Origin of the sequence: Cohnella luojiensis, from assembly GCF_004564235.1 — a bacterium.
Lineage (GTDB): Bacteria > Bacillota > Bacilli > Paenibacillales > Paenibacillaceae > Cohnella > Cohnella luojiensis.
Genome location: NZ_SOMN01000017.1, coordinates 1 through 57377, shown reverse-complemented (window position 1 = coordinate 57377; position 57377 = coordinate 1). Strand labels below are relative to the sequence as shown.

At 52.2% G+C, this 57377-nt stretch carries 62 protein-coding genes and 1 riboswitch (1 of these 63 running past the window's edge); of the genes, 50 read left to right on the top strand and 12 right to left on the bottom strand.

The annotated features are described in order from the left end of the window. From mglC to E2980_RS12895, 4 genes are all read left to right on the top strand, one after another. Positions 1-375, top strand: partial view of a galactose/methyl galactoside ABC transporter permease MglC gene (gene mglC / locus E2980_RS12910; protein WP_135152587.1) — the 3' portion only. The gene continues 639 nt to the left of window position 1, outside the view; the window shows 375 of its 1014 coding nt (coding positions 640-1014); the start codon falls outside the window, past its left edge; it ends in the stop codon at positions 373-375. Between the two features lie 123 nt (positions 376-498). Continuing rightward, complete coding sequence (locus E2980_RS12905) at positions 499-2181, top strand: methyl-accepting chemotaxis protein (RefSeq protein ID WP_167747110.1); 1683 nt, start codon at positions 499-501, stop codon at positions 2179-2181. Positions 2182-2249: 68 nt separating this feature from the next. Beyond that, positions 2250-4751, top strand: a complete 2502-nt coding sequence (gene hrpB, locus E2980_RS12900) for an ATP-dependent helicase HrpB (protein ID WP_240703018.1) — start codon at positions 2250-2252, stop codon at positions 4749-4751. A 60-nt stretch (positions 4752-4811) separates the two neighbouring features. Further along, a complete protein-coding gene (locus E2980_RS12895) occupies positions 4812-5483 on the top strand; it encodes a tetratricopeptide repeat protein (protein WP_135152585.1) in 672 nt (223 codons plus the stop codon). 69 nt (positions 5484-5552) lie between these two features. On the opposite strand, the gene E2980_RS12890 is transcribed toward E2980_RS12895, so the two are convergent. Next, on the bottom strand, positions 5553-5876 hold the full coding sequence (locus E2980_RS12890) for a hypothetical protein (protein WP_135152584.1): 324 nt from the start codon (positions 5874-5876) through the stop codon (positions 5553-5555). Between the two features lie 386 nt (positions 5877-6262). On the opposite strand from E2980_RS12890, the gene E2980_RS12885 reads away from it, so the two are divergent. Beyond that, positions 6263-7456 carry an RluA family pseudouridine synthase gene (locus E2980_RS12885; protein ID WP_135152583.1) on the top strand — a complete coding sequence of 398 codons (1194 nt, stop codon included), beginning with the start codon at positions 6263-6265 and terminating at the stop codon, positions 7454-7456. A 430-nt stretch (positions 7457-7886) separates the two neighbouring features. Beyond that, positions 7887-8999, top strand: coding sequence for a sn-glycerol-1-phosphate dehydrogenase (locus E2980_RS12880; RefSeq protein ID WP_135152582.1), 1113 nt, complete (start codon positions 7887-7889; stop codon positions 8997-8999). Between the two features lie 28 nt (positions 9000-9027). On the opposite strand, the gene E2980_RS12875 is transcribed toward E2980_RS12880, so the two are convergent. The 3 genes from E2980_RS12875 to E2980_RS12865 are packed head-to-tail and all read right to left on the bottom strand — an operon-like array spanning position 9028 to position 12480. Next, positions 9028-10269 carry a hypothetical protein gene (locus E2980_RS12875; RefSeq protein WP_135152581.1) on the bottom strand — a complete coding sequence of 414 codons (1242 nt, stop codon included), beginning with the start codon at positions 10267-10269 and terminating at the stop codon, positions 9028-9030. Then, a complete protein-coding gene (locus E2980_RS12870; protein WP_135152580.1) occupies positions 10259-11440 on the bottom strand; it encodes a glycosyltransferase family 4 protein in 1182 nt (393 codons plus the stop codon). The genes E2980_RS12875 and E2980_RS12870 overlap by 11 nt, the downstream gene beginning before the upstream one ends. Continuing rightward, on the bottom strand, positions 11437-12480 hold the full coding sequence (locus E2980_RS12865; protein ID WP_135152579.1) for a nucleotidyltransferase family protein: 1044 nt from the start codon (positions 12478-12480) through the stop codon (positions 11437-11439). The genes E2980_RS12870 and E2980_RS12865 overlap by 4 nt, the downstream gene beginning before the upstream one ends. A gap of 393 nt (positions 12481-12873) precedes the next feature. Between E2980_RS12865 and E2980_RS12860 the strand changes: the two genes are divergently transcribed. The 5 genes from E2980_RS12860 (at position 12874) to E2980_RS12840 (ending at position 14903) form a co-directional block, all read left to right on the top strand. Continuing rightward, positions 12874-13353: a DUF948 domain-containing protein gene (locus tag E2980_RS12860; RefSeq protein ID WP_167747109.1), complete on the top strand. Its 480-nt coding sequence runs from the start codon at positions 12874-12876 to the stop codon at positions 13351-13353. Between the two features lies 1 nt (position 13354). Next, on the top strand, positions 13355-13864 hold the full coding sequence (locus E2980_RS12855) for a hypothetical protein (RefSeq protein ID WP_135152577.1): 510 nt from the start codon (positions 13355-13357) through the stop codon (positions 13862-13864). 75 nt (positions 13865-13939) lie between these two features. Next, complete coding sequence (locus tag E2980_RS12850) at positions 13940-14263, top strand: YflT domain-containing protein (protein ID WP_135152576.1); 324 nt, start codon at positions 13940-13942, stop codon at positions 14261-14263. A 122-nt stretch (positions 14264-14385) separates the two neighbouring features. Continuing rightward, positions 14386-14583 (top strand): response regulator, encoded by a 198-nt coding sequence (locus E2980_RS24460; RefSeq protein WP_205699970.1) that lies wholly within the window; start codon positions 14386-14388, stop codon positions 14581-14583. Positions 14584-14747: 164 nt separating this feature from the next. Continuing rightward, positions 14748-14903, top strand: coding sequence for a hypothetical protein (locus E2980_RS12840; RefSeq protein ID WP_167747108.1), 156 nt, complete (start codon positions 14748-14750; stop codon positions 14901-14903). A 510-nt stretch (positions 14904-15413) separates the two neighbouring features. On the opposite strand, the gene E2980_RS12835 is transcribed toward E2980_RS12840, so the two are convergent. Both E2980_RS12835 and E2980_RS12830 read right to left on the bottom strand, forming a co-directional pair. Then, complete coding sequence (locus E2980_RS12835) at positions 15414-15908, bottom strand: hypothetical protein (RefSeq protein WP_135152574.1); 495 nt, start codon at positions 15906-15908, stop codon at positions 15414-15416. A 109-nt stretch (positions 15909-16017) separates the two neighbouring features. Next, positions 16018-16350, bottom strand: coding sequence for a YtxH domain-containing protein (locus E2980_RS12830; protein WP_167747107.1), 333 nt, complete (start codon positions 16348-16350; stop codon positions 16018-16020). Positions 16351-16467: 117 nt separating this feature from the next. Here E2980_RS12830 and E2980_RS12825 point away from each other — a divergent pair, with 117 nt between their 5' ends. The 3 genes from E2980_RS12825 to E2980_RS12815 are packed head-to-tail and all read left to right on the top strand — an operon-like array spanning position 16468 to position 20351. After that, on the top strand, positions 16468-18294 hold the full coding sequence (locus E2980_RS12825) for a glycosyltransferase family 39 protein (RefSeq protein ID WP_135152572.1): 1827 nt from the start codon (positions 16468-16470) through the stop codon (positions 18292-18294). A 15-nt stretch (positions 18295-18309) separates the two neighbouring features. After that, complete coding sequence (locus E2980_RS12820) at positions 18310-19314, top strand: glycosyltransferase family 2 protein (RefSeq protein WP_205699969.1); 1005 nt, start codon at positions 18310-18312, stop codon at positions 19312-19314. A gap of 20 nt (positions 19315-19334) precedes the next feature. After that, positions 19335-20351 carry an asparaginase gene (locus E2980_RS12815; protein WP_135152571.1) on the top strand — a complete coding sequence of 339 codons (1017 nt, stop codon included), beginning with the start codon at positions 19335-19337 and terminating at the stop codon, positions 20349-20351. Here the strand turns inward: E2980_RS12815 and E2980_RS12810 are convergent, their stop codons facing one another. Further along, positions 20352-21215, bottom strand: coding sequence for an AraC family transcriptional regulator (locus E2980_RS12810; protein ID WP_135152634.1), 864 nt, complete (start codon positions 21213-21215; stop codon positions 20352-20354). Between the two features lie 191 nt (positions 21216-21406). On the opposite strand from E2980_RS12810, the gene E2980_RS12805 reads away from it, so the two are divergent. Genes E2980_RS12805 through E2980_RS12790 form a run of 4 tightly spaced genes read left to right on the top strand, consistent with a single transcriptional unit; the run spans position 21407 to position 26162 of the window. Next, complete coding sequence (locus tag E2980_RS12805; protein ID WP_135152570.1) at positions 21407-22588, top strand: galactokinase; 1182 nt, start codon at positions 21407-21409, stop codon at positions 22586-22588. Between the two features lie 3 nt (positions 22589-22591). Beyond that, the gene (gene galE / locus E2980_RS12800) at positions 22592-23578 is read left to right on the top strand and encodes a UDP-glucose 4-epimerase GalE (RefSeq protein ID WP_135152569.1); all 987 of its coding nucleotides are present in this window, start codon (positions 22592-22594) and stop codon (positions 23576-23578) included. Positions 23579-23593: 15 nt separating this feature from the next. Next, positions 23594-25186 (top strand): UDP-glucose--hexose-1-phosphate uridylyltransferase, encoded by a 1593-nt coding sequence (locus tag E2980_RS12795; RefSeq protein ID WP_135152568.1) that lies wholly within the window; start codon positions 23594-23596, stop codon positions 25184-25186. A 43-nt stretch (positions 25187-25229) separates the two neighbouring features. After that, entirely contained in the window at positions 25230-26162 is a 933-nt protein-coding gene (locus tag E2980_RS12790) for a hypothetical protein (RefSeq protein WP_135152567.1), read from the top strand. Positions 26163-26387: 225 nt separating this feature from the next. Here E2980_RS12790 and E2980_RS12785 read toward each other — a convergent pair whose 3' ends face one another. Then, positions 26388-26609, bottom strand: a complete 222-nt coding sequence (locus E2980_RS12785; protein ID WP_135152566.1) for a DUF1128 domain-containing protein — start codon at positions 26607-26609, stop codon at positions 26388-26390. Positions 26610-26786: 177 nt separating this feature from the next. Here E2980_RS12785 and E2980_RS24935 point away from each other — a divergent pair, with 177 nt between their 5' ends. The 9 genes from E2980_RS24935 to E2980_RS12745 all read left to right on the top strand — a co-directional run bounded on the left by E2980_RS24935 (position 26787) and on the right by E2980_RS12745 (position 35551). Further along, positions 26787-27086 carry a DUF1256 domain-containing protein gene (locus E2980_RS24935; protein WP_276322275.1) on the top strand — a complete coding sequence of 100 codons (300 nt, stop codon included), beginning with the start codon at positions 26787-26789 and terminating at the stop codon, positions 27084-27086. A 19-nt stretch (positions 27087-27105) separates the two neighbouring features. Then, positions 27106-27312 carry a DUF1256 domain-containing protein gene (locus tag E2980_RS24930; protein ID WP_276322274.1) on the top strand — a complete coding sequence of 69 codons (207 nt, stop codon included), beginning with the start codon at positions 27106-27108 and terminating at the stop codon, positions 27310-27312. Between the two features lie 10 nt (positions 27313-27322). Beyond that, the gene (locus tag E2980_RS12775) at positions 27323-28135 is read left to right on the top strand and encodes an alpha/beta fold hydrolase (RefSeq protein WP_240703017.1); all 813 of its coding nucleotides are present in this window, start codon (positions 27323-27325) and stop codon (positions 28133-28135) included. Continuing rightward, complete coding sequence (locus E2980_RS12770; protein ID WP_135152565.1) at positions 28128-28790, top strand: DUF6483 family protein; 663 nt, start codon at positions 28128-28130, stop codon at positions 28788-28790. The genes E2980_RS12775 and E2980_RS12770 overlap by 8 nt, the downstream gene beginning before the upstream one ends. Further along, complete coding sequence (locus E2980_RS12765; protein WP_135152564.1) at positions 28787-29956, top strand: class I SAM-dependent methyltransferase; 1170 nt, start codon at positions 28787-28789, stop codon at positions 29954-29956. Before E2980_RS12770 ends, E2980_RS12765 begins: the two co-directional genes overlap by 4 nt. A gap of 172 nt (positions 29957-30128) precedes the next feature. Further along, entirely contained in the window at positions 30129-31784 is a 1656-nt protein-coding gene (locus tag E2980_RS12760) for a histidine kinase N-terminal 7TM domain-containing diguanylate cyclase (protein ID WP_240703016.1), read from the top strand. Between the two features lie 55 nt (positions 31785-31839). Beyond that, a riboswitch (cyclic di-GMP riboswitch) is annotated at positions 31840-31927 on the top strand. 83 nt (positions 31928-32010) lie between these two features. Further along, positions 32011-32736 carry a PilZ domain-containing protein gene (locus tag E2980_RS12755; protein WP_135152562.1) on the top strand — a complete coding sequence of 242 codons (726 nt, stop codon included), beginning with the start codon at positions 32011-32013 and terminating at the stop codon, positions 32734-32736. Positions 32737-32812: 76 nt separating this feature from the next. Further along, positions 32813-35065, top strand: coding sequence for an O-antigen ligase family protein (locus E2980_RS12750; RefSeq protein ID WP_167747106.1), 2253 nt, complete (start codon positions 32813-32815; stop codon positions 35063-35065). A gap of 126 nt (positions 35066-35191) precedes the next feature. Next, complete coding sequence (locus tag E2980_RS12745) at positions 35192-35551, top strand: hypothetical protein (protein ID WP_135152560.1); 360 nt, start codon at positions 35192-35194, stop codon at positions 35549-35551. Positions 35552-35630: 79 nt separating this feature from the next. Here the strand turns inward: E2980_RS12745 and E2980_RS12740 are convergent, their stop codons facing one another. Both E2980_RS12740 and E2980_RS12735 read right to left on the bottom strand, forming a co-directional pair. Next, complete coding sequence (locus tag E2980_RS12740) at positions 35631-35942, bottom strand: dehydrogenase (RefSeq protein ID WP_135152559.1); 312 nt, start codon at positions 35940-35942, stop codon at positions 35631-35633. Positions 35943-36005: 63 nt separating this feature from the next. Beyond that, the gene (locus tag E2980_RS12735; RefSeq protein ID WP_135152558.1) at positions 36006-36455 is read right to left on the bottom strand and encodes a cupredoxin domain-containing protein; all 450 of its coding nucleotides are present in this window, start codon (positions 36453-36455) and stop codon (positions 36006-36008) included. Positions 36456-36620: 165 nt separating this feature from the next. Between E2980_RS12735 and uptA the strand changes: the two genes are divergently transcribed. The 14 genes from uptA to E2980_RS12675 all read left to right on the top strand — a co-directional run bounded on the left by uptA (position 36621) and on the right by E2980_RS12675 (position 46520). Further along, complete coding sequence (gene uptA / locus E2980_RS12730; protein WP_135152557.1) at positions 36621-37232, top strand: undecaprenyl phosphate transporter UptA; 612 nt, start codon at positions 36621-36623, stop codon at positions 37230-37232. 38 nt (positions 37233-37270) lie between these two features. Further along, positions 37271-37837, top strand: a complete 567-nt coding sequence (locus tag E2980_RS12725; protein WP_135152556.1) for a thioredoxin family protein — start codon at positions 37271-37273, stop codon at positions 37835-37837. 12 nt (positions 37838-37849) lie between these two features. Beyond that, on the top strand, positions 37850-38476 hold the full coding sequence (locus E2980_RS12720; RefSeq protein WP_135152555.1) for an MBL fold metallo-hydrolase: 627 nt from the start codon (positions 37850-37852) through the stop codon (positions 38474-38476). A 175-nt stretch (positions 38477-38651) separates the two neighbouring features. After that, positions 38652-39359 (top strand): SAF domain-containing protein, encoded by a 708-nt coding sequence (locus tag E2980_RS12715; RefSeq protein WP_135152554.1) that lies wholly within the window; start codon positions 38652-38654, stop codon positions 39357-39359. After that, positions 39359-40195 carry a CpaE/TadZ family protein gene (locus tag E2980_RS12710; RefSeq protein ID WP_135152553.1) on the top strand — a complete coding sequence of 279 codons (837 nt, stop codon included), beginning with the start codon at positions 39359-39361 and terminating at the stop codon, positions 40193-40195. The genes E2980_RS12715 and E2980_RS12710 overlap by 1 nt, the downstream gene beginning before the upstream one ends. Next, a complete protein-coding gene (locus E2980_RS12705; RefSeq protein WP_135152552.1) occupies positions 40192-41559 on the top strand; it encodes an ATPase, T2SS/T4P/T4SS family in 1368 nt (455 codons plus the stop codon). The genes E2980_RS12710 and E2980_RS12705 overlap by 4 nt, the downstream gene beginning before the upstream one ends. A gap of 227 nt (positions 41560-41786) precedes the next feature. Further along, positions 41787-42476: a type II secretion system F family protein gene (locus E2980_RS12700; protein ID WP_240703015.1), complete on the top strand. Its 690-nt coding sequence runs from the start codon at positions 41787-41789 to the stop codon at positions 42474-42476. A gap of 25 nt (positions 42477-42501) precedes the next feature. Beyond that, positions 42502-43395 carry a hypothetical protein gene (locus E2980_RS12695; protein ID WP_135152550.1) on the top strand — a complete coding sequence of 298 codons (894 nt, stop codon included), beginning with the start codon at positions 42502-42504 and terminating at the stop codon, positions 43393-43395. A gap of 15 nt (positions 43396-43410) precedes the next feature. Next, the gene (locus E2980_RS24230) at positions 43411-43560 is read left to right on the top strand and encodes a hypothetical protein (RefSeq protein WP_167747105.1); all 150 of its coding nucleotides are present in this window, start codon (positions 43411-43413) and stop codon (positions 43558-43560) included. Positions 43561-43583: 23 nt separating this feature from the next. Beyond that, positions 43584-43730, top strand: coding sequence for a hypothetical protein (locus E2980_RS24225; protein ID WP_167747104.1), 147 nt, complete (start codon positions 43584-43586; stop codon positions 43728-43730). After that, a complete protein-coding gene (locus tag E2980_RS12690; protein ID WP_135152549.1) occupies positions 43727-44152 on the top strand; it encodes a hypothetical protein in 426 nt (141 codons plus the stop codon). Before E2980_RS24225 ends, E2980_RS12690 begins: the two co-directional genes overlap by 4 nt. Before the next feature lie 22 nt (positions 44153-44174). Further along, a complete protein-coding gene (locus tag E2980_RS12685; RefSeq protein WP_135152548.1) occupies positions 44175-44657 on the top strand; it encodes a hypothetical protein in 483 nt (160 codons plus the stop codon). 168 nt (positions 44658-44825) lie between these two features. Then, positions 44826-46040, top strand: a complete 1215-nt coding sequence (locus E2980_RS12680) for a M24 family metallopeptidase (protein ID WP_135152547.1) — start codon at positions 44826-44828, stop codon at positions 46038-46040. A gap of 96 nt (positions 46041-46136) precedes the next feature. Then, a complete protein-coding gene (locus tag E2980_RS12675) occupies positions 46137-46520 on the top strand; it encodes an ATPase (protein ID WP_135152546.1) in 384 nt (127 codons plus the stop codon). Positions 46521-46669: 149 nt separating this feature from the next. Here E2980_RS12675 and E2980_RS12670 read toward each other — a convergent pair whose 3' ends face one another. Beyond that, a complete protein-coding gene (locus E2980_RS12670) occupies positions 46670-47746 on the bottom strand; it encodes an EAL domain-containing protein (RefSeq protein ID WP_135152545.1) in 1077 nt (358 codons plus the stop codon). A gap of 143 nt (positions 47747-47889) precedes the next feature. On the opposite strand from E2980_RS12670, the gene gatC reads away from it, so the two are divergent. The 8 genes from gatC (at position 47890) to E2980_RS12630 (ending at position 55610) form a co-directional block, all read left to right on the top strand. Further along, complete coding sequence (gatC, locus tag E2980_RS12665) at positions 47890-48177, top strand: Asp-tRNA(Asn)/Glu-tRNA(Gln) amidotransferase subunit GatC (protein ID WP_135152544.1); 288 nt, start codon at positions 47890-47892, stop codon at positions 48175-48177. 19 nt (positions 48178-48196) lie between these two features. Next, complete coding sequence (gene gatA / locus E2980_RS12660; protein ID WP_135152543.1) at positions 48197-49657, top strand: Asp-tRNA(Asn)/Glu-tRNA(Gln) amidotransferase subunit GatA; 1461 nt, start codon at positions 48197-48199, stop codon at positions 49655-49657. Positions 49658-49669: 12 nt separating this feature from the next. Beyond that, complete coding sequence (gatB, locus tag E2980_RS12655; protein ID WP_135152542.1) at positions 49670-51103, top strand: Asp-tRNA(Asn)/Glu-tRNA(Gln) amidotransferase subunit GatB; 1434 nt, start codon at positions 49670-49672, stop codon at positions 51101-51103. 77 nt (positions 51104-51180) lie between these two features. After that, complete coding sequence (locus tag E2980_RS12650) at positions 51181-51651, top strand: GNAT family N-acetyltransferase (protein ID WP_167747103.1); 471 nt, start codon at positions 51181-51183, stop codon at positions 51649-51651. Between the two features lie 109 nt (positions 51652-51760). Further along, on the top strand, positions 51761-52465 hold the full coding sequence (locus tag E2980_RS12645) for an MgtC/SapB family protein (RefSeq protein ID WP_135152540.1): 705 nt from the start codon (positions 51761-51763) through the stop codon (positions 52463-52465). Between the two features lie 29 nt (positions 52466-52494). Continuing rightward, complete coding sequence (locus E2980_RS12640; RefSeq protein ID WP_135152539.1) at positions 52495-53163, top strand: hypothetical protein; 669 nt, start codon at positions 52495-52497, stop codon at positions 53161-53163. 114 nt (positions 53164-53277) lie between these two features. After that, a complete protein-coding gene (locus E2980_RS12635; protein ID WP_135152538.1) occupies positions 53278-53709 on the top strand; it encodes a Fur family transcriptional regulator in 432 nt (143 codons plus the stop codon). Positions 53710-53870: 161 nt separating this feature from the next. Continuing rightward, entirely contained in the window at positions 53871-55610 is a 1740-nt protein-coding gene (locus E2980_RS12630) for a glycosyl hydrolase family 18 protein (protein ID WP_240703014.1), read from the top strand. A gap of 67 nt (positions 55611-55677) precedes the next feature. Here the strand turns inward: E2980_RS12630 and E2980_RS12625 are convergent, their stop codons facing one another. Next, positions 55678-56046, bottom strand: a complete 369-nt coding sequence (locus E2980_RS12625; RefSeq protein WP_135152537.1) for a DUF2614 family zinc ribbon-containing protein — start codon at positions 56044-56046, stop codon at positions 55678-55680. A gap of 173 nt (positions 56047-56219) precedes the next feature. On the opposite strand from E2980_RS12625, the gene E2980_RS12620 reads away from it, so the two are divergent. Next, a complete protein-coding gene (locus E2980_RS12620) occupies positions 56220-57098 on the top strand; it encodes a nucleotidyltransferase-like protein (protein WP_135152631.1) in 879 nt (292 codons plus the stop codon). Positions 57099-57377: the final 279 nt, after the last annotated feature.

Genomic DNA, 57377 nt, shown 5'->3' with positions numbered 1-57377 from the left:
ATCGGCGGCAACGTTCAAGCGGCGCACGTCTCGGGAATCAACGTCGGTCGCAATCTCCTGTGGATTTACAGCATCGCGGGAGCTTTATACGGACTTGCCGGCGTGCTGGAAGCGGCCAAATCCGGCGGAGCATCCAACGGTTACGGCAACATGTACGAGCTCGACGCCATCGCGGCTTGCGTGGTCGGAGGCGTATCGACGACCGGGGGCATCGGAACCGTGCCAGGCGTTATGGCCGGCGTTATGATCTTCGGCGTCATCAACTACGGCTTGACGTTTATCGGAGTTAATCCGAACTGGCAATTGATTATCAAGGGCTTGATCATCGTTGCTGCCGTAGCTTTCGATGTTCGTAAATATTTAGCGAAGAAATAAGTCGCATGATAAGGGAAAAAGGCTGTCGATCGAGACCTTCCATAGGGGAGAAACTTTCGTCGACAGTCTTTTTTCATGCGTGAGATTGTAGACGCTTTCATCTTGTGGGGAGGTCAAATAAATATGAGTAGAAAATTAATCGGGGCTTTCGTGGCGATATCGCTCATCGTCGCATTAACAAGCATGTTGTCCTATCTATTCATCCAACGTATTCATCAATCCTCGGAAAGGTTATTGAATCATCAAGCCGAAGTTCTGACGAGCGTTGCCCGAATACATAGTCTAACAGAAAGTCAGAAAGGCTTGTTGTTCCGCTATTTAGTAAAGCCGGACAAGGCGTTGGAGCAAGAGCTTGGTATGGTGAACCGGCAGTTGGAGGAGGAAATTGTCAGGTTGTCGGCTTCGACTTTGGAAAACGGCGTGGGCATAGAGGCCCAAAGCTTGCAAGAATCTAATCAGACGTTCGCCCGGTTGGTAGCCAAGGTTACGGATTACGTTCATCAAGGTAAGCCGGAATTGGCAAGCTCCGAAGCAGAAATGTGGGCTGTTCCGACGACAGACACGATGAGCCAAGCAGCCATCAGCATACAGGAAAGCGAACAAAAATGGATGGGCGAAGCTAAAGTCGCTAACCAGGATCGGGTATACGCGACGATCATGATCTTAGCGGGAGCAAGTTTGCTAGCGCTTTTGCTGGCGGTCATCATTGGCTGGCTGCTGTCGCGCATGATCGTTAGACCGATGAAAAGTTTGGTGGCAGCCGCAAGTCGGATTGCTTCCGGTGATCTGACGGGGGATCGAATCCAGGTGCGCAATCGCGACGAGCTGGGTAAATTGGCCGATGCCTTCAATGAGATGAAGGAAAATCTGCATGGGCTCATCCGACAAGCAGGCTCCAATGCGGGTCAAGTGGCGAACGCGGCGGAAGGCTTGCGCAATCATAGCGAGAAGCTGGGAGGCTTATCCGAGGGAATCGCCGAGGTCATTCAGCAGATTGCTTCAGGCTCGGAAATGCAGTTGCTGAACGTTCATCAAGGAGTATCGGAAATGGAAAATATGCTCGTTTCGACGGCGGGAATCGAGAATGCGACCGGAATTGTCAGCGATCGTTCGATGCTTGCTCTTGAAGCCGCAACCGCGGGCAAGCATTCGATCGGACAAGCGATGCGGCAGATGGAAACGATCCGCGGGCAGATGGACGGACTGGCTTCCGCGGTACAACGGTTGGCCGGGCGGACGGCTCATATCAATCGTACCGCCAACGTGATTTCTACGATCGCGAGGCAAACGAACATGCTGGCGCTTAACGCGTCCATCGAGGCATCCCGAGCTGGCATTCAGGGGAAAGGGTTTGCGGTGGTTGCGGAAGAGGTTCGCAAATTATCCGGACAAACCGCCCAAGCCGCGGGAGAAGTCGGTTCGATCACGGATAACATTCGCGATGAGATGGACGAGGTTGCGGCTTCGACGGATTCAGGGTACCGGGAAGTATCGATCGGCATCGAGATCGTTCGGCAAGCAGACGAAGCTTTCGCCAGAATCGAAGGCGCGGTAGCTGAGGTGGCGCTTCAAGTCAAGGAAACGATCCGGCGTTCCGCGGATATGGCCGAACGGTCTAGCGCGGCATCGCAGGCGATGGAAGGCATTCGCGAGGTTACGGAGCAAACGGCGGCCGGAGCCCGCGGCGTCACGAATAGTACGGAGGAGCAATTCGCGTCGATGGAAGAAATTATTGCTTCGGCGGCGCTTCTAAGCAAGGAGGCCGAGGAGCTCCAAAGCCGAATCGCCAGATTCAAGGTGGAATAGTCGGTTTCATACCGTCGCGGAAAATGGTAAGCTGTTCTCAAAGCGACGTGATGAAGGAGACTTTTGGCGTGATAACAAAGGCTAATCTACCTATAGATTCGGTAATTCCCGAGTTGCGGCAATCGCTCGCCGACAATCGCAATGCGGTTCTGATTGCGGCGCCGGGTGCCGGCAAAACCACTCGCGTGCCGCTGGCATTGCTAACAGAACCGTGGCTTGCCGATAGGAAGATCATCATGCTGGAGCCGCGGAGGCTTGCCGCTCGCAGCTCGGCTAAATATATGGCGGATAAGCTTGGCGAACAGGTAGGGGAAACGGTTGGCTACCGGGTGAAAATGGATACGAGGGTAAGCTCCCGCACCCGGATCGAGGTCGTAACGGAAGGCGTACTCACGAGAATGCTGCAGGCCGATCCCGCTCTTGAAGGGGTCGGTCTTGTTATCTTCGACGAGTTCCATGAGAGGAGCCTGCAGGCGGACTTGGGTTTGGCGCTATGCTTGCAATCACAAGCTTTGTTGCGCGATGACTTGAAGTTGCTCGTCATGAGCGCCACGTTGGAGGCTGAACCTGTTGCGGGCATGCTTGGCGGAGCTCCCATCGTCAGAAGCGAGGGACGCAGCTATCCCGTGGAGACGATATATCGCCCAAAGATGGCTAGCGTTCCTATGGAAGAAACGGTAGCCCAAGCAATTGCGGATGCTCTGCGTTCGCATCAGGGAGACGTACTCGTCTTTCTTCCTGGAGTCGGAGAAATTCGGTCCGTGGAAGCGAAGCTGAGAGGAAAGCTGCCGGAGGCCTCAATGGTTCGGATCGTTCACCTTCATGGGAGTCTAACGGCGGATGCTCAAGATCAAGCGTTAGCGCCATTGCCTCCGGAGCAGCGAAAGGTCGTGCTGGCGACCTCCGTGGCGGAGACGAGTTTAACCGTGGAGGGCATTACGGTCGTCGTCGACAGCGGCTTAATGCGTACGTCCCGATTCTCGCCGCGTACGGGGATGTCCCGACTGGAGACCTTGACGGTATCCGCCGCCTCGGCGGACCAGAGGCGGGGGCGCGCCGGACGGCTCATGCCGGGAACATGTTACCGTTTATGGAGCCGCGAGGAGCAGCAAGCCTTGTCTCCGCGCAGCTCGCCCGAGATCTTGGAAGCGGATTTGGCTCCGCTTCTATTGGAGCTATCCGTCTGGGGGGTGCAGGATGCCGATGAGCTGGAATGGCTGGACTCGCCTCCTGCGCCGGCGTTGCAGCAAGCACGGGATTTGCTTATTCAGTTAGGCGCGTTGGATAAGAGCGGACGAACGGTTACGCCGCATGGCAAGCTGATGGCGGAGTTCGGCAAACATCCGCGAATGGCCCATATGCTGCTTCGGGCAATGCCGCTCGGCCTTGGCGATATGGGTTGCGAGCTTGCCGTAATCTTGGGTGAACGGGATTTTATCCGCTATGAGGGAAGAGCTGCGAATGTGGACATTCGACTTAGGTTGGAGGCTCTTCGGGGCAGGGGAGCATACGCGGTGGAAGAAGGAACGAGGCGAAGATTGACGGAAGAGGTCAAGCGGCTGCGACGGGAACTGGATATTGGCTTCGCTTCGGCTTCCGAATCGTCTGTTGACGATATTGGACTGTTGCTCGCTTTCGCGTATCCGGACCGAATCGGCAATCGCAGGGACAATGGCAAATACCTGCTTAGCGGAGGCAGGGGCGCAGAGTTCGCCTTCGGGCAGGCGCTTGCCCACGAGCCATGGATCGTCGTGGCGGATGTAGACGATAAGGGATCTGACAGCCGGATTCGCGCGGCCGCCCCAGTCGACTTCGAGCAATTGGAAGCTAACCTGCAAGATGAATTGCATACGGAAACGCAAATCTACTGGGATACCGTTTCGAAGTCCGTTCGCGGTCGCGCCCGCAAGAAGCTGGGGGCGTTGCCAGTCGAGGAAACGCCACTGAGCCGTCCGCCTGCGGATCAGGTGTTACAAGCTCTGCTTGAGGGGATTCGCTTGGAAGGATTGGAGCTGCTGCCGTGGACGAAAGCGGCGCGTCAGTTGCAAGAGCGGACCGTGTTTATCCGTCACCACGATTCCTCGTGGCCGGATTTGACGGACGATGCACTTATTGGTTCTATAGAGCAATGGTTGGCGGGTTATTTAGAAGGGATGAAGAGCCGTTCCGATCTTCAGAGGTTGAACCTCAAGGATTTACTGGAGTCGATGTTATCCTGGGAGCAAAGACGGGAACTGGAGAACAGCGCGCCGACCCATTGGACGGTTCCAAGCGGTTCCCGGGTTCCGATAGATTACGGCGACATCGATGCGCCAACCGTATCCGTCCGCTTGCAGGAGCTGTTCGGCTTGCCGGAAACTCCCCGCATCGCGGGAGGCAGGGTGCCGCTGACGTTGAATCTGTTGTCCCCGGCCCAGCGACCCGTGCAGGTGACGCGGGACTTGGCCAGCTTCTGGAGCAACGCCTACTTCGAGGTAAGGAAGGATTTGAAGGGGCGTTATCCCAAGCACTACTGGCCGGACAATCCGCTGGAAGCCGAGGCGACCCGACGCGTCAGGCCATCGAAATAATGACGAGAATACGGTGCGGCTTGGACACCAAATAAGTGAGAATGGAGGGCTTAGTATCTGATGAGTAAAATATTGCTGTTCATCGGTTTAACTTGGTTGTTCGGAAGTCCGTTCATAGCGATCCTGGTGTTGCTTATCATTATCTATGTTTTGGAACGACGGTTTATTGGGTTATCGCCGAGTTTAGTACGTCCGTTCCGCAGGCGTAATTCCATCGCGAAGTGGAAGCGCCAGCTCCATCTAAGTCCTCATGACGTCTCGGCTAAATCCGAACTCGCGCGATTATTAATCGAGAGCAAGAAGTATCATCAAGCTCGAGAAATCCTTCTCGGAATCGAGAATCAGATGGATCATTCCGCAGAGTACTGGAGCGACAGGGGGACTTGCACCCTTGCATTGGGAAATTCGGAGGATGGGGAGCGGGAGATGCGGCTCGCGCTGTCCATAAGCCCTAGGGTTAAGTACGGTCAGCCGTATTTGCGTCTCGCCGAATCGTTCTCGAAATCGGATCCGGTTAAAGCCATCTCTTATCTGCAGGAATTCAAGACCGTTAATTCTTCCTCCTGCGAAGCATATTACCGGCTAGGCTCGGTATATGAGAGCCTGGGACAACCGGAGGAAGCGGCTAACGCGTACCGTGAATGCCGTCAACTATTCCGTTCATTGCCGCGTTATATGAAACGTCATGAGCGCAAGTGGGCTCTCCGCAGCTTTTTCCGCAATCGCGGCTAACGGCAAGGGGCTTTCCCGTAACGGTCTTCTCAGACCTGGCGGGAAAGCCCCTTCGATCAACCGGATAAATTAGTCAGCGACCGACTCCGACTCCTCGTCGGAAGATTCGGATTCATGCGCGGCAACTTCGGCTTCGGCAGGCTCATCCGCTTCGGCTTCGGCAGTAACTTCAGCTTCTTCCGCTTCGACAGCTTCTTCTGCCTCGGCAATAACTTCTTCGGAAGCTTCTTCGGCGGCTTCTTCCTCATCCGCGCTTGCTTCTACCGCGTCAACCTCTTCCGCGACAATCTCAACTTCTTCCGCCGCGATTTCTACTTCTTCAGCAACTGCTTCAACTTCTGAATCCGCTTCCAATCCTTCAACCACAACTACTTCTTCGGCGTTCAAGTCCATCTCGATAAAACCTCCCGGGGTCATGTTTAAGGGGGACAATCCCCTAATATCAACGTTATATCTAAAGTAAGAATGTGGCAACGGTGTTATTTTGTTGTAAAATGGCTTGTTTAAACGAAAGCGGGAGCAGTCGAGTTTATCCGTCTAATAACGGCAGATGTTCCTATGATAGTCGAAAGGGAAAAGTGGCGGATTTTCAGGCCGGAATGCCGTCGTTTGGTTGCTCTGCCATATTTAATCATTTTTCGGAACACGAATATAATAAACCCCTCATTTCTCGTCCGAGGCTTCCTAAGGGTTGACTTTGAATAGGCGTTCCCGTATATTGGTCGGCAAAGCCATGCATATAGCTGCAGGGCGCGGAATGGAATCGGAGGAAATACGGCATGAGTGGAGCAGGACGAAATCGGCAGCGCGGCGGTCCGAAACAAGCTGGCGGGAACGAAAGAAACGGGCGCAGGGATAGAGGCGGCTCGGGAACGTTAAGGAGTTCAGGTTCAGGCGCGGGAACGGGCGCGCCTAAAAAATACAACGATCGCAAACCGCAAGGAGAGCGTCCGGCTAGCAGGGAGCGGGCGGAAGATATCAAGAAGCCGAACGAGCGTGGAACGGCACCTAAACGGAGCGGCAGCAGCGGTGCTCCCGCGAGTCGCGTTGGAAGCAATAGAGTAAGCGGCGGTGGAGGACATCATCCTTTATTGCCCATGGGGCGCATAAAGGGAGAATGGATGGATATCCGGTTGCCTGACCAGCTAACGGGAGCGCCGATGTCCGTTATTAGCAGACATTTGCCCTTACCTCCCAAGCTCGTTACCAAGCTATTGCAAACGCGCGGATGTGTGTTGCACGGTCCTAGCCTTCGGCTGCACTTGTTCCCAAGGGAGACACGGGATTTTCCGTCCGATTGGATGGAGCTTAATATTTTGTACGAAGACGAGTTTACGCTAATCGTAAACAAGCCTGCCGGCATCGAGGTGCACCCGAGCGAAAAGGGCCAGCGCAAGACGCTTGCTCACGCGGTAGCCGCTTATTATGAGATGTCGGGCCAGGACGTGCGGATTCGCCACGTTCATCGGATAGATAAGGATACGACAGGTCCGGTCCTCTACGCCAAGAATGAATTCGCGCACTATCAATACGACAAGGCGATGCGGGAGAAAACGATCGAGCGCATTTACGTGGCATTAGCGGAAGGATACGTGGAAGGCAATAAAGGCCGAATCGACAAACCGATCGGCCAGGATCGCCATCACTCCACCCGCCGCCGGGTGAGCGATACGGGCGATCCGGCGGTGACTCACTACGAGGTAATGGAACGATTGTCGGACCATACTCTCGTACGGTTGCGTTTGGAGACGGGACGCACGCATCAGATCAGGGTGCATATGTCCTCGATTAATCACCCTCTTGCCGGGGACGGGCTATATGGGGGCAAACGGGGAGTCATCTCCAGGCAAGCTCTGCACGGGGAGCGTCTCATCTGGAGCCACCCATGGACAGGAGATAAGCAGCAAGTGAGCGCGCCATTGCCTGACGATCTCATTCAAGCGCTGAACAAACTGCGACGAAAACAGGACTAGCTGTTGAAAATAAGACCGCCAGGCGGCGCTATTCCGCTCCGTGGAGCGGATTTTGGGCAAATAAGACCGCCAGACGGCGCTATTTCGCTCCGCGGAGCGAGTTTTGGGTAAATAAGACCGCCCCGCGCCGCTATTCCGCTCCGAGGAGCGAGTTTTGGGCAAATAAGACTGCCAGGCGGTGCTATTCCGCTTCGAGGAGCGAGTTTTGGGCAAATAAGACCGCCAGGCGGTGCTATTCCGCTCCGTGGAGCGGATTTTTGGCAAATAAGACCGTCAGGCGGTGCTATTCCGCTCCGCGGAGCGAGTTTTGGGCAAATAAGACCGCCACACGGCGCTATTCCGCTCCACGGAGCGAGTTTTGGGCAAATAAGACCGCCAGGCGGCGCTATTCCGCTCCGCGGAGCGAGTTGCTTACAGAGGGGGAAACAAAATGTCAATTATTGAACCCGTTCTCATCGAAGCCGGAGCCATCCGGCAAGTAGCTCCTTATTTGCTGAGAAATAGGCTCCAAAGGATATCCATCGCAGCGGATTCCAACACTTTCGAAGTCGTCGGGCGAGTGCTTGGTCAGCTTATCGAAAATGCGGGCATGAACGTCTGTATCACTCTTATCAATCCGGACAAGCAGGGCGACGTGATTGCCGACGAGGCATCAGTCGTTCAACTAGAGCTAGATCTTAAACAAAGCTCCGCTGAAATCGTACTTGCGGTCGGCTCGGGAACGCTGCATGACATTGCCCGTTTCTCGGCATATGCAGTGGGCATTCCGTTCGTGTCGGTTCCGACTGCGCCGTCGGTGGACGGTTTTAATTCTATAGGCGCCCCGTTGATTATTCGCGGAGAGAAGAAGACGATCGCGGCAATCGGTCCTTCCGCTATATTCGCGGATTTGGATTTATTAACGAAAGCGCCGGACGGCATGATCGCAGCCGGCTTCGGAGACATGCTGGGCAAATATACGTCTTTGTTCGACTGGAAGTTCGGCAGCCTTGCGGGCGGCGAGCCATACTCGGAGGCAGTGGCGGAGCAAACCCGCCACGCCCTGCAACTTTGCGTGGACAATTGCGAAGAAATCGAGAAGCGAAGCCCGAAGGGAATCGAAATATTGACGCGCGCGCTTATCGAATCGGGATTCGCGATGCTGAAGTTCGGCCAGTCTCATCCAGCCTCGGGAGCCGAGCATCATCTGTCCCACTATTGGGAAATGGAATTCATGAGGCTCGGCCGAAGACAAATCTTGCATGGTGCCAAGGTAGGGGTAGCCTGCGCTGAAATTTCACGATTGTACCACGGCTTGGCAATCGATTCTCCCGAGCTGTTTCCCGAGGAGCATCGTCAAACGTTGCTGGAGGAAATCGATCGGATACCCGGTGAGCATGCGATTAAGCAGTTACTCTTGAAGGTCGGCGGACCGACATCGCCTGAACAACTTGGCGTAAGCGGCGATCTGTTATCTCTAAGCATGCGGGAAGCCCATCATATTCGATCTAATAGACATACCCTTCTGAAAAAATACAATGAAAAAAAAGCTGCTCCGAAGTAAATTCACTTTGGGACAGCTTTTTTTTTCATCATTCCCGACGGCACAACGCTTCGGTCATCAAGTAGGAGATCGTTGCTTCCGCTCCGCAGTTAATGTTGGGACCGTGCTTCGTAAGACCGTCGCAACAGCTGCCGTCCTCCGGATCGACCATCGCCACGTTCAGATCGTTGGCGCCGTAATACCATTCCCGACATTGGTCTCTTACCGAGCGATAATGCGATTTACTCCCGATACTAAATCCTGAGCGGTCTAACAAGGCATGCTGAACGTAAGCCCCCTTTTCCGTCCGAGAGTGGGAGTCCGAAGTCGCTTTACCCTGAGCGCTGCCTACCAAACGCGAGCTCTGATCCTTTTCGGCTAGTCCGGTAGTCAATACAGCCTCTTCCAAAGCAAGCGCAAGCTTGAACATCTCGAGCGGTTGCTGGTCCCACATGCTTATATTATCGGAATCAGAGGTGCACCAGCCCTCGTTACCGATCGGTCTCAGATGTCCGTCTTCGGTGGTCATGACTTCGAGTAGAAAAGACAAGCTATCTAAACCCGTTTGCAAGGTTTCCGGACGCTCCGTATATCGATAGGTTCTGAGCATGGCCCAAGGCAATACTCCGTTGCTATAAGTCATCGCCGGCTCGAACCAGCGCCAGTTATCATCGGAGAAATGGCGGAAAGCTCCGTTTAACAATTGTTCCAGCCTGATGAGATGATGGTTAAGCTCGTTTTCGATATTCGAGGGTAACTCAATCGTCCCATTCCTCGAAGCCTCGAGCAAGTGGGCGCAAGCTGCCATCGCGAACGCTTGACCCCTAAGGGAATCGATTCTGACAAGCGTAGGAAGCGCCCGCTCTATGATGATTCTCGCGGTTTCTCCCTTGTGGCCATCGAGGCGGATCCATGCGTCGGCACAGGACCATATCGACCGGCCTTGGCAATCGTGCGAGATTTCTTCTGGCTCGAGCGTTCGGTCATAAGCGAAATTATTTAACCACCAGCCGTCATCGTCTTGCGACCAAAGCATGAATGCCAAATAAATATCGGCCAGACGATTAAGCTCGGCACGATCTTCGGGTCCTACGGCTTTATCGTCATGGAAGGAAAGCCATTCCGTGACCGTCCATAACGCTCGCGCATTATCGTCGGTCGTATATCCCTCGCGTCGGCGAGGGATTCTTCCAAGCGCGTGCTCTAATAATCCCGTGTCATCCGTCAGGCGGCGCAGATGGGCGAAGGAGGGTCTCGCCTCCGGACGGATAAACGCGTCATTAGCCGACATCGGCAATCTTATCTCTCTGCTTCAAGATGACTTGTTGAAACAACCGCAAGTGTTGCGCCCCCACATGCGGCCAATGCATACTTCGCCCGATATCCGATATGACGCGTTCCCATTCGGTCAACATCCCCGGATACGTAAACAATTCAATCAATTTTGAGCTCCACGCCTTCACATCGCCGAACGGAAGCAACATCTCTTCATGCCCCTGAACCAAATCCTTGGCATACACATAGGGGGTGGATAGAATCGGTCTGCCTAACCCTGCCGCATAGGCAAGAGTACCGCTAGTGATCTGACTCATCCCGGGATAAGGCGTGACATATAAATCGCACGCGGAGATTAGGGAGACCAATTGCTCTTCCGGCACGTAAACATTCATCCATTGTACGTGATGCTTCAGTCCGAGCTCCATGATCAGCTCCATGAGTTCTTCGCGGTAAGCTTCTCCTTCATGCTTGCGCACTTCGGGATGAGTCTGGCCCGCTATGACGTAGAGCAATTCCGGAACTGCCTGAACGGCGGTTGCTAACGAACGAAGGATCAGCTCGATTCCCTTGCTGCGTCCAAGCAATCCGAATGTGAATAACACCTTGCGGTTCTCCCATTTGGCTGCCCTGCGAACGTTTACTCGGTCCGCACGGTTGGGCACCGGAGTCCCATGCGGAATGAATGTTATTTTCTCGAACGGCACCTCGAAGTTATCGTGCAAATATCCGATTCCCTTGCGGTTCATGACGAGATTATGATCGCTCCAACGCGCGATTTCCTTCTGCACGTCGGCATAGGGAGCAACGGGATGCTCGAAAACGGTATGAAAGGTCGTAATGACCGGTTTTTTCACGCGCCGCAAAAAATCGATGATATGAGAGCCGGCCTCGCCGCCGAATATTCCGAATTCATGCTGAAGGGATACGACATCCACCGAGCTTTGATTGATCGCATCGGCTACTTTCTTGTAATCTTCCGGATCTTGCTTAATGAGCGGCAACATCCAGGGCTCCGGGTAGTCGCTACGCTCATCCGGGTTGCACATGGTGATAACGGGATCGATCGACCGATTGCCTTTAGCGTGGGTGATCGCCTCGCGCAAATGGTGGGTATAAGTAGCAAGTCCGCATTTCTTAGGAACATAAGTACTTACGTAAGCGATCTGAGGAAGACGGTTGTTCATCTGCGTTGCACCTCCAGAGTACGATTGCAAACAGCTTCGTGCAAAATATGGGGACCGACCTGCATGCCGGAGCCGAATATACATTCGTTCAGCTGTGCGCCGCCGCGAATTTTACAACGATCCCACAGTATGGAATTGGATAAACGAACCTGGTTGCCAATTCGGCTTCCTTTGCCCACTACCGCATAAGGACCGATAATCGCGCGATCTCCGATCGTGACGTCATCTCCGATCATGACGGGAGGAACGAATAATACTCCTTGACCGACGCGTACGTTTTCTCCGAGCCAGATGCCTTTGTCCTCCATGTCCTTGCCATCGATTTTGACCGGGAAACGGCGATCGAGCAAGTCCCAATGAAGCTGGCGATAACGCTCCTTGGTCCCCATATCCATCCAATATCCTCCGATGGGATGGCCGTATACGCCTCTGCCGTTCTCGATCAGAAGCGGGAACGTCTCCTTCTCGATCGATACGGATCTGCCGGCAGGCACGAAGTCCAGCGCGCTCCGTTCCATAATGTATATGCCGGCATTGATTCGATTTGACGGTGCCTCTTCTTTTTTCGGTTTCTCGATAAAACGGGTTATTCGGCCGTTGCCGGTTTGCTCGACGACTCCGTAGTGGGAAGGATCGTCCACTTCCGTCAAGCAAATCGTAACGGCCCCGCCGTGGTTCTCATGGAATTTCATGGCGGACTTGAGATCGACCTGGTGAATGATATCCGCGTTCACGACGATAAATCGGTCGTTCAGTAGATGTTCTGCGTTCTTGATCGCGCCGGCCGTCCCGAGTAATTCCTTCTCGACGGCGTAATCAATTCTGACTCCGTATTTGGAACCATCGCCTAGATGGCTTTCGATCAGCTCGCGGTAATGTTTGACGGCAATGACGAATTCGTTTACGCCTTGTTCGTTGTAATGCATAAGCAGGTGTTCTAACCAAGGGCGATTACCCACCAGGGCCATCGGCTTCGGAAGATGTTCCGTCAAGGGGCGAAGCCTGGTTCCTAAACCTCCGGCAAGAAATAATGCTTTCATGATAGGATCAACCTCCGTTTAATTGATGTGTTCCCCCGCAGGGTTAACTGACTACCATTAAACGCAACTGGACAAGTTTCAATCACCTCCGTGAAAAAAAACGACGCCTCCCAAATCGCGAAAGCGTAGGGAAGCGTCTGTATCGGTTAGAGGTTCTTTTTCAAGGATGTAGGCAGCATCGTAATGTTTCGTTCAATAGTTGAGCTTTACCCCGGTAGTCATTTGAAGAGGAGATAGAGGACTTATGCTAAAGCCTACTTTACCTGAAAAAGGAATATCCTGCAACCATTATCCAGATGACTTGTCCTAGTGTTCAGCTGGAATTGTTTCACAGTACTTATGCCATGGGTAACGAAAGGATATAACGATACATTAGAGGTGGGAGGGCTGCACTTGGAAAACAACGATGTAATGACGTGGAGCATAGCGATTGCGATGGTGGCTTTTGTCGTACTGTGCGGGTTTCTGATCTCTCTATTAAAGACCGCGCAACGATCGCTTGTCACCGCGCAATCCGCCATGCAGGAAGTGAAGGAAACCGTCGAAGGACTGCAAGGGGAAGTTAAGAAATTAGCGGAAAGCGTCAATGCGGTCACGGATGATATTAGAGGAAAGCTGCAATCCACGGACCCCTTGTTCGATGCCGTACAGGATGTAGGCATACTGTTAAGCGAAGTAACGGGCACGGCAAGGGAGGCCGCCAATAGCTTCACCCACTCGATTCGGAAACAAGCGGCTTCCATTGAAGGAAAAAACATCGCGCCATCCTGGTTGCAATGGGCCGCTTTAGGCTCTCGAGTTGTAATGGGCATGCAGAAAGGCTGGAAGCAACAACGAGAGCAATCCCACTCTTACGAGAAAGGAGGGATCTAAGATGTTGATACCATGGCTCGTCTTGCTTTCCTCTATCGTGAATGGGGGAGCTCCTCCTGCTGCTGCTTCAGCGGCAGCTGCCCCCGCCCCTGCGGCTACTTCTAGCGCTGTCAATCCGGAGCCTATCCATAAGCAATGGCAGCTCGAAGGAATTGGGTTAGGCGATCAGGCTTTCGAGGTGAAGGGGACATGGGGCAGCCCAAGCAAGATTGATTCTGACGAGTGGCGGAATGAATGCGAGATTTGGAGTTATGCGGATGGGAAAAATGTCGGGATGTGCGACGGAGCGGTTTCCTTCGTGCAGATTACGGCTGCCGCGAAGAAGGCAAATTTGAATGGCCATGATATTGCGATGGTCAATCGAAGCTTAAGACATGCGCTTGGAAAAACGGAATTCGCGGCGGATGACGGCTGGGGTGTCGTAAAAGGGGCGGAAGCGCTCAAAGTATTTGTCGATGATAGAGGGAAATTGGTTTCGTTGGATCTTTTCTCGGATCCATGCAACCTATAGGCAGTTTTTCTGTTTCATCAAAGAGGGAAGAGTTTAATAAGAAGCATACAAAAGCAATAGAGGAGGAGTTAAACAATGAAAGCATATGCTAAACTTGTAAATAACGGACTGGAAGCATACGACGTGGTGAACAATCTTCATCGCCAAGGATTTACGGAAAAGGAAATCTACGTGCTAGCTCATGAAAGAGATCAGACAGATCGATTGGCGGAAGTCGCGGATACGAATAAGGTCGGAATTTCGGAGGAAGGCATGTTCGAAACGGTAGCCAACTTATTTCGTAATCGCGGGGACGTCCTTCGCAGCAAGATCGAATCCATGGGATTTGATTCCTATGAGGCGAGCATGTACGAGGCGGAATTAGACGATGGTAAAGTTTTGGTCATGGCTCGTCATTAAGCTCGGGAGCAAATGGGAATAAGGAATGAGGACGGAAGTCCGTTGCTCATTCCTTATTCGCGTTTGTTGTTTGGGCTCATCCCCTTTCACGATATACGATTCGCCGAGGAGACAAGATTAAGATGACCGTATTGATCGTGGATGATAATGCCATGAACGTCATGGTAATTCAAGAAATGCTGAAAAGGGCTGGTTACGATGATTTTCGCATCGCGTATTCCGCCGAAGAAAGACCGTTTCATCATCGCCCGGAGAGTGTAATAATCCTTACCGGAAGTCGTATTTCTTCCGGTAAAGGAGTTGAAGATGATGACGGTTAAATATCGGATTCCTTGCTCGGAAAGCGATATCTTCGTATTGGAGAAGGGAGACGGGTTTCATCTTACGATCGGCTCCCGCGTTAACCCTCTCAGCTTCGGCAACAAGCTTGCCCGAGTTCGTATCGCTAGGCAGGGCCATCGACGCGGCAGAGAAGTTCTGCCGGATGTACATGTTGGTCAAGGAGTATGGCTACCATCTCGAAAGCTCCAATTTTCAGAAGGACGGAATGCAATCGATCCCGGTTCCCGAACTACTGAACAACGATCTAAGCGTCGAATCGATGAGAGAGCTGCTGGACAGAAATGCACTGCAGGTTTGAAGCATAAAATATAAAAAACGGCCGATGTCCACTAGAGGGTAACGTTTTTTTTTGTTATGGGAAAGTATTAGCGACGGAGACCTACGTCAACTGGCCGAATAACGGCACGGCGTGCCCGAAAATGGGAGAAACCTGCATACCGACAGCCGTTAGGCGCTTCGATTTGACAGGTTTCGTTCATATCAGCGGCAGGAATTGCCGTTACGATTAGAGTTGGGTGTACCAACGGGTCGCGTAGCGGCAGGAATTGCCGTTACGATTGGAGTTGGGTGCACCAACGGGTCGCGTAGCGGCAGGAATTGCCGTTACGATTGGAGTTGGGTGCACCAACGGGTCGCGTAGCGGCAGGAATTGCCGTTACGATTGAAGTTGGGTGCACCAACGGGTCGCGTAGCGGCAGGAGCAGGAATTGCGGATATAGTTGATGTAACTGTAAATGCATTGCAGATTGAGTTACCCAAACCGAAAGGGGATGCACCTTCGGCGCAACCCCTGCTAGAAGCAGAACGTCTAATATTGTATCGGGTCGTTCACTAACCCTACCTCTTGAAGCTGCTGCTCGGTTTTAATCCGGTCCATATCCCGGCCGAGCCGCTTCATGTCAGCGAAATCCTGCACCATAGAGCCGTTCTTGGCGGTTTCGACGGATCTTGAAGGAATGGGCGCCGACGGCCTGCGATCCCCGCGATCCGGAGAGTACATCTGCGATTCGGCATTGCTAATGCGGGTGCGGAGAGCATACCATTTGTCCAGGGCGGCTGCTTGGATTTCATCGGGCACTTCGCTATCGGAAATACCATCGAAGAACGCGGTTTCGCCATCCAGAGTAAGAGTGCCGTCCAATTCCTCGTAGGGAATTTGGTAAACGTACACACCATCCGAAGCGTCCAATTCCGTTCTGAAAGTCGATTGATGGACGAAATCGCGAATGAACCCCGCTTGGGATAGAGCTTCCTTGATCCTAAGTGCGGGGCCGGTTATTAACATCAGCTGTTTGGATTTCACGTTCATTCTCCTTTCATAATCAACATAAGCCGGCCTCCGGCGACTTGGAGCGAACTGGCAAGCGAAGGCCGGAGCGGCATGTTGTTCTTACGGAAAAGAGGAATGTAGGTTAGTTGAATTTCTGTTCCGGTTTGGCGGCATCTTTGGATTCGGATTTGACTTCGTCTTTCCAAGACTGCACTTCTTCCTTGGCCGTGGATATCGCGGAACGCGTTTTATCCATCACGCCTGAAGCGTGTTGTCCTGCTTGTCTGGCTAGCTCCTGAGTTTTGACGCCGGCATCAGTCAGTATTTGTTTCGCGCGATCCTGCGCGGACGCGTAACGGTCGCGAATGTCTCCGCGCAGTTCGCGTCCCGATTTCGGCGCTAGCAGCAATGCTGCCGTTGCTCCGATTACTCCGCCGATCAAAGCACCTTTTAAAGTTCCGCGAGTTTCAGACATTTGTATTTCCTCCTCTTTATTCATTTCGTCCTTGTTATTCAATTACCCGTCCAGCGCAAAATGAAACGCACTCTTTCCATGGGGTAGCGCTTTGGACTACAATAGGAACAGGAAAAAATGGACAACAAGGCGAAAGCGAGGACGGACATGGATTTAAATAAGGCGGCCAGATCCGGTCCGGTTCAATGGGGATCAGTTTCCGTGCGTAACCGGGAGGGTCGGCGGTGGACCCGGCTTGATATCGTATTAGTTCTTTTACTTACCCTAATTTCCGCAATCTTGTCGTTGACCGATCTTGGAAATCGTACGGCTCCGCAAACGTTCTGGAAGCCGGACAAGGCGGGGGACCATTTTACCGTTGATTTCGGCGAGCTAAGAACGGTAAATCGGTTGAATTTATACGAGGGTCCGGGAGCGAAAGGCAAAACGAATATCGAATCATCGCAAGATGGCCAAAATTGGGAACCCTACCTAAAGGTCGAACACAAAACGAACCGGGTGTTCACCTGGAAGCTTGAAGACAAAACGGTCAAAGCGCGATACATGCGATTTACGACCGAGCAAACGGGATACCGTCTATACGAGGCCGTGTTCTATACAAAGGGAATAACCGTTCCGATTACGGTTATGGACGTTCAGTCGGGTGCCGACAATTCGCTAAACTCAGAAGGAACGGGACTTGAGGTTTTCGATGAGCAGGAATGGGCGCCTTACCGACCGGATTACCGCAACGGGATGTATTTCGATGAAATCTATCACGGCCGCACCGCGTATGAATTCATCGAACTAATGGAGCCTTATGAGAATACGCATCCGCCGCTAGGCAAAGTAATCCTCGCAATCGGCATAAAGATGTTCGATATGACGCCTTACGGGTGGCGTTTCATGGCCGCGGTAGTCGGAACTTTAATGGTGCCGATCTTCTATGCCGCAGCCAAAGGGATGTTCCAACGGACAAGATATGCCTTCCTTGCGGCGCTATTGCTCGTCCTCGAAGGATTCCATCTGGTTCATTCGAGATCCGCGAACGTGGATATTATCGGCGTTACCTTTACGATCCTCATGTTCTACTTCATGTATCGTTACGGCGAGACCGCTTGGCGCAATGGAGGGTTTAAGCGAAGCTTAGGATATCTCGCTCTTAGCGGCTTTTTCTTCGGCTGCGCCGCCGCGGTCAAGTGGAATTATCTTTACGGAGGAGCCGGACTCGCGATCTTGCTTATCTTCGCGTTCATTAGACGCTTGCGGGAAGGACGGATGGACGGCGACTTCGACTTTGTACGGCGTATTATCCTAACGCTCGCGGCATGCGTTATTTTATTCGTTGCAGTACCCGTTGGGGTTTATACGGCTTCCTACGAACCTTATATTAAAGCGACCAAAGCCGATGACAGCTACAAAGACCTGTGGCAATATCAGCAAAATATGTACCATTACCACAAAGGCGTTAAAGAAAAGCATCCTTACGCTTCCAAGTGGTATACGTGGCCTCTCATGATGAGGCCGGTCTGGTATTACGGCGGCAAAGATTTGGAGAAGGGCGACGCGCAAAGCATCGCCGCGATCGGCAATCCCCTCGTCTGGTGGGGAGGCTTGCTCGCGATGCTCGCTTCCTGGTGGCTCGGATTACGACGCAGGGACCGCATCGTATTGACGTTGGCCGTCGGTTATCTTTCCTTTTATATCCCATGGATGGTCGCGCCGAGAAGCATTACGTTCCTTTATCATTATTTTCCGATGGTTCCGTTACTTATCTTGTCCATCGTATGGATGCTTCGCTGGTTCGAGGAACGGAGCTACTATGGCGGGCGACAGATTACTTACGCAACCATTGGAGTGGCCGCTGCATTATTCGTCTTGTTCTACCCGATCTATACAGGTATGACCATAAGCCGCATATGGATGAACGTGTTTATCAGATGGATGCCTAGCTGGGGCTTCTAGAAGGGAGGATTGTTCGTGCACAAAACATGTTTTCTTTCCGTTGTCGTTCCGATGTACAACGAGGAAGAGGTTATCGAAGTGACTTACCGCCGGTTGAAGGTGGTTTTAGATACTCTTGGAGAAACGTATGAAATCGTGTTCGTGAACGACGGCAGCCGGGACGGAACCTCCGATATCGTGCGAGGAATGTGCAAGGCAGACCCGACCGTGAAGTTGATTGAGTTTTCCCGTAATTTCGGGCATCAAATCGCGGTTACCGCCGGGATGGACCATTCAAGCGGAAGGACCGTCGTTCTAATCGACGCGGATCTTCAGGATCCTCCGGAGCTTATTCTCGATATGGTAGCCCGTTGGCGCGAAGGTTATGACGTTGTGTACGGTAAGCGGATCGAGCGCAAGGGAGAATCGTGGTTCAAGAAAATGACGGCGGCGATGTTCTACAGATTGCTGCGCACGATGACTTCGGTGAATATTCCCGTAGATACGGGGGATTTTCGGCTGATGGACCGCAAGGTGTGCGACGCGCTGACTTCGATGCGGGAACGCAGCCGATTTATCCGGGGCATGGTCAGTTGGGCGGGCTTTAAGCAGACTTCCGTCGACTACGTGCGAGAAGAGCGGTTTGCCGGCGAGACCAAGTATCCGCTTCGCAAAATGATTCGACTGTCGCTCGACGCGATGACTTCTTTCTCCACCAAACCGCTCAAAATTGCCAGCGTTCTCGGTTTCGTGCTGTCGGCGGCCGGATTCGTCTATTTATTCGTCGTACTGTACCAGCGCTTTTTCACCGATACCACCACTCAAGGCTGGACTTCTCTGATCGCGATTAACCTGTTATTCAACGGCATCACCTTATCGCTGCTTGGCGTACTGGGAGAGTACATCGGTCGGACCTACGAGGAATCGAAGGGACGTCCGCTATACTTGGTTTCGGAGGCGATCAACTTCTCGGATGAGGGAGATGCCTCCAGGGAACGGTTGCGGGAAGAGGATAAGATTGGCGCAGGTCACCGGGGTTAAACGAAAAGGAGTTACGAAGTATGCATTCAATCCTACCTAAAGACGTCCCGCTAATCACCATGAATAGAGGCGGGCAGACGGAAAATGTCCACCGCGGACGGATCAGCGTCGTATCCGCGATCGATGGAAAGCTATTGCATTCATGCGGAGACGCGGTTGAGCCCGCATACGTGCGTTCGACAGCTAAGCCTGTACAGGCGATCGCTTCATTGCTGGAAGGAGCCGCGGAAGCCTATGGCTACGAAGACCGCCATCTGGCATTGTTGGCTGCTTCCCACAGGGGCAGCAAGAAGCAGATTGCGGCTCTTGAGGAACTGCTGAGCATGACCGGATTGGACGAGGAACTGCTTGCTATCCAGCCGACGTTACCGGTTGGACGGCAGGTGAGAGACGAGTATGTCGCTTCGGGAGGAAAGCCGAGGAAGCTGTTTCATACTTGCGCAGGTAAGCATCTGGGCGTGCTCACTTGGAGCAAGATGAAGGGTTGGCCGCTGGAGGGTTATATCCGCCCGGATCACCCCGCCCAGCAGGAAATTCTTCGTCGGATTAAGCTATGGGCGGAAGCGGAAGGCGAGCAGGTCACGATCGGGAAAGACGGATGCGGATTTCCTGTCGCGGCAATGCCTTTATGGCGGTTAGGGCTCGTTTACGGCAGGCTGGCGAGTCCCGAATTTGCCAAAGACAGCGAAGCGGCTATGGCGGCCACCAAGATCACACGAGCTATGAACTTATATCCGCAGCTTGTCGAGGGACGCCGCCGCCTAGCCAGCCTATTGCTGGAAGATCCGAACGTCGTTGCCAAGAGCGGGGCGCATGGCGTGTTCGCGTTCGGATTGAAAAAGGAACAGTTGGGCGTATCTATAGCGGTTACCGACGGGACGGAGATTGCCTGGCCGCATATCGTGAAAGCCATCCTGGCGAGGATCGGGGGAATATCGGAAGAGACGAAGCTGAAGCTTGAAGCGACGTTCCCGACGGAATTCCTCAACGACGCGAAGGAAATCGCGGGCCGATGGGATCCGGTTTTCAAATTTTAGTTATTTTAAGGATTTCCCCGCTTCGATACGGTATTCCGTCGGAGACTGATCGTACCATCGGCGGAATTGCTTGGAGAAGTAGAGAGCGTCCTGGAAGCCGACGGACGAAGCGATCTGTTCGACGGTAAGCTCCGGTCGCTCCCTCAGCAAGCGCCGGCCGTGATCTACCCGCAGCTTCGTAAGAAAAGTGACGGGCGATAAGCTTGTGCGTTGCTTGAATAAGCGGGAAAGATAAGCGCGGTTATAGCCGAGCGTCTCCGCCATTCCTTCGATGGTTACGGGTTCCGCGTATTGAGTGGATAAATAACCGATCATTTGCTGCACTAGCTCCTCGCTATGAGAATCCGGGCGAAGCGGGGATGGCGTTGCCTCGGCGGCAGCCTCGTGCAGACTCGCGAACAGGAGATGCAAATGGCCCGAAGCCGCCAGCGAAGCGGAACTGCCGCGATCGCGAAACGCTTCGAAAATAGAACGGCAGCGTTCCCCTGGAGCTCGGTTCCCACCGGAATGGACGACGGGTTTGTAAATGCCTAGTCCCGTTTCCGCGATCAACGCCTCTGATTGCGTGCCTGCGAAGGCAACCCAACGATACCGCCAAGGCTCTTCCTCATCCGATACATAGTGGAATAGCTGCCCGGGATGGATAAGGAAGCTGTCTCCCGCCGTCAGCCTGGCTTCGAATTCTCCCGTACGGAATAACCCTTTACCGGAAACGATATGATGCAGCAAATAATAATCCACGACTTTGGGCCCTATTCGATGCAGGGGCCTTGTTTGGCTTTCCCCCGCGAACAGCACGGTTAATTCTCGGGCATGAAAGCCGATCGGGTTAGATACGACGCGGTAAGTGGGGTTTCTGCTCATGGTCGACAGGGCAGTCTCCTTCCTCATCTTGGAAATTGGGATTAGTTCCATTGTATCATGAACGACGGCTTCTTATCCTTTAAAAGTCACATTTCTCCATATCGAAAGCATATCAAGCCATTTCGTATCAATCGGTTTATTCGGTATAATGGGATCAAATCACATCATTCCAAGGAGAGATGACTTTTTAGATGGCACAGCTAACAGAGTTGAAACGGAAGTTCATTCAACAGTTCGGCGGCAACGAAGCCGATATCAAGGCGTTTCAAGCGCCAGGCCGAGTCAATCTGATCGGAGAGCATACGGATTATAACGGCGGTTTCGTTTTCCCGGCGGCGCTAACTTTCGGCACCACGCTGCTCATCGCTCCGAGGAACGATCGGAAGCTCGGATTTGTTTCGACGAATTTCCCCGCAACCAAAGAAGTTTCGCTTGATAACATCGTTTTCTCCAAGGAGGACGATTGGGCGAATTATCCGAAAGGCGTCGTATGGGAGCTGGCGCTAAGGGACATTCAACTGAGCCAGGGTTATAACATGCTTTTCCACGGCGAAATTCCGAACGGTGCCGGACTATCCTCGTCGGCTTCGATAGAAGTCGTTACGGCATTCGCCCTGCTTACGATGGAAGGCAAACCGACGGACACGGTAAAGATCGCCCTCTGGTCCCAGCATGCGGAGAATGAATTCATCGGCGTCAAGAGCGGCATCATGGACCAATTCGCGGTTGCGAACGGACGTAAAGACCATGCCATTTTGCTCGATTGCGATACGTTGAAATACGAGCTCGTTCCTTTCCAATCCGGAGAGTACAAGCTGGTCATCGGCAATACCAACAAACGCCGCGGGCTCGTGGATTCGAAATACAACGAACGCCGATCCCAATGCGAGCAAGCGGTGCAGGATTTAAAACAAGCTTTCCCGGAGCTGACGCTGCTCGGCCAATTGACTTTGGAGCAGTATCAAGCTAACGAACGCTTGATTAAGGATGAGACCGTACGTCGCCGCGCGCGCCACGTCGTGGAAGAAATCAGCCGCGTATCGCGATCGATGGAAGTATTGAAGAATAACGATTTGGCGGCTTTCGGCAAGCTTATGAACGCATCTCATGATTCTCTCCGCGATTTATACGAAGTAACGGGAATTGAACTGGATACGATGGTCGACGCCGCGCGTTCCATACCTGGCGTTCTCGGTTCGCGGATGACAGGCGCAGGGTTCGGAGGTTGCACGGTTTCGCTGGTTCACCAAGATTCCGTGGAAAGATTCATTGCGGAAGTAGGAAGCAAGTATGAAGCGGCGACCGGCCTGCAACCTGCATTCTATGTGTGCAATATCGGCGACGGCGTTAGCGAAATCGAAGGGGAGGCGTAAACCATGGCAGTACTCGTAACGGGCGGGGCGGGATATATCGGTTCCCATGCGGTCGCGGCTTTGCTGGAAAAGGGCGAAGAAGTCGTCATCGTGGATAATTTGTACCAAGGGCATAGAGACGCGGTTCTCGGTGGAAAGCTGTACGAGGGCGATTTGCGGGACGCGGATTTTCTGGGCAAAGTATTTCAAGAGAACGACATCGACGGAGTCATTCATTTCGCGGCAAATTCCCTGGTAGGCGAAAGCATGAAAGACCCGGGCAAATACTATCACAATAACGTCTATGGTACTTTGTGTTTATTAGAGCAGATGCAGAAGGCGGGCGTATCGCGCATCGTGTTCTCCTCGACGGCGGCCACTTATGGCGAACCGGAACGGGTGCCGATCGACGAGTACGACCGAACCCTTCCAACGAACACTTATGGAGAAACGAAGCTGGCGATGGAGAAAATGATTCGTTGGTTCGAAGTCGCCCACGGAATCAAGTTCGTATCGCTTCGGTATTTCAACGCGGCCGGAGCTCATGCGTCCGGACGGATCGGAGAGGATCACCAACCGGAGACGCATCTCGTACCGCTCGTCCTGCAAGTCGCGCTCGGGCAACGCGAGCAGATCTCCGTTTTCGGGGACGATTACGCGACGGAGGATGGCACATGCATTCGCGATTACATTCACGTAAGCGACTTAGCGGATGCCCATATCCTTGCTTTGGAGCGGTTGCGTAAAGGGGGAGAAAGCGCAATCTACAATCTAGGCAGCGGTAACGGCTACTCCGTCAAGCAAGTGATCGAAGTATCCCGGAAAGTGACGGGACATTCGATTTCGGCGAAGATCGAGCCTCGCCGCGCCGGCGATCCGGCCGTGCTTATCGCTTCCTCTCAACGCGCGCGCAACGAACTCGGATGGTCGCCTAAACGCGAGAAGCTGGAGGATATCGTTACTAGCGCATGGGATTGGCATCGTTCGCATCCGAATGGCTACGAGAAGTAAATGGGAGGCACAGGCATGAAGGACTCATCATCAATCCCGTCGAGCATATCCGATCAATCGCTGGCGTTGGCTATCGAGAAGCTGGTCGCGTTTGGTCTTCATAACGGGCTTATTGAAACTTTGGATAGGGATATGGCACGAAATTCCCTTCTGGATCTATTCGGTTTGGAGGAGCCGGCCGAGGGGGCTGCCGTGGATTCGGGCGATCTTCCGGAAAGTCCGGTTCCGCTGCTCGACCCTTTGCTCGTTGCGGCTATCGCAAAGGGTTTGATACCGGATGACACTTTGACGTATCGCGACCTCTTCGACGCACGGATCATGGGACTGATAATGCCAAGGCCATCAGAAACCCAGAGGCAGTTTCAACGGATGGTCGCAGAGCAAGGGATTGCCCGAGCTACGGATTGGTTCTATAAGCTGAACATCGATTCGAATTATATTCGCATGGACCGCATCAAGAAGAATGGCTATTGGAAGCATCGCACCCCGAACGGCGAGCTCGAGATCACGGTCAACCTGTCCAAGCCCGAGAAGGACCCGAGGGAGATCGCGTTGCTCAAAACGATAACGAGGATCAGCTATCCGAAATGCTTATTGTGCAAGGAAAACGTAGGATATGCAGGCCGGCTGGACCATCCTGCCAGACAGAACCTGCGTATATTGCCGCTATTGTTGAAAAAAGAAGCATGGTTCTTTCAGTATTCCCCTTACGTTTACTATAACGAGCATAGCATCGTTTTCTGCGGCGAGCATATCCCGATGAAAATATCCCCGGCCACGTTCGAGCGGTTGTTGGATTTCGTCGAGCAATTCCCGCATTATTTTATCGGGTCCAACGCGGATCTGCCGATCGTGGGCGGTTCGATCCTGAACCACGATCACTTCCAAGCCGGTCGCCATGTTTTCCCTATGGAGACGGCTCCCGTCCTCGAATGGCTGAACTGCTCTAATCGGCCGGAGGTAACGGTCGGAATCGTCGAATGGCCGATGTCCGTGCTGCGCCTGCGCTCCGGCAATCGTCAAGCGATCCTTGATGTGGCTGCCGATGTACTGGCCAAGTGGCGCGGGTATAGCGACCCGTCCGCGGATATTCTCGCGTTCAGCGAGAAAGGTGGCAGTCGCGTCGAACACAACACGATAACGCCGATCGCCAGGTTTAAGGATAACGGGGATTACGAGCTGGATCTGGTGCTTCGCAACAACCGTACGAACGCCAACCATCCGGACGGCATTTTCCATCCTCATCAAGAGCTTCATCACATTAAGAAGGAAAACATCGGATTAATCGAAGTTATGGGCTTGGCGGTATTGCCTGGACGACTGCAGGTTGAGCTCGGGCAGATCGCGGATATTCTTACCGGGCGAACTCCTTACGACGAAACTGCGATCGCTTCGATAGATCACCATTTGAACAAACACGCGGATTGGATCTGGACGCTTGTCGATCTCTACGGTACGGACGGATCGGACGAAGCCGTTCAATTGCTCTTGCAGGCAGACGTCGGAGACAAGTTCTACGCGGTGTTGCAGGATGCGGGAGTGTACAAAGGGACGGAAAGCGGAAGAGCGGCGTTCCGTCGGTTCCTGACGGAGTCGGCTCTCGTCTAATCGCGAGTAAGGATATTTCCTATCGTAGAGGGGGAAGAGGATTATGGCATCGATCTCGATAGAAAATACAAAACATAACAAATGGGGACGCTGCGTTTCCATGCGCAACGGCAGCGTGGAGCTGCTTGCTACATTGGATTTCGGTCCCCGAATCATTCATCTATCGTCTCCGGGAGGAACGAATTTGTTCTTCGAGGACAGCGACGGCGAGATCCGGCAAGGAGGCGAAGCCTTCGCACCGGTTGGCGGGGGAAGCTGGAATATCTATGGCGGTCATCGGTTATGGACAAGCCCGGAGAGGGTTCCGCGCACGACTTATCCGGATAACGAGCCCGTTGAATGGGAACAGCTTGGCGACAACGCGATCGTATTGCGCTCGGCGCAGGAGCGCTGGAATCAGATCGCGAAAGAAATCGAGATTCATCTCGATCCGTCCGGATCGGGTATTAATGTCGTTCACCGCGTAACGAATAACGGAGCTTGGCCGATATCTTTCGCGCCTTGGGCGTTGTCCGTCATGAGCGCGGGAGGAAGAGCCGTCGTTCCGATGACCGCCACGGATACCGGCATGCTGCCGAACCGTCGGTTCATTTTGTGGCCCTATAGTCGACTGAACGATTCTCGAGTCTCTTTCACCGAGTCCGAATTGATCGTGGACCAGGGAGAAGGACCGACGCCGTATAAGTTCGGAAGCGACAACGAAGAGGGATGGGCAGCCTACAGCAATCACGGGGACACCTTCATCAAGAGCTATGAGCCGGCCGCCGGGGGAACCTACCCTGATTTCGGAGTTTCGTTCGAGCTGTATACCAATAGCCTCATGCTAGAGCTGGAGACGCTTGGAGAGTTTGAAGAAGTCGAATCCGGCGCGACCGTAGAACACGTGGAAAAGTGGAAATTGGTAAGAGGATTGGATTTGCGGAATAAGGCTAATGAGGAAGCGGTATCCCTGTTGCAACCTCACGTTAAAGCATAAGCAGCGTTATTAAAATTAATAACCCGCCCACGGACATCGTGAGACGGGTTGTTTGCGCTATGATGTCTGAGTTGAAGCCGGAGACAAAGGGGCATTGTCGGGTTCCGCTAGCAGCGGTTTACGGAATATACGGTACCAGCGCAATTCCTAGTCCGTAACTGACATATCGTAAAGGAGCTGTCTCAAACTAACATGGCCTGACGAGAGACAACCCCCTTTTCAAGACTATGACCGCAACTTGCCAAGCTCGGACACCAGCGCTTCGACCTCGCTAATGCTGAATCTGTCCTTGGAGTTCACCATGTCGTAAATGTCCTTGAGGTCCTCATACTTATCGCTCGTGAAGCTGGAAGCTTGCATTGCGGCTCCAGTTGCCATCCGGAGCTTGGTTTTGATGGCCTCGATCATATATTCAACGTTTTCTTGCGTCGGTTGGTTTAAGTCCATGGCGATCTTCCTCTCTTGCGGGATATAGGGATGCAATGCTGTTATTGTAACATAGTAGGGGATTGACCGCTCGAAAAGAATTGCCCAGCGTCTTCATTGGCATTCCGCATGCGGGAATGGTAACCTGAGTGAAAGAGGCCGGAATATTCCGAGCAACCTGAGGAGGGTCCAATTCCCATGTTAGAACGGAATTCGCCAGCAGCCGAGCGTGTCGACGCAGCCGGATTGTTGACCTTCATGAGCGGAATCGCAGCTAAACATTCCAAGGATGAGTTAACTTTCTTGTGCATAGGAACGGACCGTTCGACCGGCGACAGTCTTGGTCCTTGGGTAGGCACGATGCTCGAAGAGAAAGGCTTCACCAGAGTTATCGGGACTTTGCGGGAGCCTTGCGACGCGGATAAAGCCGCAGCTTTTGCCCGCTTTAACGGATCTGGGTACAATTATAGCAGTGGACGCATGTCTGGGGCGCCCTGAGAACATCGGAGCCTATCTAGTGTCGAACGGGCCGCTGGTACCCGCTCAGTCCGTTAACCGGAAATTCCCGGCCATCGGGGCATATAGCATTGCCGGCGTTGTGAACGCCGTTAGCATGAAGCCTTATTGGACGTTGCAATCCACCTCGCTGTATCACGTCATGGGAATGGCCAAAGAAATATCAGGCGCTATCAGCGGCAGCATTGGCATCATATCTAAAATCTAGAAGGGATGAGTTGCATTTGATCAAAATCAAGCTTTCTTCAGGTACGACAATAGCTTACCGGGATGAGGGGAGCGGCGAGCCGATCGTCCTTCTTCACGGTTATTGCGGAAGCCATCGGTATTGGGACGAAGTACTTCCGTCTATAGAATCCCATGGACGGGTCATCGCCGTGGATTTGCGCGGGCATGGTCAATCGTCTGCCGGCGAAGGCGTATATACGATGGAACAATTGGCGGATGATCTAGCCGCGCTGCTGGATGAGCTTAAGCTTCCTCAAGTGAATCTATTCGGTCATTCCTTGGGAGGATACATCGCGTTAGCTTTCGCGGAAAAATATCCCGACAGGCTGCTTGCGCTTGGCTTGGTGCATTCGACCGCTTTTCCGGACAGCGAGCAAGCGCAAGCCAATCGCTTGAAAGCGGCCGAAGCGATCGGAACGCAAGGGGTCGTTCCGTTCGTGGATGGCCTTATTCCGAAGCTGTTCGCACCCGAACATAGGGAAAGCATGCCTGAAAAGCTGAGCGAAGCGAAAGAGATCGGTTACGGCACATCAGCCGAGGGGGCGATAGGCTGCGCGCTCGGCATGAAGGATCGTCCGGATCGCGTATCCGTTCTCGAGCAGCTCGATATTCCGATCCTTCTCCTCGCCGGCGAGCTCGACGAAGTGATTCCGCCTGAGAAAAGATTCCCCGTATCTAAAAGCAATGTCGCGGCCGTGACATTGGCCGGCGTTGCCCATATGGGCATGATGGAAGATTCTCAAGCCTTCGCAACAGGCATCGCGGAATTCTTGGAACGGAATCGGGGGAGCGGAAGTGTTTGAACGGGATTATCTGGTCCGGTTATTGACGCAAGCGGGCCTCATTCTAGGGAGAGCGCAACAACTGCGGGAGCAACAGAAGCAAAGAGAGGCGTTGGAGCTCGTAGACGAATATCTCGGAAAAGAGCTGCGCTTGCGTTCGCGCCTGGCCATGGGTCTGTCCGATGAGGATCTATTGTCCATGCTCTCTGTAACGGGAAATCCGAACGCGGAGTCCGTGACGGTCGTGGCTGCGTTCCTGCAACAAGAGGCTGAGCTGCTTGCTGATCTGGGACAGGAAGATGAGAGCATACCTCGATATGCGAAGGCGTTAAGATTAAATCTATACCTAATAAGAAACGATATGGAAATAGAGGGTTGGGACGTTCGGCGGAGCATAAACGAATTATTGGCTGCGTTAACGCCTTATGAGTTGGACAGCGATACGAAACGGGTTTTGTGGCCTTGGTTCGAAGGTGACGGAAAGCTCGCCGAAGCGGAGAACATGTTGTACGAGTTGGCTGAAGCGGGGAAAATTAACGCCGAGGAAGGCCATGCATTCTATGAAAGGTTATCCGCATACGGAGTTGCCGAATTGGAAGCAGGCGGATTGCCGCGGGACGAAATGGAAGAAGGGCGCCGGCAATGGGGCGCTCTGATGAAGGAGAATGCGGGATGAACGGCAATGCTCAATCGCAGGAATGGCTGGCATTCCTGGAGGAAATCGTGGCGGAGGGGCGGCTTATTCAAGCTTCGTTCAGCTCGCCACGCCGCAAGGACGACGATACGGCGCGGAAGTTGACCGTTCGCCCGATCAAGCTCAAGAGCGGGTTATTCTATCAATTCGAGCGCTATCAGAGCAATAAAGTATTTCACGAGAATGTTGCCCCCGATCAACTGAAGGAGCAGCTTCAATCGGCGATGGACCGATATAAACAAGTCTTGTTCAAGACGCCGGATGCCGACGTTCAAGTGCTGGCTAACAAGAAAGGGGCCTTGTCGTTGGTCGCCCGGACGACGGCTGCGAAGAGGGAGGCAGTACCGCAGGAGCATAATCGCAACAAAGCTTACGTCCTTCCGGACGGAGAACCCGTTCCCTTCTTAATTGCTCTTGGCGTCATGACCGCGGAAGGCCGGGTCGTAAAGGCGAAGTACGATAAGTTTCGGCAGATTAACCGTTTTCTTGAGATGGTATCCGATGTCATTCCCGAACTTCCGAGAGACAAGCAATTGACCATCATCGACTTCGGTTGCGGCAAATCTTATTTAACCTTCGCGTTATATCACCTGTTAGCGATTAAAGAGAAGCTGCCGGTACGCATAATCGGCCTCGATCTTAAGCAAGATGTCATTGATGCCTGCTCCAGGCTGGCGGCGAAATTGCAATGGGACGAGCTGTCGTTCTCCGTCGGAGATATTTCCGACTATGACGGCGACTCTTCGGTTGATATGGTCGTCACGTTGCACGCTTGCGATACGGCAACCGATGCGGCGTTGCTTAAGGCGATCGGATGGGAGGCAAGCGTGATTTTGTCGGTTCCCTGCTGCCAACATGAGCTCTTCCGCCAATTGGCTCAACCTGCGCTCAAGCCGCTATTGAAGCATGGAATACTAAAGGAGCGTTTTTCCGCTTTGGTGACGGACGCGGTTCGCGCCAATTTGTTGGAGATTGCGGGGTATCGCACGCAGTTGCTAGAGTTCATCGATTTGGAGCACACGCCGAAGAACATTCTCATACGCGCGGTCAAAGCTGGCAAAACCGACACCGGTGAACTTATGCAAGAGTATAAATGTTTTAGGGATTTTCTGGGAGTCTCCCCATATATGGAAAAAATGCTGGAATGAGTACAACTAAAGTCACAAAAAATAGGTAAAAAAGTCCTTAATTTTTCTTAAAAATTGAATAAATTTATGTGATATGACCGTTATATGGTTGTCGAAAAAAGCGGCAATATGGTAAAATCAACATGCATATCCATTTCTTTAACTAATGCCTTCCGTGAAAAGGTGAATGTCTTTGGGATACCAGTGGACGGATTTTACGCTTTTTGTCCTTCTATTTATTTTATTCGTTAGCGTAATCGCTTTTAATAGAATAACCCAGACGCATAAAGTGTATTTGGCTTTTCACTTTATCATGATGCTTTGGCCGCTTGGCCAATTCGCGATCAAGATGACGGATTTCCCGGAAATTCAGTTATTGTTCATTAATATGTCGTTCGTAGCCATGGGGATGCTCGGACCAGGCTGGCTCATATTCGTCTTTTTCCTCACGGGCCGGGCCGCCCAGTTAAAAGCAGGCCGGTTATTGGTATACATATTGCCAGCCGCATTGTGCGTGGTCGGCGCTTTATGGAATCCTAATGAACTATTCATGTCCCCGATCTCGGGTAACTACTTAAATCGCCTTTACGGACCTCTGTTCTGGATGCTCGTGCTCATTCAGTTCGCTTATTTTTTTACCGCGTTAATGAATATGTTTCATTCGCTTAAGACGGTCAGCTCCGTTAACCAGAGAAAACAGCTCGCAACCGCTTTAATCGGAATGTTCGTTTTGACCGGTTTCGGGTTGCTGGACGTGCTGATCAACGTGCTGCTCGCTCAATGGCTTCCCGTTATACCCGGCTTGCTGGCACTTGGGATCTTGCTCTCCGACGTATGCTTCGTCATCGCCATCTATCGGTTCGGAATGTTCGATATTCTAAGCATGGCCCAACGCGATATCTTCGAGCATATGACTACCGGGATTATCGTGGTAGACGAGAACGGCAAGGTTCTAGAAGTGAATAGAGCCGCGTCCCCATTCGTCCAATCGGTCAAAGGGGAAAACTTCGAGATGGAGAAGTTGCTGGCCCCGCTTCAAGCGCAAGGGGAAGTATACGAGTTCTTATACCGTTACAACCATCATCCTTACGAGAAAATGCAGATGGAGTTTTCCTTGCATGAAAGCGCCGGACGTCACGTCTCTATTCAAATTTCGCCTGTTCTTGACAATCGCAAGACCCTGCTTGGACGCATCATAACGTTCCATGACGTTACGGAACTTCGCAAGCTGGTCGTAGAGATGAACCGTAAGAACGAAGCGCTGCATGAACGCAACCTGGAATTGATCACGATCCAGGAGGAACTGTTCCGGGTCAATCAGAAGCTCGAGCAAATGGCCGTTACGGACGGCCTCACCGGTTGTTTCAATCGAAGATATCTCATGCAGCAATTGGAGCATGAAGTGCTCCTTAACATGAGATACCAGATTCCCTTCGCTATCTTCCTATTCGATATCGATCATTTTAAGCAAATTAACGATAGATTCGGACATCTCGTCGGCGATGAGGTCATCCGGAGCACTGCCGATATCGTACGAACGAAGCTTCGCAGAACCGATATTTTGGCGAGATACGGCGGCGAAGAATTCACGATCTACCTGCCTCATACCAACCGCGAACAGGCGGAACTGCTGGCGGAGAGAATCATGCTTGCGGTTGGGGAAAACTGGGTAGACGCAGGCTCGGAGAGAGTTCGCGTCACGATCAGCATGGGCGTTCTCTCGGAATCGAGCGAGGACTTAAACTTTGACGATCCGAAGGAATATTTGCGCGAAGTGTTCTCCGGAGCGGATTCCGCTCTGTACAAAGCGAAGGACGGAGGCAGGAACCGCGTCGTCATGGCTCGATAAAGAGCTTACGCCCTCTCCCGAACTATGATACAATCTATCCAATAGAATGACAGGTTTCGATAAAAGGCAAACTTGCTGAAAGGCAAGGACGCAAAGCCACAGGGTCTAATGTTCTCACGAACGATGACAGCCTAGCTGCCGAAGGTCCCTAGGGGATTCATAAGGCGGGCTGCTTCCTACGAAGCTGCCTTTTTTAATAGGATTATAGAAAGGTGGTTTGGCGGGAATGGCACAAGTCGGAGATAACAAAAAGCAAATGGCCGAATTGGAAAAAGATCTGCTTCCGCTAAATGTGCTGCTGCACTGCCGAACCGTCGTCGAAGGCAAGAATTTCGTTACGACCGGATTCATGACCCACGTGGAAGGGGAACTCTTCGAAGTAGAGCTGCATGAGTTCGAGCAGTTCGAGTTAGGGGAGGCGGTAAAGCTTACGATATACTCCCCGGCCGGCAGACAATCTATGGCTTCGGTTGTATTCGCGAAATACGAAGGTGCAATTGCAGTACTCCAACCGCCGGAACTTCGCAAGCGGTTCACCGAGAGACGCGAGAATCCTCGCGTTGAGATCGCGGGTACTGCGCAAATCTTAAGCGTGCTCAATGAATGGGGCGAAGAAATCGAGCTTGAGAGTCCATCTGTACTAACGGTACACGACATCAGCATATCCGGCATCAATCTCTCCGGCCAAGATGCCCACCATTTCGCCCCCCAATCCCGACTCGCAGCCAGAATCGAGATCGGAATCGGACTTAAATGCGAGCTTGAGATCGTTCGTCGGGAGAGGCAGGAGGACGACGAGATGCGTTGCGGAGCCATAATGCGCGTATTGGAGCCGGGAATGCTTCGTCCGCTGCGGGCGTTGATTCTACGGCAACAGGTGGAGATGAATGCTCAAGCCAGACGGGAAATAACCCAGAAACGAAGCTTTAATCGGATGAGCTCAGGCGAATAATAGGATATGTATGCAGGCCCGTGAAAGGCCTGTTTTTGTTTGAAACGATCTTTAGCGGAATCAAGGGGGGGCGAAATTGCTTAGGTCTGTGTCGAATAGATTCGCTATACCGTTGCTTCTAAGCCTCGCGGCAGCGGCTATTCTTGGTTTGTCCGCCTATCGTTTCGGATTGTTTTACGATAGGGATTTCTATGACGTCGAGTCTTTCCTTTACGCCGGAACGATCTGTTGGCTTATCTTCCATTTGGGAGTAGGTAAAAGCTTACGTATCCCGGCATGGACGTTGATGCCTTTCGGTCTATTCGGATGGTATGCGCTGCATTTATGGATGGATCCGGTTTCCGTAAAAGGAACGATAGATTCGATGCTGAGATGGATCGCTTACGGCTCCTGGTCTTTACTTCTATGGGCAACGTGGAAAAGCGAGAGAAGCCGATCATTGGGTTGGCTTGCCATACAGGCATCCGGGGCGTTGCTGCTCATCGGAGGGTGGGCGGGCTGGTTCGGCTGGACTGCCTTCACGGATATCGTGCTTAGGTTTAACGATGCGCAATTATCCGCAACGGGAGCGCGCTTAGCCGGGTTTCTACAGTATCCGAACGCTTACGGAGCATTGCTTGCCGCATTTCTATTGATGCAGCTTCAAGCTTGGTCGGAGGAGAAGGGGCGGCCGGAACGATACGGACTCGCTTCTGCAACCGCTATTCCTTACGGTGCGGCGCTTCTTCTCACGGAGTCGAGGGGAGCCATATTCGCTTTGTTGCTGGGAATCGGCCTAGCCTATTTCTTGCAACGGCGCTCGGATCGAAAGAAGCTGTTGGCGGTTTCCGGTATTACCGCTGCAGGCGCGGCGCTGCTGGCTAAAGCAGCTTGGAACACTATGCATTCTTCGGAAGAGGTTGGAGCAACGGGAAGCGGCGGTTTATACGCTGACGGCAATTGGTGGATAGCCTTGTTGTGCGTATTTGCGGGTGGGATCGTGCTTTTCTTGCTTCACCGACATTGGAATATTAAGAATGATGGGAAGCCTGTTGCTCGCGCGGTCAATTGGAATGCCTTTCTTCCTTGGCCGATCGCGATTACGGGAATCGCGGTCGCCGGATGGGTCGCTTTCGGCAGCGCGGGGGAACGGATTACCGGCCATTATGGCACGGTCACTTCACGCAAGCTGTTTTACTTGGACGCGTGGGAGATGTTCAAGGATTCTCCCTTGTTCGGGTTCGGAGGAGAAAGCTGGAGGGCGTTGTTCGGCTTTTATCAAAGCCAGCCCTATGTTGGCAACGAAGTCCATAGCGGATATCTCGAGATTCTGTTGGATACGGGCATCGCGGGATTAGCGATGCTTTTGTTCATGCTTGCTGCGTATACGTTAAAGTTGTGGAAGAACGAGAAGACGGCGATTGCACCGGCCGCGGTATTGGCGGCGCATGCGGCCATCGATTTCGATTGGTCTTACGGCTACGTATGGTTGCTCCTGATTGCTTGGTTTACGTTGCATGCTTCTCCTCGGGATGGGGAGAGGAAGCAGACAAGCGGGGACATCCATTATGGGGAGAGGAAGCTGACAGGCGAGGACAATCGAGATGGGGAGAAAGTTGTTCGGAGCGGCCGGATTAGGCGGCGGCCGATCGGCCGCCAAGCTCTCGCGCTGCTGCTTATCTGCATCGCAGCGGCAGGGCTCTGGGCGGCGTGGCGATCGCATGCCGCCGCAAGTGCCCGCGAAGCCGCCGCATCGGCGGCGTCGCCAGCCGCGCAAGCAGCTAAGCTGCGCGCGGCGCTTGACGCGAATCCGGCGTGGTCGCGGATTCGCCTGGAGCTCGCGGCGCTCCTGCCATTGCAGGAGCGAGCGAGCCTGCTTGAGGCGGGGCTGCGGTATGACCCGCAGGCCCCGCCGCTGTTCTTGCGGCTCGGCATTGTCTATGCCGAGCTGGGAGATGTTGCGCAAGCGCGCGATCGCTTGCGCGAGGCGTTGCGGCTCGAGCGCTTCGGCCGCGAGGGGCAAACCTCCGCGATCGCGGCCATGGCTAGCTTGGCGGAGAGACGCCAAGCGGAAGGCGACGCCGCGCAGGCTCGCGAGGCCGCAGAAGCGGCCGTCTCATTCTATGAAAGTTATAACGAGCTAACCCGCAAGGTTGAAGAGATGCCTCATCCCGCCAATGGGAAGCAGTTCGGCATGACCAACGCCGCGAAGTTTCATGCGGCGAAATGCTTGCTAGTCCTATCGCGGAACGAAGAAGCGAGCGTCCTTTTGCGTGAAATCATTGAGGAGGGCGACGAGAACTGGAAGGAAGAGGCGAGCAACCTGTTAGAGAGCATATTCATATCCTAAGCGGGACCGATATCGGCGAGGCATCCGAGGATATATGAATAAATGGACGAGACGTTGGGAGTCTGTCCGTGATGACAAGCTCTTCTGCCACATACATTGAAGCAAAAGTGGCAAAGGAGTGATCTTATGGCTGTTCAACGTCCGAAACCCCTGCTAGGGGATTCCAAGAAATCTCGCATCATTCGTTCGAAAATATCGTCGCGTTCCTTCGGTACAAGCAATGAACCAACCTTTAATCGCTTAACCGTCGTTTGGGTGCAGAATAACGGTGTACCTTTCAATACGACGGGATTTTTCGCACGTTTGTCTCGCGGCGGCATCCTCGTCTCCACGGCTAACTTCGATCGGTTCGGCGTCGTCCGTTTTAATAACGTCGGTACCTTAACTAACGTTTCGTTCACGTTGAGACTGTTTAACAGAAACGGCGTTTTGTTCCGCACGCGCTTCATTCCGGCAGGCGTGGAAACTTTCGCTGTTATCGGCTAACTTAACAAGAAACGCAAAAAAGGAGACCTGTTTCTGGAGTCTCCTTTTTCAATGCGCTCTTACAAGGAAGTGGGGTTATTCAGCCTCCGAACGCGTCGCGGAACGCGCGCATGAGCTTGGTCCTGTCTACGCTCCATAACTGAGCGATTTCCTCGCTGATTTCCTCGTCCCACCAATCCGCCAGCAGCTTGCGGTTGCTCCGGTTTTCTACGATCCACATCAGGTTCCCGATAACCCGCTTGACGTAAATCTCTTCCGCCTGCTGTACCAGGGCAGCGGGTATATGCAGTTTTAACCGTTTGACGGTTCGATACAACTCGTTGCCGCAAGCCCTGCGAATGGTCCTTGGGGTAGGGAGCGGGGATGAATGCTTTTCTTGAAACATCTTCATCAGGCTTCACCAAACCTCTCTTCCCATACCCTATGCATGGAAGAAAGATCAGGTCACAGCACGCTATTGGACGACAAGATAACCGACCATCGGTCCGCTTGTTTTCGGATCGTCGTGCGTTTGGCAGATGATGGAGTAGACCCCGGCGTCCTTCGGCGTGAACTTGACGATCGTCGTTTTCCCTTTGTTGATAGTCCCGGTAATGTCTAAGCCTTCGATGACGAAGGGGTGCGATTGGCCATTGACTCCGGAAATACGAAGCTCGACCGGTTGGCCTTTCTTCGCGTAGACCGAGCTAGGGCTGAATTGGTAGGACTCGATCTTCTTGCCGTTGTCCAACATGGCAGTGAATTCCCCCGTCACAATCTGAAGAACCTGAGGGGTTTCTCCCGCGGGAGCCAACGCCGGTTTGGTTTGCTGCCAGCCGATGTAAGCGCCGGCCAAAATGACGACAGCCGCGATAACCGTGTACAACTGAATCTTTTTCCTGTTAAGGATAACGATTTTGCTCATTCCGCTCTCTCCTCTTCAACTTAGTCCACCTATCGCAGTGTATGCGTGGGCCCGTCCGGTCATGACAAGCCTCCGACGAAAAGTTGAGAGCTTCGTATAACTGGAAGAACCTCTTCGCGTTGTGCTAGAATAGAAACGATCTTATGGGGAAAGCAGGTTTGAGCTATGATGGATACGTTGCACGATTGGTTGGCCCAGATTCTCGTATGGATCGAGAGTTTAGGGTATTGGGGCATTATCATCGGTCTAGCCATCGAGGTCATTCCGAGCGAAATCGTGCTTGGTTATGCGGGTTATCTCGTATTCCAAGACGTCATCTCGTTCCCGGTCGCCGTCATTTGCGGCACCATCGGGGCCCTTTTACAGCAGTGGCTGCTCTACGCGATCGGCCGCTATGGAGGCAGGCCGTTCCTGGACAAGTTCGGAAAGTACTTACACTTAAAGTCAAAGCATATCGATATCGCGGAGAGATGGTTCGCCAAGTACGGCCCCATTATCGTGTTCACGGGACGTTTTGTTCCCATCATGCGGCAAGTGGTATCCATTCCGGCCGGCATGGCGCGAATGAACCTATGGCAATTTACATGGTTGACGCTGCTCGCTTCGATTCCATGGTCGATCCTGTTCGTATGGCTGGGCTCGTCCTTGGGCGAGAATTGGGAGAAAATAGACGATAAGGCGGCTCCTTATGTTCAACCGATCATTTTGATCGCTATTGCCCTGTTAGTAGCCTTCTTCCTGTTCCAATATTTGCGCAGAAGAGGCAAAACCATCTAAAATGAACAATAAGACCGAACGAGAGAGGGGATATAAGAATGAGCCAATTGATAGCAAGCAAATTACATAAGGGGTTATCGCCGCGTCAGTTCGTAGAGGGCATGACCAAAAATCAAGATACCTTCAAATCGTGGTACGATCGATTTCAATGGAACGATGCCGAGCTTGAGGAGTTCTACGATTCCTTGAACAATCGCGACGATTTGCGTTGTTTGATTATCGCCGCGGATTGGTGCGGAGATGTCGTGCGCAACGTTCCCGTCGTTTTCCAAGCGATGGAGAAGGCGGGAATTCCGACGGAAGTACTGATCATGGAGGAGCATCTGGATCTGATGGACCAACACCTGACAATGGGCGGCCGCGCGATTCCGGTCGTGTTGTTCACGGATACTGGGGGACATTTGCTGGGCAAATGGGGCGCTCGTCCGAAGCACGTACAAGAAGTCATGAATGCTTTCAAAGCGGAAAATCCGGACCGGGAAGCTCCCGACTATCAGGAGAAAATCGCGGTCGCAAGACAAGAGATGGGACGTCGCTACGGAGAGGACACGGGCTATCAGACGATCATTTTGCAGGAAATTCGCGATATTTTGTCTGGAGTTTAAGGTAACGATACGATGCTGACTTTTCAAAGATACCCGCTAGGGGCGCTGCAGACGAATGCATATGTGGTTGTGAACTCGGAACGCACGCATGCCATCGTAATCGATCCGGGAACGGCCGACGGCGCATTGATGCGCAAGTTGGACGGATTGAAGGTAGAAGCGATTCTGCTGACGCATGCCCATTTCGATCATATCGGCGGAGTGGATTCGTTGCGGAAAAGGTACGGCTGCCCTGTATACATACACTCGGCAGAGAAAGAATGGTTAACCGACGCGGGGAAAAACGGCTCTAGCCGCTGGGCGGACGTGACTCCGCCGATTACGACGGATTTGCCGGAGCATCTGCTATCGGATGGTCAAGTACTGGAATTGATCGGAGAATCCTTCCATGTGAAGCATACCCCCGGACACTCGCCGGGAAGCGTCAGCTTTCTTGTCGGCGATCTGCTGTTTGCCGGAGACGCGTTATTTCACCGATCTGTCGGGCGGACGGATTTGCCCGGAGGCAACCAAGACCAGCTCTATCGTTCGATCCGGGAGAAGCTGTACGTATTGCCGGAAGACGTATTGGTCTTGCCCGGGCATGGGCAGGAAACGACGATTGGGGAAGAAAAGCTCGAGAACCCGTTCGTCAGATAAAAAGCAAGTCTTGTTGCAAAATGTCAAAAAAAGGCTTTACATGAGTTCGGTCATTTGATATAGTGAGCCTTGTCAAGCCGATATAGGCTAATGTTCGCTGCGAAGAACGCAGGCGATGGAGGGAAACCTTCAGCGCTTGCGTTTTTTTTATTTTCCGAGAGATGAGGGTGAAAGGATGAACAGGCGCAGGCAAGCGGCAATCAGTTTATCGGCCGCGGTCCTATCAGGATTGCTCGTATATGGCGTGTACTTACTTCAGTTAAGGCAGATTCAATTGCAAGAGACAGTGGACATCGTCGTTCCCAACCGATTCATATCGACAGGCACGAAGCTCGACCCGGAGCATTTGACTATGATCTCCTTGCCGCGATCCGCCATAACTCCGGAGATGATTACGGATTTGTCGGAGGCGGTCGGAATGGAGACCTCGGTACCGTTGGGAGGCCATGAGCCGTTGCTGCGATGGAAGGTGGACAAATATCCGTTATTGCCTCGCACCGGTCAATCGACTTTTCAAATTCCCAGGGAGTACGTCAAATCGGTATCAAACGGAATTCGCGCCGGGGACGAGGTCATGGTTTATTTATCGGACGAATCGACTGCGTCGCGCAAGCTATATGCCGATTCCATCCGCGTGGCGGGCGTCAAGACGGCGGCTAACCTCGAGATCGATAATCCCAAAAACCCGAATCTGATGTCTATGGCGAACGGAGACAAAGAAGGCATGTACGCTTCGAGGCGAGATGCCAACGGCACGATCGATTCGATTAATCTGAATTTGACGGAAGAGCAGTGGCTTGCGCTCGATTCAGCCTGCAAAGGGGGAACCGCAAAGTTGATTATCGCTTTTCAGGCTTCTTCTATTAAGGAGGATGAACAATAATGTCGGGAAGATTAGCGGCTTTCGCCGGCTCAACGCCCAATATCGGTACTTCTTTGACGGCATTCGGAACGGCCTATCGCATCGCGGCGCTGACAGGCCGCAAGGTCGGATACTTATGTCTGAATCTGAAAAGCGCGAAGACTCACCTTTACTTGGGCGTAGATAAACCGGACGTGACTTTGGACGGCGTAAGGCCCGAACTAAGAGCAGGCACGCTTACCGGGGAGAAATTAAGACAGTATGCTTTTCGTTCGCCCAAGCTTGGCGGTCTTCACGTTTTATTCGGAAATATGGCGAGAGAGCAAGCGGAATATTACGAACCCGACGATATGCGGCAATTGCTTTCGGCTGCCCGAGAGGCATTCGACTTGACGATCGCGGACGTAAGCGCCTATTGGGACAATGCGGCTACGGTATGCGCGATGCGGGAAGCCGATGATAGGTTTCTGGTTACGACCGACAGTCTCAGCCATTTTCAAGAGGATATTCATCGTTGGACCGGTCAAGTCGGATCGCAATTCGGTATGCTGCCGGAGCAATTTCAATTGGTGCTTCTGCACGGTAAACATGGAATAAAGGGAGGGTTTCGGATGAAGGAGATTCGTAAGGAAACCGGGTGTGCCGAATTCACGGAGCTGAGATTACTCGAGAGTATGCATTTGCAACTGGATAGCGGTCGATTGGATGAGTGGCTCGCGGCTGAAGAAAGAAACGCGGCGGCTTTCGACGCGGTGGCTAACCCTCTTATTAATCGTTTGAATTGGTCGCAAAGACTGCAGAAGACGGATAGACCTTGGTTACGCAGGTTAATGGTGCATAGAAGGAGAGACGGATGAGCGGGGAAGTTGCGGCCAAGCGGTTTTCTTCGTCTGCGTATGCGGCGGATTTGCAAAGCTCGTCCAGCAAAGGGGAGTTAGGTTCAGGGGATAATGCGGATGGATTGAACAGCTTGCGAGCGTACACGGAAGAAGTTCGTCATATGCTTGCGACTCCTAGAGGCTGGAGCGAAGAGGAACGTCGGCGTTACGCCGAGAAGCTCAACCGCGCGGTTATCGGTTTTCCGCAAGAGCGGGCCGAGATGCTGGCCATTATCTCGGATTGGATCATTAGGAAACGACTGCAGCATGTTTCCTTCGGCAGCCTTCCCTACGCGTCCTTGGCGGAAGCCTTGTTCGCCGAAGTCATCGGAATGAACATGCTGGAGCTTGTATTGCGCAATCGTGAAGGCTTGGAAGAGGTTCAGGTCGTTGGAACGCGCATCTTCGAGGTGCGCGACGGCAAGGCGACGGCATCCCCGTATCGTTTTCAGGATTTAAGCCATGTGGAGAGAATCCAGCAGAACCTGGTGCTTTTCAACAATGACAGAATTAATCCCCGCAAGAGATGGGCGGAGGTCCTTCTGCTGGATGGTTCGCGCGTCACCTTGACGGGCTTTGGATTCACGGCCCAACCGACTCTAACGATCCGTTTGTATACCGTCAAGCGGTTTAATCTCGAAACGCTGTGCAAGCCGGAGTACCGAACGATGGATGACCGAGTTCGCGAGCTGCTTCTCGTCATCGTTCGAAGTCGGTTTAATATGGTCGTTATCGGGGCTACCAATACCGGTAAAACGCATTTGATCAAAGCCCTGATCTCAGCCATGCCGGATGAAGAGCGGATCGTCACGATCGAGAGCCGTTATGAGCTTATGCTGGCGAGGGACTTCCCGGACAAGAACGTCGTGGAATACGAGTCGGACGAGGATGATCCGCTGCACGGTCCGAAGCAGGCATTCAAGCTGGCTCTTAGGCAATCCCCACAGCGAATATGCCATGCCGAGATTAGGGACGAGGATGCTAATATTTACGTGCGCGCCTGTACGAGAGGGCATGAAGGAAGCATAACTTCCGTGCACGCTAACGGCTTGGAGGATGTACCTGATACGATCACGGACATGTGCATGCTTGACGGCAGGGGAATGAACCCGATCTCTATGATCAGGAGAATCACGGAGCATGTGACGCATATCGGATTCGAGATGAGAATGATAGACGGTGTCCGGAAGCTGGCACGGGTAGGCGAATTCGAGTGGATAAACGGCGTGGTCCGGATCAGGGATCTCGTTCGTTACGAGGAGTCTACCGGCCAATGGGTATTTCCGCACAAATTTTCGGATAAAGCGTTGCAGAAAATTTCGAGGAGCGCTCAGACATGCTGAGGCTTGCTCTATTATCCCTTGTCGTTGCGTTATTCCTATTACTATACTTGAGCTTTCGTTACGGACTGTTAGCTTGGTGGGACAATCAATCCCGTAAGCGTAGGTTAAACTCAGGTAAATCGGGGCGCTGGAGTCCTCAAACATGGATGCGATTAAGCAAGCCGCATCAGCATGTTTTCGATTTGCTATTAGCCTTAGGATGGCGAATGAAAACAAGAGGTTTTGTAATGATCTCGGCGATTATGGGCCTTCTGGGCATAGTCGCCGGCGTGCTCGTTTTTCAATCTTTTCGTTCCGTCGTGACCCTTGTGCTGTTACTCGGCTCTTTTCCTTATTTGCTGCTACGGATGTCGTTAATCAATCGGCAGATGGCGACGCGACTCGAGTTCTTGCCGGCGGTAGAGTTATTCTACCAATCCTATTTGGTAACGGGTTGCCGCCATATTCGAGTCGCCCTGCAAAGGACGGTAGAAGAGCGGCGGCTTCCCGGTGAGGTCCAAGCCGTATTTGAACAGCTTTACCGGAATTTGTCCGTTAAGGAGGACGACGAGGGGAGCTTGCGACGGTTTTCACTGTCCTTCGGAAATGTGTGGGCGGATTATTTCGGAAGCATTCTGAAGGTGGCGCTAGAGGAGGGAAATAACGTGTCGGACAACTTGAAGGAGCTCGTATCCGACATGCGCAAAGCCCAAATGGCCAATCAAATAGAACGACACCGGCTGCTCGAGATTCGGATGGCTAACTTCGCTCCCGTATTGTTCTTGGCGCTATTTATGGGCGTTAACTTTCGGTTGAATCCGGAAGGCAGCTATACGTATTACGTTATTGATGCCGGGGGGAGAGGAATGCTTCTGAATGCCGTCGTGCTGTTGTTCGGATCGTTGATGATGGGACTTTATTTATCCAGAAGAAAATGACGACGGAGGGAGAAGGTAAACGACCGTGACGGAGTATATCCGAACGCTCATTATCGGGGTAGGAGGACTTGTACAGTTTGCTCTCCTATTCACAGGCACAACTCTTGTATTAAGGCTGCTGTTCGCTCCCCGCAATCGTTGGCGAATTCATTTGCGAGGTTGGGCAAATAAACAAACGCCGCGATGGTGGCTGAAAGTCTGGAGAACCGATCGCGAGAGCGTAACGTTGCAGGAAAGGCGGATGCTGCTCGCGGGATGCGGAATCCGATATCCGCCTGAGGCGTATTTGTCTTATCGCCGTTGCTTATTATTCGTGGTCCCTTGCATCGGAGGAGGGGTTTACTTGCTGGGAGAGCAGGGACTTGTTCCGGCTCCCATGAGTTGGAATCTCCTATTCGTATTGCTGATATTCGTAGGGTTGGCCGCCTGCGATCGAATGTGGCTGCAATCCTTCCGCCGTTATCGGACGGATCGGATAAGACGCGAGATCGTGGCCGTCAGCAGCCAGTTGCTCTACTATACAGGGTCAAGGCTGCATCTCCACGGCAAGCTCATGAAATGCCTTGCTTTAACCCGGCACATCCGTGGCGAGATGGGATTGTTGCTTAACGAGTGGTACCATGACGCGGACTCTGCTCTTAAGCGCTTTAAGGAGCGACTAGGAACCGACGAGGCTTACGGCTTCGCCGAGAGCATGCGTTCGCTCCGCCTCAATGAGAGCCAAGAGATATACGATATGCTCCGCGAGGTTGTGAGGGATTACAAAGCCCAGATCGAGTTAGCCAAGGACAGCCGCAAGGAAACGACTTCTTATCTCCTGTTCGTGCTGGCTGGAATCCCTATTTTGTATACGTTTCAGATCTTTCTTTACCCTTGGGTGCAAGAAGCGGCTAAACTCTTCGATGCCCTTAATCCTTAGAAAGGAGGCGATTGGATGAGGAATATTCTGATTACTGTAATGATGCTCATTGTCGTGGCCTTAATGTTCAACGCGATCGTTGCCCAAGACAATACGGGAACCCGTGCGCGAATTGAGACGCATGGAACCACGGCCAACACGACTCTTGGAAATTTACAGCCATAAGGGGACGGAAAGGGGAACTTGGGATGCGACAACTGCTAATGACCATGTTATTAATCGTTACGGTCGTGATTCTTTATACGAACATTGCGCAAGGCGATGAGGGGACGCAAGGAAAAATCACTTCCGCCGGTGACCGGATGGCGGATCAAATCTCTCGGATCAGCCCGTGAAGCAATTGCTTGTTTTCGTATTATTCGCCTCCTTGTTCTGCTGGTTGATGTTTTCCCCGATATACAAGCATGTACTGGTCATTCGGCAAGCCTTGCTCCAGCAAGAGGCCGATTATTTGCTAGAGATCGGCGCCAGCGGAAGATACGGGTACATCGACGGCGATATGGTCGCCGAATCCCGGGATCGGCTCGCTCGTTATGGATTCAACGCCCCGATGCTTGAATACGCGGTTACCTCCACGACGGGAGCCGAAGGCGATAATGCTTCGGCCCCTTTGCCCAGAGGGACCGGCATTCAACTGCGAATTACTTATCCCTACGATAATCTGCTGAATATCGATCGGTTGATCGGGCTCGAGCCTCCTTCGGGGGATGCCCGAATCGGCGGCGGCGGAATGAAGATGAGCGAGTATGTTCCATAACCTAAGCTATTGAGGAGAAGTTATGGCTAAGCTAGTATTCAGCGTTCTAATGATCGTCGTTTGGTGGATGCTCCACGCATTGCAGATGGATGAAGAGGTGGCAATGGGGACGGTTCACGAAGCAAAGCGCGCCGTTGATCGTGCGGCTCACGCAGCGGCGCAGCAGTTGGACCGGGACAAGCTCGAGATGGGCGTGCTCTCGATTCAAACGGATCTTGCGGAGGATGCGACATTGGCTTACTTAAGGGAAAATCTATCGCTCGATGCCAGCTTGAGTCCGCTGCCGGGAAGCTTCCTAAGGGATACGGTCGAAGTCCGGGCATTCGAGATCGTTAATGAGGATGCGGTATTTCCTTATACCTACAGCAACTCCTTGTATGACTACGAGGTTACTCTTGATCGTCCGGGGGTGGTATTGGTCGTTCACGTGGTGTACCCTCGGTTGTTCGGCGTGCTCGCCCCCGTAGAATGGGATTTGGAAGGCTCCGCGGAATTGGTGTACTAATCGATCGGAAAGTATAAGTTTCTATGTCCTTATACTCATCTGATCGCACGATACAAACGTGTACCACCATCCAATGACGGCGAAGTCGTTTTACTTGGCATGGTTGACGCAATGCCCCTTCTTTGCTCTAATAATATCGTATGGAAGACACGAAGGGGCGTTGACCGAATGCAAAAGAAGCCGCCGCAGGATGAGTGGTTGAACCGCTCGCTCAAGCTTCAACGAAAACTCGCCGAGAACGATATCGCCGGTTGTTTGGTTTCGCAAAATGTTGGAATCTATTACTTCGCCGGTTCTATGCAAACCGGTTATTTGTTCGTGCCCGTTGAAGGGGAACCAACCTTTTACGTCAGAAGAAGCGTGGTACGGGCATTTCGCGAGTCTGCCATACGAACGGTAGAATTGAATTCCTTCCGGAATTTCGGCAAGCAGTTGGCAACGGATTATCCTGCCCTATTCTCCTCCCCGGATCAGCCTCCGATCATTGGAGCCGATCTCGACGTCATGCCGGCTCAACTGTATTTGCGGTTGGCAGAAGCGATTCCCCAAGCGAAGTGGAAGGATGCCTCGGCGTTGCTTAGAGGAGTTAGGAGCGTGAAATCCTCTTATGAAATCGAACGCATCTCTAGAGCCGCCGCTGTTGTTTCAACGGCTTTGGATGCAGGAATAGCTGGCTTGAAGGAAGGAATGACTGAACTAGAGCTCATGGCGATCATCGAGAATTCGCTCCGCTCGCAAGGACATATCGGGTTAATGCGGATGCGCGGATATAATCAAGAGATCGTGACAGGCGTCATCGCAGCCGGGGAAGCGGCAGCGGAACCTACCTATTTCGACGGTCCGGCAGGCGGGAGGGGATTATCTCCCGCTGCCCCGCAAGGCGTGAGCCTCCGTTCGATCGGGCGCAACGAACCTATTATCATCGACATTGGATGCTGCTTGGACGGCTATACGATTGATCAAACTCGCATGGCCGTCGTCGGTGAGCTTTCCCCGGAGCTGCAGACGGCGTATGAAGTGGCCGAATTAATCATGAGGAGCAGCGAGCGTTTGCTTCGTCCGGGTACAACGCCGGAGGAACTATACGTTCAGGCGTTGGAGCTGGCGGAAGAAGCGGGATTGTCGGATCACTTCATGGGCTACGGCGCGGACCAAGTGAAATTTCTCGGTCATGGAATCGGACTGGAAATCGATGAATGGCCAGTGCTCGCACGAGGATTTCGGGAACCGCTTAAACCCGGGATGACGCTGGCAATCGAGCCGAAGTTTACTTTCCCGGGCTTGGGAGTCGTCGGAATCGAGAATACGTACCTCGTCACGGAAACGGGATATAGAGAATTGACGGTATCGCCGGAGAAGATCTATAAATCGCAAGATTCATAAAGGACAGCGACTCCCAAACGACAACATTTGCATAGGGTAGTACTTTTTTAGTAGGATAGTAGTATTGCCGGACGTATTGGGAAGGGGAGAATCGGTATGCTGAAGTTAGGGGAGAAAATCGTTATCGTGGATGACCGGTTTGAGCAAAATTTGCCTTTGGGCGAGTACGGGTACGTAATCGCTTATGACCGTAATAACGATAGCGCGTTTGATTATATTATTCGAGTACCGAGTGCAAATAGGCAATTCTATGTGCCCTGTGAAGATATTGAATTGGAAGAAACTTTGCTAGAACTTGAGGTTCAACGCATCGAAAGGGAATCGCTTATCGACTTTGCCTTGGTTACCCGCAATGAGGAGCTCTTCAAGCGAATCATGAACGGCAGCCAGGAAGAGGAACTGCCGGTGGAAGAGACGACCAAAGAAGCGCTTACTCGAGAGGAATTCATCCGCCAAGTCAACTTAAAAGCCTGGATATAATCCGAACGCAATAAACGCACCGTTAGCCTCTTGAAATTCTTCAAGATGCTCGCGGTGCGTATTATTATACGATCTCATCTGATCGCTCGACTCAAACGTATATCCCCGTCCTAAGGACGGTGAAGCCGTTTATGCTTATAAATCGCCATTTACCTCACGGCTGCGGGGACGGCGGCTGGAACAGGCTGAGCCCGACCGAACAAATAACCTTGGAACAGCGGGACTCCCGCTTTTCTCAGGAAATCCCACTCCTCCTGGCGTTCTACGCCCTCCGCTAATACCACTCCGTTAAAACGGGAAACGTGTTCCAACAGATCGTTAATATAACGTTGTTTTTTCGTGTCGCTATCGCACTGACCGACCCATCTGCGGTCCATCTTCACATAATCCGGTTGAAGACGATCTAAAACATCCATTGTCGCAAATCCGTTTCCGACGTCATCGAGCGCAAGACGAACGCCTTCTTGCCTGTAAACGTCGAATACTTTGGACAGCCTTGGGTCATCCAGCGGCTCCGTTTCCATGACTTCGAATACGTAATCGCCGGGATCCGTTCCGGTTTCTTTCATCATCTCGAAGGTCCCTTTCAAGCAAGTGTCCGGATGATGCAAGGAGGAAGGCAGGAAGTTAATGAACCGCTTCATCCCGGGTTGTAGATGGGATGCGCCCATTTTGATAGCGGAATGCCTTGCCGCCCGATCCAAGAAGGAATGCTGGCCGATTCTTCTCGCGGTTTCGAACAGCTCTGCGGGACGAAAAGGCATCTGTTCGGGCAACGAACGCAGAAGAAATTCGTACCCGACGATGTTCCCGCTTGGTTGAACGACGGGCTGTAGATGAGTAGTAAACAACCGATGTAAGATATAGTCGAACACGCTGTGGCCGCTAACTTCGCCGAACAGCTCGGATAAAGGGAACCAGCCTTCGTTATCTTGTTCCTCGCTCGTATTAGAATGACTGTTTTGATCCATTTCATCCTTATACGATATGCGACACTGAATGCTATCGGCATTCAAGTCTCGACCTTGTCGTTGAAGCTTGCCCATAAGATGAAGAAGCTGCTGCTGATTGTCGTAACGCAGAGCTAGAGGCAAATCCTCCGATTGCGCGAATTCAGTAATCGCGTTTGTTAGTATTTTTTGCGCACCCGGATCATCGGAGGCGAATTCAACAAATCCGGCATCCTTTAGCGGCACCGATGATAAAGCTTTATGGAAACGGGACATGTCGTTCCCTCCTTGTCTCTATCGCCTATTATTACCCCATACAGGTGGCTCTAAAGCAGCGTTGAATCATTGAGTTCCCTTAGTTTGTCCGATATAATGAAAAGAATGAGCGGATATGGAGAAATAGGGAGGGTAATACAAGCATGAGCATAACGATCAAAGATGTCGAACATGTTGCGAATTTGGCGCGTCTTGAGCTGTCGGAAGCGGAGAAGGAACAATTTGCCGGGCAGTTGAACGCGATATTGAAATATGCCGAGAAATTAAACGAGCTGGACACGGACGGCATTGAACCGACCAGTCATGTGCTGCCGCTGGCAAACGTGATGAGGGAAGATGCGGTAAAGCCTTCTTGGCCGATCGAGAAAGTACTTCTCAACGCTCCCGAAGAAGAGGACGGCCAGTTCAAGGTGCCTGCGGTTCTGGAATAAAGATTAGGAGGAGCTTAGAATGTCGGTTTTCGATCTGAGATTATCCGAAATACATAATCGTCTTACCCATAAACAATTATCCGTCACCGAGCTGGTGGAGCAGTCCATAAAGCGGATTTCCGATACGGACGAAAAGATTGGCGCATTTCTCGCGTTGAATGAAGAAGGTGCTCGCAAGGAAGCCAAGGCTCTGGATGCGCAAATGGCATCAGGCGGAGAACGGGGCTTATTGTTCGGCGTTCCCGCGGGAATCAAGGATAATATCGTAACCGAAGGCTTACGCACGACATGCGGCAGTAAATTCCTGAAGAACCATGATCCGATTTACGACGCGGCCGTCGTGACTAAGCTTCGCGCCGCGCAATCGGTTACGATAGGCAAGCTGAACATGGACGAATTCGCAATGGGCGGTTCCAATGAGAACTCCGCCTTTCGCGCCGTTCGCAATCCTTGGGATTTAGAACGCGTTCCCGGCGGTTCCAGCGGCGGTTCCGCAGCAGCTGTCGCGGCCGGGCAGGTTTATTTTACGCTCGGTTCGGACACGGGCGGTTCTATTCGTCAACCCGCTGCCTATTGCGGCGTCGTTGGATTAAAGCCGACATACGGTCTAGTTTCCCGATTCGGACTCGTCGCATTTGCTTCGTCTCTTGATCAAATCGGGCCGATCACGAAGAATGTGGAAGACTCCGCCTATGTCCTGCAAGCGATCGCGGGCCATGACGAGAGGGATTCGACTTCGGCTAACGTAGAGATACCCGACTATTTGTCCGCCCTTACCGGAGACGTCAAAGGATTGAGAATCGGCGTGCCTAAAGAATATTTGGGTCAAGGCATCGATCCGCAAGTGAAGGAACGAGTACTGGAAGCATTGAAGGTATTCGAATCGATGGGCGCGGTATGGGAGGAAGTTTCATTGCCGCATACCGATTATGCCGTCGCCACTTATTATTTGCTCGCCTCTTCCGAAGCATCCTCCAATCTGGCCCGTTTCGACGGAGTTCGTTACGGCGTGCGCGCAGAAAATCCGACCAATTTGCTGGACCTGTATCGCCGCTCCCGCAGCGAAGGGTTCGGTCCCGAAGTGAAGAGAAGGATCATGTTAGGTACCTATGCGCTTAGCTCGGGCTATTATGACGCTTATTATAAGAAGGCTCAGCAAGTTCGCACGTTGATCAAGCAAGATTTCGATCAAGTATTCGAGAAATTCGATCTGATTATCGGCCCGACCGCTCCAACGCCAGCTTTTAAATTGGGTGAGCAAGTCGGAGATCCTCTCACGATGTACTTGAATGATATATGCACGATCCCCGTCAGCTTGGCGGGAGTACCGGCGATCAGCATTCCTTGCGGAACGGCGGAGGGGTTGCCGGTCGGCTTGCAAATCATCGGCAAGCCTTTCGACGAGAGCACGGTTCTGAGAGCGGCGCACGCATTCGAAAGCCAAACCGGGTTTCACGACCTGCGTCCGGCTCTGTCTTAGGAGGAGCGCAACATGTCTAAATACGAAACGGTCGTCGGTCTTGAGGTACACGTCGAGTTGCATACGAAATCGAAAATTTTCTGCGGATGCTCGACTTCTTTCGGCGCGCCGCCCAACACGCATACTTGCCCGGTATGCCTAGGCCATCCGGGAGTTCTTCCGGTCTTAAATCGCCAAGCTGTGGAATATGCGATGAAGGCCGCCATGGCTATCAACTGCGAAATCGCCGAATGGTGCAAGTTCGACCGCAAAAATTATTTTTATCCCGACTCGCCGAAAGCTTATCAGATCTCCCAATTCGACCAACCGATCGGCCAGAACGGCTGGATCGACATCGAAGTGAACGGCCAAACCAAACGAATCGGCATTACTCGCCTTCATCTGGAGGAAGATGCCGGCAAGCTCACGCATATAGACGGCGGATTCGGTTCCCTCGTCGACTTAAACCGGGTGGGTACTCCGCTCGTGGAAATCGTCTCGGAACCCGACATCCGTTCTCCTGAAGAGGCGAAAGCCTATTTGGAGAAGTTAAGAGCCATTATGCAATATTGCGATGTCTCCGACGTAAAGATGGAGGAAGGCAGCCTTCGTTGCGATGCCAACATCAGTATCCGCCCGTTCGGTCAAGAAAAGTTCGGAACCCGCGCGGAGCTTAAGAACATGAACTCCTTCCGCGGAGTTCAACGGGGTCTCGAGTACGAAGAAATTCGCCAGGCCGAAGTTCTGGACGGAGGCGGCGCAGTCGTGCAAGAGACGAGACGCTGGGATGACGAACAAGGGAAAACAATCAGCATGCGGAGCAAGGAAGAAGCGCATGACTACCGCTATTTCCCGGATCCGGATCTGGTTCGCTTGCATATCGATGCGGAGTGGAAAGCACGAGTTCTCGCTTCGATTCCAGAGCTCCCGGATGCCAGGCAAGCCCGATATATTCAACAATATGGACTGTCCTCTTATGATTCGAGCGTGTTAACGGCTTCGATGAAGCTAGCGGATTTCTTCGAGGAAAGCCTCGAGCATACGAACGACGCTAAAGCTTCGGCAAATTGGATCATGGGCGACCTGCTTGGTTACTTGAATGCCAATAACTTGGAGCTTGACGACGTCAAGATCACGGGACAAGGCTTGGGCGAGATGATCCAACTTATCGAGAAGGGCACGATCAGCTCGAAAATCGCAAAAACCGTGTTTAAAGGCTTGGTCGAAACGGGTAAATCGCCTCAACGGATCGTAGAAGAGCAGGGCTTGGTACAAATCAGTGACGAAGGCGCCATTCTGTCGGTCGTTGATGCGGTTATCGCAGCTAATCCGCAGTCCGTCGAGGATTTCCGTAACGGCAAGGAAAAAGCGATCGGTTTCCTCGTAGGTCAGATCATGAAGGAAACGAAGGGTAAAGCTAATCCGGGGCTCGTAAATAAGCTGCTGGTAGAACGATTAAACGCATAGAAATGATTGGGAAACGACAAATTCGCTTATCGGCGGGTTTGTCGTTTTATCTCATTTTCCGGTAGGAGGTTCTGAATGTGGGGATTGTTTCATTAGATATCAGACAAAGGGAGACGGCTGAAGAGATATGGGCGCTGCAGCATCCGGCCTATCGGCTGGAAGCCGCGCTTATCGGCGTCTCCGATTTACCTCCTCTTCGCGATACGATCCAGTCCCTGCAGGAATGCGGCGAGACGTTCCTGGGTTACAGAGACAGTCAGGGGGACCTTGTCGGAGCGGTTTCTTGCGAGAAGGAGAAGCTGGAGCATTATACAATCTGCAGACTGATGGTACATCCAGAACATCTTCGTCAAGGTATCGGAAGTTTGCTGATGGTGCGTTTGTTATCCGAGAAACCGAGAAACGCGACTTGGACCGTAACTGCCGAGGTACGCAATCTGCCTGCAATCGCCCTGTATGAACGCTTTGACTTTATTCGGCAGGAAACATTCAAACCTATACCGTCCATCGAGATGCTAAGGCTTGTTCGCGCTCCGCATAGCTCATGAAGCTTGTAGCTCCGACCTTAGCCTAGGTTTTGTCCCCGTCCGAAAACCATTGTTTGGCCAAATTCCAGCATGATACAATAATAAAAATGAATCGACGAAAGGGATGCGCATGCACAATCCTTGGGTGATAGACAACGTGCATCTGGTTATCCGGTTGCTCCTATCCGTCTTGCTGGGCGGATTGGTCGGGTATGAAAGAGAACGCAAAAATCATGCTGCCGGTTTGCGAACGCACACTTTAGTCTGCTTGGGCTCCTGTTTGTTGATGATCCTATCGATGTACGGATTTGCGGACTTCGCCGATCAACCTAACGTACGCTTGGATCCTGCGCGTCTGGCTGCGCAAGTCATAACTGGCGTCGGCTTTCTGGGTGCGGGAACGATCCTGTTTACCGGAAAATCGATTACGGGGTTGACGACGGCGGCATCCATATGGGTGGTTATGGCTGTGGGGCTCACGGTTGGAGCGGGATTCTACATGCCTGCGATTCTGTCCGCGGTCATGGTGCTTCTCGTCCTGTGGGGTTTAAACATCGTGGAGAAACGTTACGTCAATCATCGGCGCGAATGTACGTTCACCCTTACAACCGGAAATTCGCCGCCTCGCGTTGAAAGCTTTCAAAGCCTGCTGACTCAGCACAAAGCCAAGTTGGTCAAGATCCGATTCGTGGATGAGGAGGACTCCGTGCAAGAGTCTGAGCCAAAACTGAGGCGAATCGTGATCACGGTTATCCTTCCGCACAGGGAACAATTGATGGCCATCGCGGACGAGTTTAACAGAATGTCTGGTGTAAGTTCCGTGGCGGCGGAATAAAATAAGTCGACTGAGTCGGAGGGATTAGAGTGAAAGAATCGGACAGTTGGGATAACCCGAATGAATATCCGTTGCCTCCGAACCCGGATGGGGACAATCGCATGCAACAGGAGCAATGGGCGGGTTTCGGAGCGTCTTCGGATTCGGGTTACCCTCAAGGGAGGATGCCGGAGTCTAATGGAAGAAAAAGAAAATGGATAGCCGGTTTGTTAGCTTTTCTAATTCCGGGGATCGGGCATATGTATTTAGGGCTGATGGTAAAAGGTATCGTGCTCATGATGCTCGTGGCGCTTGATATTACGGCAATCGTTTACGTCTCCATTGAGGTCGAGAATGTTTTATCCATCGTGCTTCTGAGTTTGTTGCTTCCGATCATCTACTTCTATAACTTGTTCGATGCCATTCAAAGCACGGAAACGGTGAATGACCGACATACTGCAGCCGCGGTTAACGGTAGAGGCTGGACGGAGCAAAACTCTAAGCCGAGCGTGGAGGAAAGCTTTGCGCGGAACGTTCCGCCGGTCGGAATTCTGTTTCTTGCGGGCGCGGGAATCGTTATTCTTGTCATGGCGGGAACCGACTGGACCGACTGGCTCTTCAACTCCTTTGGTTCGATGTTTGGGGCTGTCATATTGATCTGTGCCGGCATTGGTTTATGGTTCTGGGAAACGAAGGGGCAGCAGGGTAAAGGGAATTGACCCAACGCTTGAGATGGAGGGTTGTATCTTCCATTGACAACATTCGGATACGTTACGTAGAATAAGGCTATACTTACATTCTATATCAGACGATATACGAAAGGCTGTGAGAGCATGGACTCCAAGGTCGAGCATGCCGTGGACCAGCTCAAATCCGGCGGCGTCCGGATGACCCCGCAACGGTACGCTATTCTTCAATTTCTTATGGAATCATTTTCTCATCCGACCGCAGATGATATTTTTCGCGCGCTATCTCCGCAGTATCCAAGTCTTAGCGTCGCTACGGTTTATAACAATTTGAAGGTTTTCGTGGATGCCGGCCTTGTGCGCGAGCTAACCTACGGGGACGATTCCAGTCGCTTCGACGGGGATATGTCCGATCACTACCATATTACATGCACGAATTGCGGTACGATAGTCGACTTTGATCATCCTCCGGTCAAGGAAGTCGAACAAGCAGCAACGTCAGCAACCGGTTTTAGCGTCTTTGGCCATCGGTTGGAAATATACGGGCTTTGTCCGACGTGCAAACGGATGCATTCTTAATTTCAATGATATCGATCAAGCACGCAGGGATAACGCCTTAGCGTGTTTTTTATTTCGATTATCAGGGCTCGTTAAACTAGCAACTTTCCGGTTGATCGGATCGTTCTTCATAGAGGGACAGGCTTTGCATCCAGTTAGGCAGAAACGGAGAGTGAACGGAATTGAATACCGAACTAATGACCGGTTCGCGACGTTCTCGTAAAAGATCCGGAGCGTGGTTGATCTTCTTACTGGTGTTCGTGATAGCGGCAGTTGCCGCGGCGTGGTGGAAATCCTCCCATTCAGCGAATACTTCCTATAGCAAGCCTTCCTATACTTCAAACCCTTTTCCGGTCATGGTTCAAGGGAAATGGACGGATGCTTATGCGCAAGGAACAAAAGAAGGATTGCTTATCCCGTTAGAAATAGCGCAACAGTTGTTGGGCGATGGGATTCATTACGAGGAGAAAACGGAGACCATCATCTTAACGACGGATACGAAAGTTCTGCATTTCAAGACGGGCAAGCTGGATGCGACATTGAATCAAAAACCTTTCGCTTTGAGGTTTGCCGCCAAAAAAGTGAATGAAACGCTCTATTTGCCCGTTGCGCCGCTCACCGAACTGTTCGGAGTGAAGGCAGAAATTAGCGAGCCTTCGGCGATCGTATCTCTGTTTAAGCCCGGAGAGGCTGTTCAGCATGCAGGCGTTCCCGACGAAAAGGCCAAGGGAATCAAGCTTCGGGAAGGTCCGGACAAGTCTTACCCGATCGTTGAGGATTTGCCGGCGGGAGCCGATTTGCGATTGTGGGGGGAGACGGATGGGTGGTATCAGGTCCAATCCAAATCCGGCCATATCGGATTCGTAGCCAAGGGAGGCGTGACCTTGCTCCCCGTGGAAACGATCACCGCGGATATCACTTCCGAAGAGCCTTTCGTGGCTTGGAAAGGTCGCGGGAAGCGTATTAATCTGACGTGGGAGGCAGTCTACTCCGCGAACCCCGATACGGATAAAATCGGCGAGCTTCCCGGTGTTAACGTGGTAAGCCCGAGTTGGTTCGAACTCATCGACGGCAAGGGCAGCATTAGCAGTAAAGCCGATGCGGGTTACTCCGCTTGGGCGCGGTCCAAGGGAATTCACGTGTGGGGCCTCTTTAGCAACGGATTCGAACCCGATCGGACGCATGCTGCTCTTGCTGCGTATGAATCGCGGTTTAAGATGATCCAACAAATGTTAGCCTATGCGAAGACGTTTAAGCTCCAAGGAATCAATATCGATTTCGAAAATGTATATACCAAAGACAAGGAAAACCTGGTTCAGTTCATGAGGGAAATGACGCCGCTTCTGCATGAGCAGAATCTCGTCGTGTCCATCGATGTCACTCCAAAGTCCAATAGCGAGATGTGGTCCGTATTTTTGGATAGGGAGCGGTTGGGGGCTATCGTGGATTTCATGATGGTCATGGCGTATGACGAGCATTGGGCTTCCAGTCCCGTCTCCGGGTCGGTATCCTCGCTGCCTTGGGCGGAAACTTCGGTGAGGCGCATACTGAAAGAGGACGGAGTTCCTGCCGATAAGCTTATCCTGGGCATTCCCCTTTACACGCGAATATGGACGGAAGAGCCGAAGGGCGCAGAAGGTGTCGAGGTATCCTCTAAGACCATGGACATGGATGCGGTTAAGGATTTGATTAAAGAAAAGAAGCTTAAACCTGCATTCTCCGAGGTAACGGGACAGCGCTACGTGGAATTTAAGGAAGGCAATGCGGTCAAAAAGATATGGATTGAGGATGCGGCTTCCATTAAAGCCCGTGCGGAGCTGGCCAAGAAATACAATTTAGCCGGTGTAGCTTCGTGGCGCCGGGGCTTTGAGTCGGCCGATATTTGGGGAGTCTTGGACAAAGCGCTTCAGAGCAGGCCGTGACATAGGAATGTGTAAAGTTACAAAAAACCTCCGGATGCAGATAACCGGAGGTTTTTTGCTAGAGCTTCTATGGTTGCGATTGCAGGGGCGTTTCCTGAGGGGCTGCATCCCCGGTAGCTTTCGTAGGATCCAACGTAAGAATCGTATGGCAATACATGCATCGATCCGTCGTTCCCAGCATCTTCGTTCTTTTGCCGCATTCCGGGCAATCGATGACTGGCGCGCTCGTGGACAACATGCCGACCCAGAAGTAAATCCCCATACTTACGAAGCAACTGATTATCCCGAATACCATGAATACGGCGGCAATAATTTTCCCTACGTCCCCGAACAATAAAATTCCGCTAGTCCCGAAGACCATGATTCCCATGCCTACCATAACGAGGAGAAGTCCCCATGTTCGCATCGTCGATATTTTGCTGGCTTTCCATTTCATGTTGCTTTCTCCCATCCGTTTACCCGATCCTGATCGTTAGCAGGAAACTAGAGGTATGTTGTAGAACTAGACCATACTCGTAGTTTAATTATAGCTCACATTTCGTAGACAGACCACATTAGTTGGCTGCGTGGCACTGAGACGCTAATAAGGATGTGAAATAAGTGGCACAGATGGACAAGAGGGCTTTCTATGTAGAAGGGTTGGGTCAAGAGAAAGGATTAATCAGCCTTCTTCTCGTAGCGAATCCATTCGCGTACCAACCGTTAATAGACGGGATGGACCGACTTGCTCTTATTGTTACGAGCGTATCTAGCCCGGAGAAGGATACCGAGCATTGGATATGGAATGACTTTCGCATCCTGGTTAGAAGAGTGACTCCGGAAAAGCTGGAAAGCTGGATCGTTAGCAGCCCTAATAGGAATGTCATCTATTGGCTCGTTCAAGGAGAGATCTTGATCGACCGCGACAGCTACCTAACGAATCTGCGTGATCGACTTATGGAATGGTCTCCGCTCATCCGCGAGCAGAAGCTTCTCAGCGAGTTCTCGCAATTCATTCGTTCTTATTTGCAAGCTAAGCAAGATCTAAAGGATGGACAAGTACTTGATGCTTATTCTAATGTATTATCCTCTTTGCACTACTGGGCTCATATTGCCCTTGTGGAGGAAGGGATGCATCCCGAGTTGACCGTGTGGGAGCAAATGAGGAGAGTAAATCCGGGAATCTATAAATTGTTCGAGGAATTAACGACGAGCGGGGAGTCTCTTGAGAAAAGGGTACAGCTCGTGCTGCTAGCCTGCGAGTTCTCCATCCTCAATAAAATGGAATCCTCGTGCGCGTTGCTTATTCGTTTAATCGAAAGCCGCTCCGAATCTTGGACGCCATCAGAGCTTCTTCAGCATCCTGATTTATCCGGCCTGTCTTTGGAGTTATCGGTGCTTCTACAGAAACTCGTGAACCGTGGATGCATTCGCGAAATCGCAAAGGCTTCGAGGGACTCCATTAGCGGATTACTGGAGCTCAGATATACCTCCGCAAGCGTCAAATAAATCGAATAAAAAATGTCGAAAAAACCGTTGACTTGGCCTAATGTTCTGTGATAAATTATATCTCGCCGCTGAAAAAGCATTAAGATGCGGACACGGTGAATATCAAGCAATGCAAACAAAGTTAAAAATAATGCTTGCATTGACGGTACGAACTGTGGTATATTATAAAAGTCGCCGTTAGCGCGGTAGACACGAAAACGAAACACGAATTGTTCTTTGAAAACTGAACATTGAGCGTAAGAAACAAACAATCGTCGAGGTCGACTTTCGAGTCGGCTA

Coding starts and splice junctions, on each gene's coding strand:
- E2980_RS12840 (WP_167747108.1), top strand. CDS start 14,748: ATGTACATGTTGGTCAAGGAGTATGGCTACCATCTCGAAAGCTCCAAT.
- E2980_RS12745 (WP_135152560.1), top strand. CDS start 35,192: ATGGCTGTTCAACGTCCGAAACCCCTGCTAGGGGATTCCAAGAAATCT.
- gatB (WP_135152542.1), top strand. CDS start 49,670: ATGTCTAAATACGAAACGGTCGTCGGTCTTGAGGTACACGTCGAGTTG.
- E2980_RS24230 (WP_167747105.1), top strand. CDS start 43,411: ATGAGGAATATTCTGATTACTGTAATGATGCTCATTGTCGTGGCCTTA.
- E2980_RS12805 (WP_135152570.1), top strand. CDS start 21,407: ATGGCACAGCTAACAGAGTTGAAACGGAAGTTCATTCAACAGTTCGGC.
- E2980_RS12740 (WP_135152559.1), bottom strand. CDS start 35,942: ATGAAGATGTTTCAAGAAAAGCATTCATCCCCGCTCCCTACCCCAAGG.
- E2980_RS12680 (WP_135152547.1), top strand. CDS start 44,826: ATGCAAAAGAAGCCGCCGCAGGATGAGTGGTTGAACCGCTCGCTCAAG.
- E2980_RS12905 (WP_167747110.1), top strand. CDS start 499: ATGAGTAGAAAATTAATCGGGGCTTTCGTGGCGATATCGCTCATCGTC.
- E2980_RS12875 (WP_135152581.1), bottom strand. CDS start 10,269: ATGTCGGCTAATGACGCGTTTATCCGTCCGGAGGCGAGACCCTCCTTC.
- E2980_RS12685 (WP_135152548.1), top strand. CDS start 44,175: ATGGCTAAGCTAGTATTCAGCGTTCTAATGATCGTCGTTTGGTGGATG.
- E2980_RS12715 (WP_135152554.1), top strand. CDS start 38,652: ATGAACAGGCGCAGGCAAGCGGCAATCAGTTTATCGGCCGCGGTCCTA.
- E2980_RS12675 (WP_135152546.1), top strand. CDS start 46,137: ATGCTGAAGTTAGGGGAGAAAATCGTTATCGTGGATGACCGGTTTGAG.
- E2980_RS12765 (WP_135152564.1), top strand. CDS start 28,787: ATGAACGGCAATGCTCAATCGCAGGAATGGCTGGCATTCCTGGAGGAA.
- E2980_RS12735 (WP_135152558.1), bottom strand. CDS start 36,455: ATGAGCAAAATCGTTATCCTTAACAGGAAAAAGATTCAGTTGTACACG.
- E2980_RS12890 (WP_135152584.1), bottom strand. CDS start 5,876: ATGGACTTGAACGCCGAAGAAGTAGTTGTGGTTGAAGGATTGGAAGCG.
- E2980_RS12895 (WP_135152585.1), top strand. CDS start 4,812: ATGAGTAAAATATTGCTGTTCATCGGTTTAACTTGGTTGTTCGGAAGT.
- E2980_RS12670 (WP_135152545.1), bottom strand. CDS start 47,746: ATGTCCCGTTTCCATAAAGCTTTATCATCGGTGCCGCTAAAGGATGCC.
- E2980_RS24460 (WP_205699970.1), top strand. CDS start 14,386: ATGACCGTATTGATCGTGGATGATAATGCCATGAACGTCATGGTAATT.
- E2980_RS12825 (WP_135152572.1), top strand. CDS start 16,468: ATGGACAACAAGGCGAAAGCGAGGACGGACATGGATTTAAATAAGGCG.
- E2980_RS12815 (WP_135152571.1), top strand. CDS start 19,335: ATGCATTCAATCCTACCTAAAGACGTCCCGCTAATCACCATGAATAGA.
- E2980_RS12870 (WP_135152580.1), bottom strand. CDS start 11,440: ATGAACAACCGTCTTCCTCAGATCGCTTACGTAAGTACTTATGTTCCT.
- E2980_RS12725 (WP_135152556.1), top strand. CDS start 37,271: ATGAGCCAATTGATAGCAAGCAAATTACATAAGGGGTTATCGCCGCGT.
- gatA (WP_135152543.1), top strand. CDS start 48,197: ATGTCGGTTTTCGATCTGAGATTATCCGAAATACATAATCGTCTTACC.
- E2980_RS12710 (WP_135152553.1), top strand. CDS start 39,359: ATGTCGGGAAGATTAGCGGCTTTCGCCGGCTCAACGCCCAATATCGGT.
- gatC (WP_135152544.1), top strand. CDS start 47,890: ATGAGCATAACGATCAAAGATGTCGAACATGTTGCGAATTTGGCGCGT.
- E2980_RS12645 (WP_135152540.1), top strand. CDS start 51,761: ATGCACAATCCTTGGGTGATAGACAACGTGCATCTGGTTATCCGGTTG.
- E2980_RS12795 (WP_135152568.1), top strand. CDS start 23,594: ATGAAGGACTCATCATCAATCCCGTCGAGCATATCCGATCAATCGCTG.
- E2980_RS12620 (WP_135152631.1), top strand. CDS start 56,220: ATGGACAAGAGGGCTTTCTATGTAGAAGGGTTGGGTCAAGAGAAAGGA.
- E2980_RS12700 (WP_240703015.1), top strand. CDS start 41,787: ATGATCTCGGCGATTATGGGCCTTCTGGGCATAGTCGCCGGCGTGCTC.
- uptA (WP_135152557.1), top strand. CDS start 36,621: ATGATGGATACGTTGCACGATTGGTTGGCCCAGATTCTCGTATGGATC.
- E2980_RS24935 (WP_276322275.1), top strand. CDS start 26,787: ATGTTAGAACGGAATTCGCCAGCAGCCGAGCGTGTCGACGCAGCCGGA.
- galE (WP_135152569.1), top strand. CDS start 22,592: ATGGCAGTACTCGTAACGGGCGGGGCGGGATATATCGGTTCCCATGCG.
- E2980_RS12850 (WP_135152576.1), top strand. CDS start 13,940: ATGAAAGCATATGCTAAACTTGTAAATAACGGACTGGAAGCATACGAC.
- E2980_RS12635 (WP_135152538.1), top strand. CDS start 53,278: ATGGACTCCAAGGTCGAGCATGCCGTGGACCAGCTCAAATCCGGCGGC.
- E2980_RS12755 (WP_135152562.1), top strand. CDS start 32,011: ATGGCACAAGTCGGAGATAACAAAAAGCAAATGGCCGAATTGGAAAAA.
- E2980_RS12625 (WP_135152537.1), bottom strand. CDS start 56,046: ATGAAATGGAAAGCCAGCAAAATATCGACGATGCGAACATGGGGACTT.
- E2980_RS12885 (WP_135152583.1), top strand. CDS start 6,263: ATGAGTGGAGCAGGACGAAATCGGCAGCGCGGCGGTCCGAAACAAGCT.
- E2980_RS24225 (WP_167747104.1), top strand. CDS start 43,584: ATGCGACAACTGCTAATGACCATGTTATTAATCGTTACGGTCGTGATT.
- E2980_RS12880 (WP_135152582.1), top strand. CDS start 7,887: ATGTCAATTATTGAACCCGTTCTCATCGAAGCCGGAGCCATCCGGCAA.
- E2980_RS12810 (WP_135152634.1), bottom strand. CDS start 21,215: ATGAGCAGAAACCCCACTTACCGCGTCGTATCTAACCCGATCGGCTTT.
- E2980_RS12720 (WP_135152555.1), top strand. CDS start 37,850: ATGCTGACTTTTCAAAGATACCCGCTAGGGGCGCTGCAGACGAATGCA.
- E2980_RS12855 (WP_135152577.1), top strand. CDS start 13,355: ATGTTGATACCATGGCTCGTCTTGCTTTCCTCTATCGTGAATGGGGGA.
- E2980_RS12865 (WP_135152579.1), bottom strand. CDS start 12,480: ATGAAAGCATTATTTCTTGCCGGAGGTTTAGGAACCAGGCTTCGCCCC.
- E2980_RS12785 (WP_135152566.1), bottom strand. CDS start 26,609: ATGGACTTAAACCAACCGACGCAAGAAAACGTTGAATATATGATCGAG.
- E2980_RS12830 (WP_167747107.1), bottom strand. CDS start 16,350: ATGTCTGAAACTCGCGGAACTTTAAAAGGTGCTTTGATCGGCGGAGTA.
- E2980_RS12705 (WP_135152552.1), top strand. CDS start 40,192: ATGAGCGGGGAAGTTGCGGCCAAGCGGTTTTCTTCGTCTGCGTATGCG.
- E2980_RS12790 (WP_135152567.1), top strand. CDS start 25,230: ATGGCATCGATCTCGATAGAAAATACAAAACATAACAAATGGGGACGC.